This window comes from Synechocystis sp. FACHB-383 (genome assembly GCF_014698605.1).
Taxonomy (GTDB): Bacteria; Cyanobacteriota; Cyanobacteriia; order Cyanobacteriales; family Microcystaceae; genus Synechocystis; species Synechocystis salina.
The window spans coordinates 1-43,790 of record NZ_JACJTJ010000035.1; the positions used below are offsets into that span (position 1 = coordinate 1).

Annotated in this window: 42 protein-coding genes and 1 tRNA gene; 17 read left to right on the forward strand and 26 right to left on the reverse strand. The window is 48.7% G+C overall.

The genetic code is table 11. The features are described from left to right. Positions 1-261 precede the first annotated feature (261 nt). From H6G45_RS10025 to H6G45_RS10040, 4 genes are read left to right on the forward strand one after another with little or no spacing between them, the layout of a single operon-like run. Positions 262-2,541: a glycosyltransferase gene (locus H6G45_RS10025; protein WP_242018128.1), complete on the forward strand. Its 2,280-nt coding sequence runs from the start codon at positions 262-264 to the stop codon at positions 2,539-2,541. After that, a complete protein-coding gene (locus H6G45_RS10030; RefSeq protein WP_190598308.1) occupies positions 2,538-5,528 on the forward strand; it encodes a glycosyltransferase in 2,991 nt (996 codons plus the stop codon). Before H6G45_RS10025 ends, H6G45_RS10030 begins: the two co-directional genes overlap by 4 nt. Before the next feature lie 2 nt (positions 5,529-5,530). Then, positions 5,531-6,691 (forward strand): FkbM family methyltransferase, encoded by a 1,161-nt coding sequence (locus H6G45_RS10035; protein ID WP_190598309.1) that lies wholly within the window; start codon positions 5,531-5,533, stop codon positions 6,689-6,691. A 13-nt stretch (positions 6,692-6,704) separates the two neighbouring features. After that, positions 6,705-8,531, forward strand: a complete 1,827-nt coding sequence (locus H6G45_RS10040) for a hypothetical protein (RefSeq protein ID WP_190598310.1) — start codon at positions 6,705-6,707, stop codon at positions 8,529-8,531. Between the two features lie 66 nt (positions 8,532-8,597). On the opposite strand, the gene smpB is transcribed toward H6G45_RS10040, so the two are convergent. From smpB to H6G45_RS10060, 4 genes are all read right to left on the reverse strand, one after another. Then, a complete protein-coding gene (gene smpB, locus H6G45_RS10045; protein WP_190598311.1) occupies positions 8,598-9,062 on the reverse strand; it encodes an SsrA-binding protein SmpB in 465 nt (154 codons plus the stop codon). A 128-nt stretch (positions 9,063-9,190) separates the two neighbouring features. Then, positions 9,191-9,514: a DUF760 domain-containing protein gene (locus H6G45_RS10050; RefSeq protein WP_190598312.1), complete on the reverse strand. Its 324-nt coding sequence runs from the start codon at positions 9,512-9,514 to the stop codon at positions 9,191-9,193. Between the two features lie 400 nt (positions 9,515-9,914). Beyond that, a tRNA-His gene (locus H6G45_RS10055) sits at positions 9,915-9,987 on the reverse strand. Between the two features lie 53 nt (positions 9,988-10,040). Beyond that, positions 10,041-10,427 carry a DUF309 domain-containing protein gene (locus H6G45_RS10060; RefSeq protein ID WP_190598313.1) on the reverse strand — a complete coding sequence of 129 codons (387 nt, stop codon included), beginning with the start codon at positions 10,425-10,427 and terminating at the stop codon, positions 10,041-10,043. A 176-nt stretch (positions 10,428-10,603) separates the two neighbouring features. On the opposite strand from H6G45_RS10060, the gene H6G45_RS10065 reads away from it, so the two are divergent. Then, positions 10,604-10,834: a DNA-directed RNA polymerase subunit omega gene (locus H6G45_RS10065; protein WP_010873067.1), complete on the forward strand. Its 231-nt coding sequence runs from the start codon at positions 10,604-10,606 to the stop codon at positions 10,832-10,834. A 12-nt stretch (positions 10,835-10,846) separates the two neighbouring features. Next, positions 10,847-11,473: a hypothetical protein gene (locus tag H6G45_RS10070; RefSeq protein WP_190598314.1), complete on the forward strand. Its 627-nt coding sequence runs from the start codon at positions 10,847-10,849 to the stop codon at positions 11,471-11,473. A gap of 142 nt (positions 11,474-11,615) precedes the next feature. Here the strand turns inward: H6G45_RS10070 and H6G45_RS10075 are convergent, their stop codons facing one another. After that, positions 11,616-11,990 (reverse strand): hypothetical protein, encoded by a 375-nt coding sequence (locus tag H6G45_RS10075; protein WP_190598315.1) that lies wholly within the window; start codon positions 11,988-11,990, stop codon positions 11,616-11,618. 581 nt (positions 11,991-12,571) lie between these two features. Between H6G45_RS10075 and H6G45_RS10080 the strand changes: the two genes are divergently transcribed. From H6G45_RS10080 to H6G45_RS10090, 3 genes are all read left to right on the forward strand, one after another. Next, on the forward strand, positions 12,572-13,858 hold the full coding sequence (locus H6G45_RS10080) for a type IV pilus twitching motility protein PilT (RefSeq protein ID WP_190598316.1): 1,287 nt from the start codon (positions 12,572-12,574) through the stop codon (positions 13,856-13,858). Positions 13,859-13,870: 12 nt separating this feature from the next. Next, positions 13,871-15,007: a glycosyltransferase gene (locus H6G45_RS10085; RefSeq protein ID WP_190598317.1), complete on the forward strand. Its 1,137-nt coding sequence runs from the start codon at positions 13,871-13,873 to the stop codon at positions 15,005-15,007. Between the two features lie 99 nt (positions 15,008-15,106). Beyond that, positions 15,107-15,838: a sugar transferase gene (locus H6G45_RS10090; protein ID WP_190598318.1), complete on the forward strand. Its 732-nt coding sequence runs from the start codon at positions 15,107-15,109 to the stop codon at positions 15,836-15,838. Between the two features lie 94 nt (positions 15,839-15,932). Here H6G45_RS10090 and H6G45_RS10095 read toward each other — a convergent pair whose 3' ends face one another. Together H6G45_RS10095 and H6G45_RS10100 are read right to left on the reverse strand one after the other, a co-directional pair. Then, the gene (locus H6G45_RS10095; protein ID WP_190598319.1) at positions 15,933-16,895 is read right to left on the reverse strand and encodes an RluA family pseudouridine synthase; all 963 of its coding nucleotides are present in this window, start codon (positions 16,893-16,895) and stop codon (positions 15,933-15,935) included. Next, positions 16,896-17,297, reverse strand: coding sequence for a DUF2237 family protein (locus H6G45_RS10100; protein WP_190598320.1), 402 nt, complete (start codon positions 17,295-17,297; stop codon positions 16,896-16,898). It abuts the gene before it with no gap. Positions 17,298-17,435: 138 nt separating this feature from the next. Between H6G45_RS10100 and moeB the strand changes: the two genes are divergently transcribed. Further along, a complete protein-coding gene (gene moeB / locus H6G45_RS10105; RefSeq protein WP_190598321.1) occupies positions 17,436-18,608 on the forward strand; it encodes a molybdopterin-synthase adenylyltransferase MoeB in 1,173 nt (390 codons plus the stop codon). 107 nt (positions 18,609-18,715) lie between these two features. Here moeB and H6G45_RS10110 read toward each other — a convergent pair whose 3' ends face one another. Then, positions 18,716-19,336 (reverse strand): LysE family transporter, encoded by a 621-nt coding sequence (locus tag H6G45_RS10110; RefSeq protein ID WP_190598322.1) that lies wholly within the window; start codon positions 19,334-19,336, stop codon positions 18,716-18,718. Positions 19,337-19,346: 10 nt separating this feature from the next. Beyond that, entirely contained in the window at positions 19,347-19,703 is a 357-nt protein-coding gene (folB, locus tag H6G45_RS10115) for a dihydroneopterin aldolase (protein WP_190598323.1), read from the reverse strand. 110 nt (positions 19,704-19,813) lie between these two features. On the opposite strand from folB, the gene H6G45_RS10120 reads away from it, so the two are divergent. Continuing rightward, positions 19,814-20,233: an NUDIX domain-containing protein gene (locus H6G45_RS10120; RefSeq protein WP_190598324.1), complete on the forward strand. Its 420-nt coding sequence runs from the start codon at positions 19,814-19,816 to the stop codon at positions 20,231-20,233. Between the two features lie 107 nt (positions 20,234-20,340). Then, the gene (locus tag H6G45_RS10125; RefSeq protein WP_190598325.1) at positions 20,341-21,957 is read left to right on the forward strand and encodes a glycoside hydrolase family 3 N-terminal domain-containing protein; all 1,617 of its coding nucleotides are present in this window, start codon (positions 20,341-20,343) and stop codon (positions 21,955-21,957) included. A gap of 57 nt (positions 21,958-22,014) precedes the next feature. On the opposite strand, the gene H6G45_RS10130 is transcribed toward H6G45_RS10125, so the two are convergent. The 3 genes from H6G45_RS10130 to H6G45_RS10140 form a co-directional block, all read right to left on the reverse strand. Then, complete coding sequence (locus H6G45_RS10130; RefSeq protein WP_190598326.1) at positions 22,015-23,382, reverse strand: hypothetical protein; 1,368 nt, start codon at positions 23,380-23,382, stop codon at positions 22,015-22,017. Positions 23,383-23,418: 36 nt separating this feature from the next. Further along, positions 23,419-23,784 carry an NAD(P)H-quinone oxidoreductase subunit M gene (locus H6G45_RS10135; RefSeq protein ID WP_190598327.1) on the reverse strand — a complete coding sequence of 122 codons (366 nt, stop codon included), beginning with the start codon at positions 23,782-23,784 and terminating at the stop codon, positions 23,419-23,421. A 261-nt stretch (positions 23,785-24,045) separates the two neighbouring features. After that, positions 24,046-24,555 (reverse strand): inorganic diphosphatase, encoded by a 510-nt coding sequence (locus tag H6G45_RS10140; protein ID WP_014407118.1) that lies wholly within the window; start codon positions 24,553-24,555, stop codon positions 24,046-24,048. Between the two features lie 170 nt (positions 24,556-24,725). Between H6G45_RS10140 and H6G45_RS10145 the strand changes: the two genes are divergently transcribed. Then, on the forward strand, positions 24,726-25,913 hold the full coding sequence (locus H6G45_RS10145; RefSeq protein WP_190598328.1) for a glycosyltransferase: 1,188 nt from the start codon (positions 24,726-24,728) through the stop codon (positions 25,911-25,913). A gap of 58 nt (positions 25,914-25,971) precedes the next feature. On the opposite strand, the gene clpS is transcribed toward H6G45_RS10145, so the two are convergent. Then, entirely contained in the window at positions 25,972-26,259 is a 288-nt protein-coding gene (gene clpS, locus H6G45_RS10150; RefSeq protein WP_028947369.1) for an ATP-dependent Clp protease adapter ClpS, read from the reverse strand. A gap of 134 nt (positions 26,260-26,393) precedes the next feature. On the opposite strand from clpS, the gene H6G45_RS10155 reads away from it, so the two are divergent. Continuing rightward, the gene (locus tag H6G45_RS10155; RefSeq protein WP_190598329.1) at positions 26,394-27,866 is read left to right on the forward strand and encodes an apocarotenoid-15,15'-oxygenase; all 1,473 of its coding nucleotides are present in this window, start codon (positions 26,394-26,396) and stop codon (positions 27,864-27,866) included. 130 nt (positions 27,867-27,996) lie between these two features. Here H6G45_RS10155 and H6G45_RS10160 read toward each other — a convergent pair whose 3' ends face one another. After that, a complete protein-coding gene (locus H6G45_RS10160; protein ID WP_190598330.1) occupies positions 27,997-28,437 on the reverse strand; it encodes a hypothetical protein in 441 nt (146 codons plus the stop codon). A 112-nt stretch (positions 28,438-28,549) separates the two neighbouring features. Further along, entirely contained in the window at positions 28,550-30,073 is a 1,524-nt protein-coding gene (locus H6G45_RS10165) for a type II CAAX endopeptidase family protein (RefSeq protein WP_190598331.1), read from the reverse strand. A 131-nt stretch (positions 30,074-30,204) separates the two neighbouring features. On the opposite strand from H6G45_RS10165, the gene H6G45_RS10170 reads away from it, so the two are divergent. Both H6G45_RS10170 and H6G45_RS10175 read left to right on the forward strand, forming a co-directional pair. After that, entirely contained in the window at positions 30,205-30,354 is a 150-nt protein-coding gene (locus H6G45_RS10170; protein WP_190598332.1) for a hypothetical protein, read from the forward strand. Positions 30,355-30,448: 94 nt separating this feature from the next. Further along, positions 30,449-31,042 carry a Maf family nucleotide pyrophosphatase gene (locus tag H6G45_RS10175; RefSeq protein ID WP_190598333.1) on the forward strand — a complete coding sequence of 198 codons (594 nt, stop codon included), beginning with the start codon at positions 30,449-30,451 and terminating at the stop codon, positions 31,040-31,042. Between the two features lie 15 nt (positions 31,043-31,057). Here H6G45_RS10175 and cysS read toward each other — a convergent pair whose 3' ends face one another. From cysS to H6G45_RS10225, 10 genes are all read right to left on the reverse strand, one after another. Continuing rightward, the gene (gene cysS / locus H6G45_RS10180; RefSeq protein ID WP_190598334.1) at positions 31,058-32,509 is read right to left on the reverse strand and encodes a cysteine--tRNA ligase; all 1,452 of its coding nucleotides are present in this window, start codon (positions 32,507-32,509) and stop codon (positions 31,058-31,060) included. A 136-nt stretch (positions 32,510-32,645) separates the two neighbouring features. After that, positions 32,646-32,957: a DUF1816 domain-containing protein gene (locus H6G45_RS10185; protein ID WP_190598335.1), complete on the reverse strand. Its 312-nt coding sequence runs from the start codon at positions 32,955-32,957 to the stop codon at positions 32,646-32,648. Between the two features lie 80 nt (positions 32,958-33,037). Next, positions 33,038-34,192 (reverse strand): 23S rRNA (guanosine(2251)-2'-O)-methyltransferase RlmB, encoded by a 1,155-nt coding sequence (gene rlmB, locus H6G45_RS10190; RefSeq protein ID WP_190598336.1) that lies wholly within the window; start codon positions 34,190-34,192, stop codon positions 33,038-33,040. Between the two features lie 12 nt (positions 34,193-34,204). Continuing rightward, on the reverse strand, positions 34,205-34,636 hold the full coding sequence (locus tag H6G45_RS10195) for a Mini-ribonuclease 3 (RefSeq protein WP_190598337.1): 432 nt from the start codon (positions 34,634-34,636) through the stop codon (positions 34,205-34,207). Positions 34,637-34,708: 72 nt separating this feature from the next. Beyond that, a complete protein-coding gene (locus H6G45_RS10200) occupies positions 34,709-35,110 on the reverse strand; it encodes an STAS domain-containing protein (protein ID WP_190598338.1) in 402 nt (133 codons plus the stop codon). Positions 35,111-35,172: 62 nt separating this feature from the next. After that, the gene (locus H6G45_RS10205; RefSeq protein WP_190598339.1) at positions 35,173-35,907 is read right to left on the reverse strand and encodes a sucrose-phosphate phosphatase; all 735 of its coding nucleotides are present in this window, start codon (positions 35,905-35,907) and stop codon (positions 35,173-35,175) included. A gap of 175 nt (positions 35,908-36,082) precedes the next feature. After that, on the reverse strand, positions 36,083-37,126 hold the full coding sequence (fbp, locus tag H6G45_RS10210; protein WP_190598340.1) for a class 1 fructose-bisphosphatase: 1,044 nt from the start codon (positions 37,124-37,126) through the stop codon (positions 36,083-36,085). Between the two features lie 83 nt (positions 37,127-37,209). Next, positions 37,210-37,902 carry a 2-C-methyl-D-erythritol 4-phosphate cytidylyltransferase gene (gene ispD / locus H6G45_RS10215; protein WP_190598341.1) on the reverse strand — a complete coding sequence of 231 codons (693 nt, stop codon included), beginning with the start codon at positions 37,900-37,902 and terminating at the stop codon, positions 37,210-37,212. An 80-nt stretch (positions 37,903-37,982) separates the two neighbouring features. Next, positions 37,983-38,807: a TlyA family RNA methyltransferase gene (locus H6G45_RS10220; protein ID WP_190598342.1), complete on the reverse strand. Its 825-nt coding sequence runs from the start codon at positions 38,805-38,807 to the stop codon at positions 37,983-37,985. Beyond that, positions 38,807-39,667, reverse strand: a complete 861-nt coding sequence (locus H6G45_RS10225) for a branched-chain amino acid ABC transporter permease (protein WP_190598343.1) — start codon at positions 39,665-39,667, stop codon at positions 38,807-38,809. The genes H6G45_RS10220 and H6G45_RS10225 overlap by 1 nt, the downstream gene beginning before the upstream one ends. Before the next feature lie 268 nt (positions 39,668-39,935). Here H6G45_RS10225 and H6G45_RS10230 point away from each other — a divergent pair, with 268 nt between their 5' ends. Continuing rightward, positions 39,936-41,846: an ABC-F family ATP-binding cassette domain-containing protein gene (locus tag H6G45_RS10230; protein WP_190598344.1), complete on the forward strand. Its 1,911-nt coding sequence runs from the start codon at positions 39,936-39,938 to the stop codon at positions 41,844-41,846. A gap of 13 nt (positions 41,847-41,859) precedes the next feature. On the opposite strand, the gene H6G45_RS10235 is transcribed toward H6G45_RS10230, so the two are convergent. Beyond that, a complete protein-coding gene (locus H6G45_RS10235; RefSeq protein WP_190598345.1) occupies positions 41,860-43,533 on the reverse strand; it encodes a glycosyltransferase family 4 protein in 1,674 nt (557 codons plus the stop codon). Positions 43,534-43,790: the final 257 nt, after the last annotated feature.

Consider the following 43,790-nt stretch of genomic DNA (forward strand, 5'->3'; position numbering starts at 1 on the left):
TGTCCCGTTTCTCGTTTCAATTTAAGCAAATCCTGAACGGTCGTTTTGCTTACTTGAAACTGCTCTGCTACTTTTCTAATTGAGGTTCCACCACCTTCATAGGTCTTGACTATCCTTTCTCTTAGATCAACTGATAGAGCTGGCATTTTACTTTTCGATGAACTCCCCTGAATATTTGTCCCTCATTGTACCACCTCGTCATAGAATCCGCCGTATCGTTTATTAGCTTCAGCAGATATGGTGGTATTGCCCTATAACCCAATGAATTATCAGCGCACCTCGGGGGTATTAACAGAAGCTTTAGCGGCGGGTAAGCCGGTGGTAGTACCCCAGGGTAGTTGGTTAGCGGAGCAGGTTGACAACACGAGGGCTGGCATTTATCCCAATCCTCAAGACTTGCCTAAGTCCGTTCGCTATGTGTTGGAAAATCTAGCTAGTCTGACGGAAAAAGCCAAAGACTTTAGCCGCCATTGGCAGTCTATGCAATCCCCGAATTACTTTTTAGAATGCCTGCTTCGGCCACTGGAAATATCCCCTGTAGAAACGGTTGAAATTCAGCCTCAAAATTCAGCTATTGCTTCGATACTAGTGATGATGGCTCTGGATAAATTAAGTGAGAGAGATAATCTTAACAAAGTCAGATATTTTTGTCGCTGTGGCTATGAAGTTTATGGCATTTTTTACCGCCGTTTAGGACAGGCTGACCCGTCGGAATGGGATTATCTTAGCGATGATTTACAGCATCTTGGCTTAAAACAATATTGGATTTTGCAAGACTATTATCCGCATGATGATTTTTACGATAGTTTTGCCAAAAGTTCCACTAATTTATCCCCAGCGCAGCGAGAACAATACTTACAGGATTATTATGCCCGTAAATCAACATTAATTACGGATTGGGTGCAATCGGCAGGCTTGATTATTCCCCTGGAACTACAAAATAAATTGGCGGAGAATATCGATTTAGTTTATGCAGATTCGTTCTTTTGTCAACATTACCTACCAAAATTAGGCTTGGATCCAACTAGGACCATACTAGAAGTGGATAGATTTCACTCCTATGATGATGCGCTCCGCCGAAAAAGGGAAATTGTACAGCAGGATTTTCAATGGGAAATTGAGCAACTGAAATTATTTGCGGTTTTACTCACTCCTGTTGAACCTTTAGCTTTTAAGCTCCAGGAGCTACAACCCCAAGCAACGGTTTATTCACTTACAACTATTGATCAGGACATTGATTATAGACAACTAAACCAAGCTACGACCTATATTCTTGGGGAGAAAGTTCAGGTTCTCAATACAGGTAAAAGTGCTATCAAAAACGTTGTCATGCTTTACCCCTGGGGAGACATGGAAGAACGGCGTAGTGGGGCTAGTCAGCGGTCTGGTAAGGTGGCAGATTTTCTCGCTAGTCAAGGTTTAGATGTAACTGTTTTCACCATCGGCGATCGCCAGAGTAATTGGCAAGGACAAATTCATTACCTTTATTTCAGGTCAACCTTTGCCCAGGGAGATTTGGTGCAAAAAATTTACCAAGAAGCCTTTGTCAGTTGGCAGAAAATGCTGGATATTGCCATGGCTGGTAACATTAATTTTTCCCCATTGTCTTATCAGGAACTAACAGAAAATTGGCTACCTTGGATTTACTATGGCAGCCGCTTTGACCACAAATTTCAACAAACGTTGGAGCGAATCATTGATGGAGCCGATGCGGTGCTGCTGGAATATCCTTTTTGGGCGGCGATCGCCGGGCCGATATGTCGTCGTCGGGGGGTTAAATTAATTCTTACAGCCCATGACGTGTTAGCCAAACAGTTACCCACTGATACTTGGTTAGCCCAGGTTGCCCTGGCGGAGGAATTACAAGCATTGCGGGAAGCCGATGCAGTGGTGACCCTTGCCCCCGATGATCAAGCATTTTTCCAAAGTCATAACATTGCCAGCCATTGCATCCCCATTGGTCTAGATACCCAAGCCGCTGTAAATTTACCCGCCCCGGAAAAGGCCCTGGCGGAGTTACAAGCCTTCGACCCCTCCATGGATTGGCGCAAACCCTTCTGTTTATTTGTGGGCAGTCAACATCTCCCCAATCTCAAAGCAGTGGCGCAAATTCAAGCCCTGGCCCAAGCTGGTGACAGCCATTGGCAGGCGATCGCCGTGGGTAGTTGTTGTCCGCCGACCCAGCAACGAAACTTTTTTGCCCTGGGTAAAGTCTCCGATTCCGTCCTCCAAGCCCTTTATCAACGTTCAGCGCTGGTGCTGATTCCCCTCGAAGCGGGCACTGGTATGTCTGTCAAAACCCTGGAGGCAATGGCCTGTGGTAAGGTAATCCTCGGCACGGCGATCGCCTTTCGGGGTTATCCGGTGGAGTCGGGGGTGAATTGTTTAATTAACAATAATTTAGCCACTTATGTTGGGGTAATTGAAGATATTATCCAGCACCCCCACCAATATGAGCAGTTGGGTAATTCTGCCCGTAATTTTGCCCAAAACTATGACTATCGTCAGCTTTATCAAACCTACCTAGATTTGCTTTCATGAAGGTATTAATCACAGATTTTGACCTATTTGCCAAAGTAGGTGGCGGGCAAACTTTTTACCGCAGTTTAATTCGTAAAAACCCCGATATTGATTTTTATTACCTGATTGACAAAGAAGAGCGTGCCACTAAACGTCCCGATAACGCCCACGGAGTCCCCTTTCAGGAAAAATATTTCCTCGCCGATTTAAATAACTTCTTTGACGTCAATCCCCCCAAATGGGTTTACCGTTCCTTCGTCAGAGCCAGTAACATTGCCGCATCGGTAGCTGGCATGGAATTCGACTTGGTTGATTCCCCTGATTATGAACAGTGGGCTATTTTTCTGCGTCCAGCCCTAGATTACCACCGGGTAAAATTTGCGAAGATTGCCCTTTCTCTCCATGGCAAAATTTCCACCACTTTAAAGTTAGATTGGTTCAATAAAGGTAAGGAAAATATCCCCCTAGAACTAGAAGAATGGAAGCAATATGCCACCGTCGATCTCCGCTACGGCATTAGTAAAAGCTACATTGATGAATGGCAATGCCTAAGCCCATTTTCTGCCCACTATTACCATCCCCTTCATTTCTTTGCATTACCCCAGCCCCTAGAAGCAATTGCCAGTGGCGATCGCCCCGATTTGAACTTTATTGGTCGCACCGAAAGACGGAAAGGCCCAGATATTTTTATTGATATCGCTTGGTGGTTGGACAAAGATCTCTATAACGAAGCTAATATCATTGGCCCCCATAGTTTTAATGATACCGGCACCATTTCCTCGGAAAGTTATCTCCGGAGTATGCTTGGCGATCGCCAGAGTCCCGTTAAATTTTTACCTCCCAAACCTCAACAGGAATTAATGGGCTTATTCGCCCGTAAAACGGTCACCTTTGTGCCTTCGCGCTACGATACCCTCAATTTAGTAGCCCTGGAATCCTTATTTTCTGGTTGTCCCACCGTCATTGGTGGCGGGGCTGGGGTATGTCGTCTACTGAAAGAAGACTTTCCCGATGTTCCTTTTGTAGAAATTGATTTAGAAAATATTTACAGTTGTTTGCCAGCCATTGAGCATATTTTACGCGACTATGCTGGTTACCGTCGTCAACTAGTGGATTGCGTTAAAAATTCAGCAGCCATAGCTGATAGCCCTGTTTTAGCTGATATTTATCAACAAAATAGTCAGTATGAACAAGAAATCAGAGATGAACTGCAAAATTGGTATGCCCAGTTAATGGGTTATTGGGTAAGTACCCAGGAGAATGTCTCCTTTTTACAACCCCTGAAAGTCCAATTAAAACCAACTCTCAAGCAAATTAAAAATAATTTAAAAAGTACGGCGGGACAATTAAAAGGCAGAGTTTTGCAACCCCTGGGGGATGACCGCAATGCCCAGCTAGTTAAAGCCCCTAATTTACTCAAAAAATACAAAGAAACCTTCAATGCCACAGAGCAAACAGCGAAGGATTTGGCGGAAAAAATCCAAATGGGATGGCGTTTGGGGTCCGGCTATGAATCAGAATTCCAAGGAGTGCGGGGTAAATTAGCCACCAATTATCGCATCGACCGGGTACGACTCTGGCGGGAACTAGCTCGCATTGAAGAACTACGGAGCAACACCTTAGTTTCTGCCACCTACAAACTCCGGGCCATGCGGGCCTTGGGGGCGGATCAGTTTGGCGATTTACCCTTTGTGTTGCGGACCCTGACAGAATATGGCTTTCCCAAGGAAATGGCGGCGATATCTGCTCTCTACGGCCAACCTTCGGAACGGGAGGAACGTTGCCATAGCTTGATTGAACAGGCCCGTTTGGACAATCTGACTAATCCGGCGGGGGATGAGTACGAAATTTGGGACGATCGCCGGGGGGATGGGCCATACCGGGCCACCATTATTGTTTCCCTTTACAATGCGGCAGCCAAATTACCCCTATTTTTAAAGACCCTACAGCATCAAACCCTAATTAAGCGTGGAGAAGCGGAAGTGGTGCTAGTGGACAGCGGTTCACCGGGAAATGAGTATGAAGTCTTCAAAGATTTAGCCCCCACCTTGGGTTATCCCCTGCTGTATGCCCGATCGCCGCAACGGGAAACCATCCAAAGTGCCTGGAACCGGGGCATTAAATTGGCCAAATCTCCCTACCTGGCCTTTCTGGGGGTGGATGAAACCATTTTGCCCGATTGTTTAGAAATTCTGGCGGGGGAATTGGACCAAGATCCAGAGCTGGATTGGGCCATTGGCCACAGTTTAGTCACCAATGTGGATATGCAGGGGGGCTGGGTCAGTGACATTATGCCCTACGACCGCACTGGCTATGAACAGGATTTGGTTTATCTGGAAACCTGTTACCTATCCTGGGTGGGAGCACTGTATCGCAAATCAATTCACGAACGTTTTGGTTACTATGACCAAAGCTTCCGGGGGGCGGGGGATACGGAATTTAAAAACCGGGTCATGCCCTTCATCAAGAGTAAGGTAGTGGATAAAATGTTGGGCCTGTTTTGGAATTACCCCGACGAACGCACCACCCAAAGCCCCGCTACGGAAATTGAAGATATGCGGGCTTGGTATTTACATCGCACCCTGGCCGGTGTTAAATATGCTTTCCAACGGCGATCGCCTGAGGAAGTGGAAAATTTACTCTACCATTGCCTGGGCTATCGCAAATCTTACTGTAAGCATACTAGTACCGATTTTGACCATGCCTATAATTTGGCCCTTTATCTAGAAAAAGTTAATCCCCATGCTGAAGCTTTGCAGTACGCTCCGGGCATTAAAGCTTTGCTAGGAACCTATCGCTCCCTGGATTGGTTGCCCAAATTATCTAAATTTTCTCCCCTTAACTCCATGCTGACGGCCCGCAAACTCACTAAGCAATGGCAGCAGGAACACCAACAGCATTGGCCAAAAGATAGACTTTTTGCTCCCCATTACTCAATTTTTAACGATAATCGCCACGAACAACATTCTTTCCTTTGGTTTACGGATATCACCGCTTCTAAAAAATAATTATGTTTAACAAAATCAAAGATAAGCTCAAATTCAAACTGGCAAAAGTTCTTGCCCCAGAAATTGATAAAAAGCTAGCAGTGGACGAAAAACTAGCTTCTGTGCAATTATTTGGCATTGCCCCTTGGTATCAGGAGAACCTTTGGGAACCACCAGTGCAAATAGTTTTGCGGGACCTCTGTAAACCGGGGGATACTGTTTTTGATGTGGGGGCAAATTTCGCTGGTTTAACCACAGTAATGTCGAGGATGGTGGGCCCTAGGGGCGTGGTTTGTGCCTTTGAAGCTAGCCCCCGCATTATTGATAAAACCCAACGAAACTTAGTGTTGAGCGGCTGTAATAATGTCCAGCTTTTTCACCATGCAGTTTACTCCACCTCCCATGAAACCGTAAAAATTTACCTGGGTAGCCATCTCAATGACAGCATTTACAGTGAAAACGGGGTGGGTTCCGCCTATGAAGTCAAAACCATTGCCCTAGATGACTTTGTTGAGCACACTAAACTAGTGCCTAATTTGCTCAAAATGGACATTGAAGGGGCAGAATTTGATGCCATTAAAGGCATGGAAAAAACCCTAGTTGCCGCCAAGCCCCATTTGGTCTTAGAAACCCAACGGGATGATACCCGCTGTTTAGATTTTCTGCGCAATTTAGGCTACATTGCCATCGACGTTAATACCTATCGGGAAGTTAAAACCGCTGACGATTATCCGGTGGGGGCGGACATTCGTAATAATCTCTATATCCATGGCGATCGCCTGGGGGAAACTCCCTATCAAGCCCCATTCCAGTTTGAGAGCCATAGCCTGTTAGATGCCGATCATTTTAAGCGGACTAAGGATGGTTCTGCTTGCCTAAAAAATAATCTAATTTTACCGAAAGGCCGCTATTTAATCGATTGGGACTTCACTGCTGAAGGCACCCAAAATGATTTAATGTGTGGAGTAAAAGTTAACGATAAAGTAATATTTCGTTACCATGCCTTCAGTCAGCTATTAGCCTCTAGCTATCGGGATTGGGTGATTAATTTGCCCGAAACTAGTGAAATCCAACTTTATTTTGAATTCCAGCATGGCACCCAGGATCCAACCCTAACCATCAACAGTGCCAAAATCACCAAAATCGCCAACTTTGACCATCTTCCTGCCGCCCTTTATTTCTAGTGTTTAACCCCCAATGTTAGTTCCCCTCCTTGGTTTGGCGATCGGGCTCCTCCTGTTGACTTTCAGTCTTTTTGTTTATAAAGGAGTTCCCGTTGTCCACCGCTATGCTTTCCTAAGCAAATTTGAAAATAACGTACTTTTTATTTGGGGCAACATTTCCATTTCCCTAGCGGCCATGTTAGGTATTGCTGGCTATTGGAACGTATTTCAAGGGGACGATCTACGGCTAGGGAGAATTGTTTTGTTGATTGTTGGCATAACAGCCACCATTTGGTCGATGCTGGAAACCTTGGGCGTTGACCATCCTCTAAAAAAATTTGCTGTTGGTGAAAAAATAAACCAAATTGGCGTTTTAAATATTATTGGTTACATCCTCAGTGGAGCGGCAGTTTTAACTTTAATTTCCATTTTTGGTATTGCTTTTTTTGACTATAACTATGGCGGTGATGCTTTTATGTATCATATTCCCTTCGCCGCCAGAATTTGGGGCATTATCCCCCCGGAACAGTATACTTTTGAATATTTTACAGAAAATCGCTTTCTTGGTTTTCCCCTGCTGGCAAATTGGCTCCAGGGATTATTTTGGGTAGCTTTTAGTCGCATTGAAGCCACAAACCTAGTCGCCTATTTTAGCTTAATAATTCTGATCTTTTACCTGGTTAAGGTTCCAAAAATCCCTTTCTACTTAGCTAGCCTTTCTCTCCTCGCGGTACCCATGGTCCACATGCATGCCGCCAGGAGCTACATTGATCTGCCCGGCAATGTGGGAGTCAGCATCTGCATTTTAACCCTATATTTGCTTTACATAGATAAGATAAAACTGGATTTTAAAACTCTCCTAATCCTGTTTTTGTCGGCATTTGTGGCGGCTAATATCAAACTGCAACTAATTCCGGTTGTTTTCCTCTTAATACTTGCTTCACTGCCTCTTTTTGTCACTAACTATTGGCGATCGGATAAAACCCGTCAAGATAATCTACTCAAATTAGCTCAGGTATTTGCCCTGGGAACCTTAGCCAGTTTGATTATTTTCTACAACCCGCTCAAAAATATTATTGTCTACCAAAATCCTGCCTACCCCGTCAAAATTACCATCGCAGGCCAGGTGCTTAATCACACAGAAGAATCTCCCAACTTCATGCACGAAAATATTCGTCGCTTGCCGCCACCAGTGCGTTGGGGAAGGTCTTTGCTGGAAATTAATGCCTTTGACGATCGCCGACCCTGGCGTTGGACCTTGGCCATGGATTTCATTTCCTGGAATGAAGAGCGCTTTGGCATGGGGGGATATTTTGGTGGCTATGTAATTTTCAATGTCGTACTTTTGGCATTTCTTTGTTGGAAAAACTGGCAAAAATCAACCAAAGTGGCCCTGGCATTCATGCTAGTTATGTCGGCGGTAACCATGTGGCTACCCCAGTCCTATGAGCTGCGTTATTACATGTATTGGATGATTGTTTTTGTCAGCCTCAATGCTTACCTAGTCACTCGTTTGGCTGAGCAGGACCCCCGCCCGAAGAATATTATTAAGCCCCAATATTTTGGCTTAGTTGCTTTTATGTTTATGATCATCTTCATCCATAAAACCAACAAATTCTTCACTTATCCAGCATTTCAGCCCCTGACACAACAGCTAGAGACCGCGGATTGGATGGTTAAGAAAGAAATCTTTAGTCAAATTGAAGACGGCGATCAGGTTTGCATTGTGGAAAAAGCACCCTTTAGTTTCTTTTACAATTCCTATTTTCATCCCGGGCGGGATTATTCAGTGCGAGCAGAATTTAACCTCGAGGATGAAAGGATGAAGGATAAATGTGAAGGGTTAAAAATTCTTCGTTAATAGGCCATCGGCGATCGCCTAACATCCTACTAATCTCCGGCACAGCTTCTTTGAAAGTGTCTAAAATCAGCGCTTCAGGGCCCGGGCCATATCCCGGTCATCTTGACGACGCTTTAAAGTCTCCCGCTTATCGTGGAGTTTTTTGCCTTTACCTAAGCCCAGGGCAATTTTCACCCAACTACCCTTGAAATACATTTTCAGCGGCACTAGAGTTAGACCTTTTTGTTCAACTTGACCAATTAATTTGCGGATTTCCCAGTTATGCATTAGCAAGCGCCTGGTACGACGGGGGTCATGGTTGAAAAACTGACTACTTTTATCGTAGGGAGAAATATGTACGTTCATCAGCCAAACTTCCCCATCCCGCAACAGGGCAAAGCCATCCCGTAAATTAACCTTCCCCGCCCGTATTGACTTGACCTCGGTACCCTGTAGTTCGATGCCCGCTTCATAGGTCTCTAAGATTTCGTACAGAAAACGAGCCTGGCGATTATCGCTGACAACTTTTATCCTTTCTTTTTCCTTAGCCATGAACCGTCAGTAATGTATCCGTAATATATCTGTTGAATGTTGCTCTTGTGGATTGAAAAGCTTGCCCTGCCGACATTGCCAGGAACTCACTGTCACCCATGGCCCCTGGCAATCCGTGCTGTAATTTTCTAAAGGCAATCCGAGCCGGAAAAGGAAGACTCAAGATTTTTCCTTTGTTCCATACGGCTGAGAAAATAACCCGTCATCATGGCCGAAGCCAACAGATTAGCGAAATCTTCCCGGTCGGTAGTGATTTGCACATCAAAATCATCCATGGGCAACATACCCACTAAGCCCTGCACATTCTGATAAATAATCTCTTTGATTTCAGGGCTGGCGGACTGGGCGATCCAGGCCAAGGTTTCAGGGTGTTGTTTTTGCAAATACTGGAGCAGAGTGTTGACCCGTTGTTCTTCCTGTTCAGACGTATGAAAGTCAAAGTTAAATTCCATTATTACTCCCTAACTCCGGACTGACCGTTTAATCACTGGCATTACCCTCCACTATAGCGGCTCAGGCAAAGTTTTGTAAAAAGCTATCAAACTGGCTGGGGTAAACAATTACCCAAAAATCTGGGGCAATAACTCCTACCTAAGTGGACACTTAAGGAACTGAAAATTTTGCACTGCCCAACTCCCCTGATGTGACTAGTTTCAAGCATGGTTACCAAAGAAAGTACTGGCTGTGGCCGAGCATAATTCATTCAATCTATTATTAAATATACTAAAGATTCATGCCACAAATGTTTAAATTTTCCTATGGGTATGGAGTGCGGAGCATTGGCTCGGGCATCCAGGCCAAGGTCTATAAATGCACAACAACCTTATTCTGATCTCTGACAAGATTTAGAAGGGCGAACGATGGGATTCGAACCCACGCATGGAGGTACCACAAACCTCTGCCTTAACCCCTTGGCTACGCTCGCCGTTTTGCTTTAGGCATTAATGATGATAACACAGGGATTGGATCTTTTCGGCACTATTTTTGCTGTATGTGAATTCGGGGAGCTAATTTTTCTGGTTCCACATCCCGCAACCATTGGGGTAAATGATCTGGGCTAATGGTTTGTAGCTCTGCTAACAGAGCCGCACTAGTTTGCAACAGGTTTTCTGTCTCTATTCCTTGGTGGGCCGGACGAAAAGCCTTTAAGCGACGGATACCTTCTCCCAAAAGAATCACAGCCCCCTGCCAATTGTGATTGGAAAGATGATAGTGGGCTACGGCGATTTGCAAAATGCCTTGATAAAAGTTTTTTTCCGTTGGGTTAGCTTCTAACCACACTGCTTCGAGGGTGTCATGGCAGGCATAAAAATCTTGCTGGTTAAATTGTTCGATGCCTAGGCCTAGGCCGATGTTTGCGTCCATGGTTAATGTATGTGCCGTCATTAGGGCAAAGGGTCAATCTAGGTCGGTCGGGCTGGAGGTGGGGTAATTTTCCGCTAGACTGGGAAGCGTGTTCCGCGAATTTTTCCTTCACCCGGTTTCTGCTTTTTTCGTTTTTGAATGGCGATCGCCATATTGTCCCCCTTACCCTGTTTACCATGACCAAGCGTAGCAATTTGGATTCCAACCACATTATTTATCGTTCCGAAGAACTGCTGGGGGCCGCATCAAACCGTTACAACATTACTGTCAGGGTAGCTAAGCGGGCCAAGGAAAATCGCTCCGAGGATTTTGACAGCATTGATGATCCCAACATGAAGCCTGCTATCCGGGCGATCATTGAAATGTCCGACGAACTTACCCGTCCAGAAATTATTAGCGATAACTAAACCCCCAGTTCCATGTTTAAGCCCCTTTTCCCCCTGTCATTGCTATTGGGTTGTCTGAGCTTTTTGCTCACCATGCTACTCCATAGTCCCGGACAGTGGGGAGCGGTGTCCCAGGCCCAGCCAGCCCAGGGGGTGCCCGCCGGAGGATATACAGTGGTAGTGGAAATAATTGCCCAGCAAGTTTACGCCCGTTTTCCCGATCTGCCCAAGGGCAACGACTACCGCCGTCAGAGTGATGGCAGCCCAGATCCGGAAAATACCTTAATCAGTCGCATGATTCGTTACCATCGGGACATCAAAAAAAGGCCAACCCGCTATCGTTTCGATTGGCGTTTGACCCTAGCGGATTATCTTGATGCCAATGAGCAGATGGAACCAGAGCGTTACCCTGGTTTTTCCACTCTCCAGGAAACCCCCCTCGATGGCGATCGCCAGTTGATTGCACAGTTAAACCGAGAACAAAGACAAGCATTGGTGGATTTCCTGGCGGAAATTTATCGGCCTCAAACCTCAGTCAATGGGGGAGAGTCTGGTGCGGGAAACCAGGAAGAAGACAGTCAAAGCCCAACACCGGCGGTGACAACGCCTAATCAACCGGGACTATCCCAACCAGGGGATGCCCAGTTGTTAATGCCTTGATTAAGCCCCAAAATAATAAACCCCCGACTTAGGCGTAGGAGCCTCAGACGGGGGCATTGAGAACAGGCAGATATGGAATGAAACCATTGCGGCTTCAGAAAAGCTAAAAAATGAAATCAAACAAAAACTAAACAAAAATTAATTACTGAATAAGACTGCAGGTCAATGGGCAAGAAGCAAACATCGGTTTATGAATTAGATTAGTCTCCCCATGGAGCCAACTCAGCCAACGTACTTCCTGGGGATGAATCCCTTTCGCAGTTAGGGTTGCCGCTCCGGAGAGCACCAATAAAACTGTTCCTCCCAGTAAGCTGCTAGCCACCAAGAGCACTGCACTCATGGGCAAAACTGACTGCAATACCACCGTCGCTAAAACCCCCACTGTGGCGACAAGAAAGACCAGAGGGAAACCAACCACCAACAAGCACACCAATAGGGTGAAAGTCCAGACGGAAAAACTCTTCATGAGGACGAGCATATAGCTCATTCCTGCTCCTTCCCTTGACGAAAGCTCCATAACTATTAACTCCAACAACAACAATCTGGTGAGGCAGACCCAAACTAGCGGTGCCCAAATCTCAGGCTCCCACCGGGGGGCTGTTGAATCTAGTATAGGCAATGACTCCAGGAAACTGAGATTTCTTTATAATTATTTACATTCAATCGTTGACATTTACTGATTATTTTTATAAATGACAATCTTAGATTCAAGGGCTGGTATTTGTCCTAGTTCCATTTATCTAGGCTTTAGCTGTAATTCCATGGGCAATTTGTCGTTTAACTCTGATCCCTACATTTGGTTTGCCAGTGGTGTCCAAGGAACAAAAAAGTTAGTTATTAGGAGACTCAGCTTATTTTACATTTGTTAACAATTGTCCTTGGAAATCTCATCAATGGGAAAGGAACGAAATGGGCCGACGGTGGCGACAATTAAGTCGATTTGTTAAAGGACTAACGAAAAATAGAAAAAATTCTTTAATCTATTAGGAGTATCCCCACTGAGTCCGACCGGTCATATTCGTTGTTGCTACCCCCATCTGCACCAACGTTTTACCAGGGGCCGCTGTGCAAAAGTGCAAAATCCGGTGAAAAAACGTCATGAACCAACCTCCCCGCCCCTCTGTGCCTCCATTGCCCCCTCTGCCCAACAATCCCCCTGGGCGGACTGCACCTTCCATTCGCCAGGAAAGTATGGCTCCAGAAACGCAGTTTGTGCCAGCCCCCCCCAGCATTAGCCAGCCCCAACCACAACAACTTTCTGCCAACACCAATCTGCCCACTAGTCCTCGGGCGCCTGGCCATGCTGCTCCAGGGCGATCGCCAGGGCAGCCCAGTCTAGAGGAGTTAATCCGCAGTGCCTTTGACCAAGGTTTCTCCGATGTTCACGTCGGGGTAGGAGAAGTGCCCCGCATGCGGGACCGGGGGGAAATGCTGCCCCTGCGTTATGAGCCAACGGATCACCAGACCTTTATGAGTTGGCTCAGGGAAATTCTCACCGAGGATGAAATTCAACGGTTCAAACGGGAATTGGAATTTGACGGGGCTAAACAATACGATTTTGCCAGGGTGCGGATTAACGTCCTGGAAAGTTTGTTGGGCTCCGCCATGGTGCTGCGGATTATTCCCCTCAAGATCTTGACCCTGGAACAGTTACGGTTGCCGGAAGTTTTGCGCACCGTGTCTAACTCCCACAAAGGCCTAATTCTCGTGACGGGGCCCACCGGTTCCGGTAAATCCACCACCATGGCGGCGATGGTGGACTACATCAACAGAGAACATGCTAAACACATCATTTCCATCGAGGATCCGATTGAGTTTGTGCACCAAAGTCGTCGCTCCTTGATCCGCCAAAGGGAAGTGGGTATGCACACTTTGGAATTTGACCATGCTCTCAAGGCTTCTCTGCGGGAAGATCCGGATATTATCCTGATTGGGGAGATGCGGGACCGGAGCACGGTCAATACCGCCCTCAAAGCCGCCCAAACCGGTCACTTGGTAATGGGAACTCTCCACACCAACAGCGCCATTAAAACCTTGGAAAGGATTTTGACCCTCTACACTGCGGAAGAACAGCCCGCCATGCGAACGGCGATCGCCGAATCACTGGTAGCAATCATTGCCCAGGGTTTATGTCGCACCACCGACGGTAAACGGGCCGGCTTCCATGACATTCTCATTAACACAGAGACAGTGAAGGACTATATCCGCCAAGGTAAGTACGATGAAATTGCCGAGTTAATGCAGGATGGTGAGTACGACGGTATGGTCACCGCTAGCCAATCCCTATTTGCTCTCTACCAAGAAGGCAGAATTACGGAGGAAACCGCCTTGGAGTTAGCACCCGCCCGCAACGAAATGGCCATGAAACTCAGAGGGAGAACCTAAGGAATCTCAGGAATGAAATATGCCCTAGTCCACGAGTGGCTCACCCCAAAGGCAACGGGGGGGTCAGAGTTGGTGGTGCAGGAGATTTTAAGCCACGTAACGGCGGATCTGTATGCCCTGATTGATTTTGAGTCCACCAATCCCCAGAGCTACCTCTATGGCCGCTCCATTGGCACCACTTTTTTGCAGGGGTTTCCCCGGGCGGAACAGGGGGTGCAGAAATATTTACCCCTTTTGCCCCTGGCGATCGAACAGTTGGATTTAGGGGAATATGATGTCATTCTTTCCTCTTCCCATGCGGTGGCCAAGGGGGTGCTGACTGCTCCCCACCAAATCCACATCTGCTATTGCCATACTCCCATGCGCTATGCCTGGGATTTAACCTTTGACTACTTGAATAACAGTTCCATGGGCCGGGGACTACCGGGAATTTTAACCCGTTACCTGCTCCATCAATTGCGGCAATGGGACGTGCTTTCCGCCAATCGAGTGGATTATTTCTTGGCCAATTCTCACCACACAGCCCGGCGCATTTGGCGTTGTTATCGGCGGGAAGCAGATGTGGTCTATCCCCCAGTGAATTTGGAGCGCTTTACCTACCAAGAAAAGAAGGATGACTTTTTCTTAACGGTCTGTCGCCTCGTCAGTTACAAACAAGTCAAGTTGATTGTGCAGGCCTTTAACCAGTTGCAGTTACCCCTAGTGGTGATCGGCGATGGCCCCGATTTACTTCTTTTACAGGAACTAGCCCAGCCCAATGTGCAAATTCTTGGGGCCCAACCTAATGCCGTAGTGGAAGATTACATGGCCCGGGCCAAAGCCTTTGTTTACGGGGCCTGTGAGGATTTTGGCATTGCCCTAGTGGAAGCCCAGGCCTGCGGCACGCCGGTCATTGCCTTTGGCCGGGGGGGAGCTTTGGAAACGGTGGTGGATTATCAAAAAAATCCCCAAACTGCGACGGGGCTTTGGTTTGACCAACAAACGGTGCCGTCTTTAGTGCAAGCAGTGGAAACTTTTTCCAATCTTAGTCATCAGATCAGTGCAGAGAACTGTTTCCTGCAAGCAAACCGTTTTTCTTCTAGAATGTTTCAAACGTCATATTTGGCGTTGCTGGAAAAGTACTGTCATCAGGTTCCTCATCGGACTTAGTGGCGGTGGGAGTCCTCAGTTATTTAGCAAAGAATCGTAACAATTGTCGATTCAGGCTTTATGATTAGGACGATATGGTGTGATGTGTGATGGAGTACGATGACTGCTAATAGCTCGCCGATCTCTGTAAAAGCCCTCCGTGCTTTGATGAGACGCGGATTTTATCCAACGGTCTCTCCGAGAAGGTATCAAGGTTCCCGCTCCAGTTCCCTCACCGGAACCGTGGCCAAAAGGGTATTCGATATCTGTTTCTCCCTGTCGGTATTGATTCTCTGTTCCCCCCTTTACCTGGCGATCGCCTTGATGATTGCGGTCAGTTCACCGGGGCCCATTTTCTATGTGCAAGAAAGGGTAGGGCGCAAGTTTAAACGTTTCAAATGCATTAAGTTCCGCACCATGGTCACCAATGCCGATGAGGTGTTGGAGAAACTGATGGCCGGTTGTCCCCAAACCAGGGAGGAATTTGAAAAGAATTTTAAACTCCGTAATGACCCCCGCATTACCTGGATTGGCAAATTTTTACGGCTGACTAGCCTTGATGAATTTCCCCAGTTCTGGAATGTGCTCAAGGGGGATATGAGCTTGGTGGGCCCCCGTCCCTTGGTGCCGGAGGAGTTGCACAAGTATGGGCGACAAATCAACCAAGTGTTGAGTATTAAGCCTGGGCTAACGGGACTGTGGCAGGTGTCCGGTCGCAATGACATTCCCTATCCTGAACGGGTGCAAATTGATGTCTATTACGTTTACTACCGCACCATGACTCTAGATTTGCTCATTATTGCCAAAACCCTAGGGGTAATGCTTTTCCCCAACAATAACGGCGCTTACTAACACCATGCCCCGGTGTCTAGCTTGGCTGTCCATGGCTAGAATTATGCCCCCGTAATAAATTTCCCCATGTTCCCAAGAGAGTGCGGGCTAATTTTTAGGGGATTCTCTGCCTAAGGTAGACCAATAATTTTTCAAAATGGGCCGGCATCGGGGCGATCGCCGTAATGGTTTCCCCGCTCACTGGATGAATGAGGGATAGTTGGTGGGCGTGGAGGGCCTGGCCGGGCAGATTAACATTGAGATTACCGGGGGAAGTGTAGAGGTTATCCCCCACCAAAGGGTGGCCCATTTGTTTACTATGGACCCGGATTTGATGGGTACGTCCCGTTTCCAGTTGAAATTCTAGCCAGCTATGGTTGCCCAACCGTTCCAATAGCCGCCAATGGGTGACAGCACTCCTACCGCCTTTTTCTGGCGGCACAATGCCCATTTTTAGGCGATCGCCAGGGTGACGACCGATGGGCAGAGCTACCGTACCCTGAATTTCCCTCGGAGCCCCATACACAATGCCCCAATATAGGCGGCGGGCAGTTTTTTCTTTTAGTTGAGCCTGTAGATGATGCAGAGCTAATTCCGTTTTGGCGATCACCATGGCCCCAGTAGTGTCCTTATCCAAGCGATGGACAATGCCCGGTCTTTGCACACCGCCAATGCCGGCCAAATCAGGACAATGGGCCAGTAGAGCGTTAACCACAGTGCCGTCAGGATGGCCAGGGCCAGGATGCACCACCAAACCCGCCGGTTTATTGATAATGATCAGTTGGTCATCCTCATACAAAATATCCAGGGGAATGGCCTGGGGCACCAGATCCAAAGGGACCAAATCGGGAATATTGACCAAAAGGCGATCGCCAACTTTGAGAATTTGTTTTTTGTTTTGGCAAATCACCCCGTTACACCAAACCTGCCCCGACTCGATTAATTTTTGACATCGGGCCCGGGACAACTGGGGTAAATTTTCCGCCAGCCACTTGTCTAGTCGCTCCCCATGGGCGGTGACCATCAACTCAGGAGAAGCATCCCAAGCCGTAACTTCTGCGATAATTTGCTCAACCATCTATTCTTCCGGGGTAAATTGTCCAGGCAAAGCATGGGGAATCAGGGCATCTAAGCTGATCACCTCCAACGCCGAAGCATGGGTGGCACTCAAATCCACCAAGGGGGCCATGCCCGCATCCTTGGCTTCTTGCCAGCGGGCCGCACATAGACACCATTTATCCCCTGGTTTTAGCCCTGGAAATTGGTAAGCCGGTTGGGGCGTGGAAAGATCGTTGCCCCGGGCTTTGGAAAATTCCAAAAATTCCGCTGTCACTTGGGCACAGACCACATGGCGACCAAAATCCGTCGGTCCTGTTTGGCAGTAGCCATTGCGGTAAAACCCGGTTAAAGGTGACTTACAACAACATTTGAGGTCACCGCCCAACACATTTTTATCCTGGGAATCCTGCATAGTAGCCATATCGTTAACCAAACAAAAATGAGAATGCTATTTAACAATCTTCACACCAAAACCATGGTAGTGCCGCCGCCAAAAAGATTAAAATGTTAACTTCGTTGTGGTAGTGATCCCGACGATGATTTTCCGTGAACAACAGCAATGCTTAACCCAAACCTAGCAGAGATTGAACTCTCTCAAGACGACTACCAACGGTATTCCCGCCACATCATTCTGCCGGAGGTGGGCCTCGATGGCCAAAAACGCATCAAAGCCGCCAGTGTACTCTGTATTGGTTCCGGGGGTCTAGGTTCTCCGTTACTGCTCTACTTGGCCGCGGCGGGGGTAGGACGGATCGGTTTAGTTGATTTTGACATTGTCGATACTTCCAACCTGCAACGGCAAATTATCCATGGTACTTCGTGGATTGGTAAGCCCAAAATTGAGTCCGCCAAGCACCGTATCCTAGAAATTAATCCCTTCTGTCAGGTGGACCTCTACGAAACTCAGATTTCTTCGGCCAATGCCTTGGACATCATTGCCCCCTACGACATTGTCATTGACGGAACGGATAATTTTCCCACCCGGTACCTCACCAACGATGCCTGTGTGTTGTTGAATAAGCCCAACGTTTACGGCTCCATTTTCCGCTTTGAAGGGCAAGCTACGGTGTTTAACTACCAGGGAGGGCCAAACTACCGTGACCTCTATCCAGAACCGCCGCCGCCGGGCATGGTCCCTTCCTGTTCTGAGGGAGGGGTTTTAGGCGTGTTACCGGGCATTGTGGGTACGATTCAAGCCACGGAAGCGCTCAAGATTATGCTTGGTGCCCCCGACACCCTCAGTGGTCGCCTACTGCTGTTCAACGCCTGGGAAATGAAATTCCGGGAACTGAAATTGCGTCCCAACCCTGTGCGGCCGGTAATTGAAAAGTTAATTGATTACGACCAGTTTTGTGGCATTCCCCAAGCCAAAGCCGCTGAAGCCGCCGATGCCCAGGCCTTAGCGGAAATGACTGTGACAGAATTAAAAGCCTTGCTGGATAGTGATGCCGATGACTATGTGCTCATAGATGTGCGTAATCCCAATGAGTATGACATTGCCCGCATTCCGGGGGCGGTATTGGTGCCTTTACCCGATATTGAAGAGGGCCCCGGCATAGAAAAAGTACGGGATTTGGTCAATGGTCACCGTTTAATTGCCCACTGTAAATTGGGAGGACGTTCCGCTAAGGCTCTGACTCTGCTTAAACAAGCGGGTATTGAAGGCATAAATGTTAAAGGGGGCATCACCGCTTGGAGTCAGGAAGTTGACCCCAGTGTCACCCAGTATTAACTTTTTCCCTGGACTATAGCCCTGAATAATTTTGGCGATCGCCGTTTTCCTGATAGTGGAGATGGCGATCACTTTTTTATTACATTTGCCCGATTGATTGGCTTTGATTAGCTCGAAGTAAGCAAAAATACACCAACCGAAATCATCAAAGTGCCGGCCAGATAGTTTATTAATCGCTTATTCTTTCTGCTGATTAATAGCCCTGATCGGTGGGCAAGAAAAGCATAAAACAACTTCATCCCTCCCACCGTAAGAATGGCGGTTAAAATTATGACTACGGTATCAAGATAGACAATATTATTAACGTCAACAAAAGTTGGTAAAAAGCCCAGATAAAAAATGACAGCTTTTTGATCTGCTAGGGTTATTAGCAATCCGGCGGAAAAACTAGAAGAGAGGGATTTGGCATCAACCTTAGTCAGGTTTTGATTGTTAACTTTGGCTCGGAGGGTATTGATTCCCAGCCAGATTAAATAAATGCCACCGATATATTTAAAAACGACAAAAATATCTCCCATCGCCCCCTGTAAAAAAGCTAAGCCCCAGAGAGCAATAAGAATAAAAATAATATCGCCTAAAACAACGCCAAGGGTAGCAAAAAAACCATGGATAAAACCACCGCTGGCACTTTTACTTGAAACAGTCAACACACTCAAACTGGGAACAGCAGCCAGGATCAACATTGCCCCAAATAAACTGAGTATGTTAGACCAATCCATGGTTAACACTTTGAATAACCTAGCGACTCCGGAGAATTTCCAAAGTCACATCCCCGTCAAAATCTGGAATGGGAGCCTGGCATTTAGTCAGGGCCACTTTGACTTGCTGGGTTTTACCCGTTCCCAAAATGGCATCGGCGATCGCCTCGGCTAGTTTTTCAATCATTTTAAACTTGGACTCACGGATGAGCTTTTGTACGATCGCCACTGCATCAGCATAGTTGAGGGTATCGTTCAGGTCATCGCTCTGCCCAGCCTTAGCCAAATCGATCCAGATGGTTAAATCAACCTCAAACCATTGCCCCAAGAACTGTTCCGCATCAAAGTAGCCAGTGTAACCATAGGCGCGAATGCCCTTAACATTTAACGTATCCATAAATTGACTAAGTACCAACTAACTACCAGATATTGAACTAAGAACGACAGGTTCCCCAGCTAACCATGGTATGATCACCCAGTCAAAAATTGCCATAATTTTTCCCTGCCATGCCTCCCCAATTTCCCTTAGCTACGGTTGGTGCGCTGGTTACTGCCCCGGACGGCCGAGTTTTAATTGTCAAAACCACGAAATGGCGGGGTACCTGGGGGGTGCCAGGGGGAAAGGTGGAGTGGGGAGAAACGCTAGAAACCGCCCTAAAACGGGAATTTCAAGAAGAAGTGGGGTTGGATTTGCTGGAAATCAAGTTTGCCTTGGTACAGGAAGCGGTGAATGACCAACAATTCCATTGCCCAGCCCATTTTGTTTTATTAAACTACTACGCCCGTTGTGAATCTACTCAGGTGACTCCCAATGAAGAAATTGTGGAATGGCAATGGGTCACCCCCCTAGAGGCATTTGATTTTCCCCTCAACAGTTTTACTAAGTTACTTTTGGAAGATTATCAGCAACGTTTTATTAGGGTTTAATGGTTGCCAAAATCTATTTTTACATTGGCAATATACGCAACTGATTAATACTAAATCTAATTAACAGTTAATTTTCAAGCATTTAAATAATAAACAAATCAAAAATTATGGCGGCTATCACCCCCAGCAATTGGACTTTACAAGAAAAAATTGGCCAATTAATTGTGGTGCGGGCCTCAGGATTTTTGTTTGATCATCAAATTCGTTACCCTGCTTGGGAAGCGCCTAATCAAACCCTGCAAAATTGGTTAACTAACCTTAATTTGGGCGGAGTAATTCTCTTGGGAGGCAGTGGGGCGGAATTGGCTTTACGCACTGCTCAGTTACAAAGTTGGGCTTCTACGCCGTTACTTTTGGCCGCTGACATTGAAGAAGGGGTGGGGCAAAGATTCTCTGGTGCCACTTGGTTTCCCCCGCCCATGGCCTTGGGTAGTATTGCCGAGAAAAACCTAGACTTAGCTAAACGATATGCCCATCAAATGGGGGAAGTGATTGCCCAGGAGGCCCTAGCGGTGGGGCTGAATTGGATTTTGGCCCCGATCGCCGATGTGAATAATAATCCTGACAATCCGGTGATTAATGTGCGGGCCTTTGGGGAAACTCCGGAAATTGTGGGGACTTTGGTGGGGGAATTTATTGCGGGAACCCAGCCATTTGCCGTTCTCACTTCTGCCAAACATTTCCCTGGCCACGGGGACACTAACACCGATTCCCATCTACATTTGCCCGTCATGCCCCACACCATTGATCGGCTAGAAACTGTGGAGATCCCACCTTTTCAGCAGGCGATCGCCCAGGGGGTGGATAGTGTGATGACTGCCCATATTCTTGTGCCGGCCTGGGACCACAGCAATCCGGCAACTCTATCCCCAGCTATTTTGACTGGACAGTTAAGGCAAAAACTAGGTTTTGAGGGCATCATTGTCACCGATGCGCTGATTATGGGAGGCATTACGGACATTGCTAGCCCTGGGGAAGTGGCCGTCCGGGCTTTGGAAGCGGGGGTTGATATTCTGCTAATGCCGCCGGATCCCATACCAGTAATCACGGCGATCGCCCAGGCGGTGGAGTCGGGTCGTTTGACAGAGGAGAGAATTGAACAATCTTTGCAACGGGTGTTAACGGCCAAGGAAAAATTGGCCCCCGGCCCTGACCCCAGCCATTTCACCATTAACTTACAACCCCAGTCCGGCCGTAAATTAGTGGATCAAATTATCACTGCGGCACTGCAAAGCGGCGGAGATTTACCTGTCCCCAACCTAGGCGATCGGCAAGGAAAAAATTTAGTTGTCGTAGATGATTTACTCACCGCTGATTACCTCGACCGAGCTTGTCCTGCCTTAACTTTTCCTCTCCGGGGAGGATACAGCGCCAAAATTTTAACTGCCGATTGGTTGGAGCACTATCCCATTGGTCAACATCCTTATGTACTCCAGGTATTTATCCGGGGCAATCCTTTCCGGGGCACTGCGGGATTAACTCCCCTAAACCAAGCTTTGTATCGCCAATGTTTAGCCCATCCATCCTTGCAAGGATTAATCGTCTACGGCAGTCCCTACGTTTTAGCTTGGTTCCAAAGCCAAATGGTAGAACTCTGTCCCCATTTACCGTGGACCTTTTCCCATGGCCAAATGTCCCAAGCCCAGGCGATCGCCATTGATCAATTATTCGGTTGGCAGGATTTATCTGACCACAGCATTCAAGATGGAATTTTTACCACTTAATTTCCCAGGGAAGGCTCAGGAAATACTACGAGAGCCCATAACGCCCGTAATCCTCACTCAACTTTCTGAGGAATTTGAGGTTAGATCGTTCAACTCATTCAAAGGTTCTGGCTGGATCTCGGTCATTTCCTCCTCAACAACCCTTTCCTCCTCAATTGTCTCAACTTCAACTACTACCTCCAATTCCTCCACCTCTTGCCCCTCAGGTTGTTGGGTCTCTGGTGATAATGGCGGGGTTAACTCGGAAGTTTTATCCTCTGCAGCGCTCTCTGGGGCCGTGGTCAAATCCGTCATGGGCTCCCCTGGATCAGCAAGGGGCATTTCTTCCACTACTACTTCTGTTTCTTCCACTTCAATTTGGTCATCGGGTTGAACCGATTCCATTACTTCTGGCTGAATGGAAGGTTCCGGTGCAGTTTCCACCAATTCCTCTGTTTCGACCAATTCCTCTAAGGGTTCCACGCCAAAGGGTAGCTCTAAACCAACCAGGGTATAGGCCTCCGCCAAGGGGACATCTCCCCGCATTAAACGGGAAAAGGCATCCTGCCCATCGGGTTGATAATTAATCACCCGCACTGTGTTGTTAAAACGGTTAGCCACCAGGTTCCCCGCTTCGTCAATGAACTCCAACTTGAGCCAATTTTCCCCATTCTCAAATCCTTCCAGATAAATGGGTTGCCATTGATCCACCAAAAAACTTTCATCATTGACGGTGACCCGGATGCGCCAATCACTTAGACCCGCATCATTTTCCGCCGCAATGTGGAGGGGGGCATTGGTCAAATAGTAGTCCAAAAGAATTGGTTCAGCCCCATAATCTCCCTTGGGACGGCTGTAGGTCAACAGGGGCAAGCCGGGGTCGGGGTTATTGCTGTCGGTTTTGGTGAGAACATGGAAAGTAACCTGGGCATAGGCCCCATCGTTTTTGTAACTTTCATGCCAGGGGCGGACGGGGAAGGCCCGCAGGGTGTGGGTGCCCGGCTCCAAATCTTCTAGGATGATGAGTTGGTCTAGGTTATAAATCGCTCGATAGGGCTCGTTATCCAAAATTAAATGGACATGGGCTCGCAGGGGCACACTATCATCCTCGTTCAGGGGAAGGTCTTCCGCCTGGAGTTGCACCGCCACTGTGGTCTTTTTGAGCACCGTATCGGGGGCAGGGGAGAGGATTTTTAGCTGGGGTTGGTATTGATTAAAGCTGGGGGCTAGGGTCTGCACTGCTTTAGGGGGAGATACTTCCCGCAGGTTGCCCAATTGCACCGGTTCGCTAGCTTTGACCAATGGGGGTGGGGGTGATGCCGATAAAGATTGACAGCCCCCCAAACCAATGGCGATCGCCAGTAGAAATACCGTCAGAACTTTGGTCAGATAAGACCTATATCTGGGCCGGTAATTACCTTGATTCTGCCAATGGCGATCGAACACAGTGTTAAGCCTCCCTCCCACAATTGTTGATTGGGGTTATTTTTCTAGCCAATATTTGCCAGCGGTCTCCGCATTTTCCACTTTGGGTAACCCCATGCTGTAATTCAAGACACGACAGTCCAGGTTGTAACTAACTTTACCCTCCTGCAACAGGTCACGGATAAAATGCTCCAAATCCGAGCCAATGCGCCGTAAATTGTAGTCGGTCAAATCTTCGCCGCCGTAGGACTCTACCAACTCGTCAAAGCGACGATAAACCTGTTGGAGAGCGTCTTCATTCCAAACAAACTCGTTATCAGGGTCCACATCCATGGTCAAGACACTATTGCTAGGAATCAGTTCATTGCCTTGCACTTCAGCGGTAAAAATACGGACGTGACGGGTAGTGGATTTGACAAGCATGGCAGTTAGCTAAGCCGTTGGGGATCACAGAGCATTGTAAACAAATTTCGCCAGGGGTGGGGACTAGGCTATCCAAGAACTTATTGGTACAGTCCATGGCCCCCACGTTATAGATTGAGCCACAATTTCCCAGGTCGGCCACAGTTCAGGAGGTGGATTGCAATTGATGGGAGCTAACATAAAATCCCATCGCCAACCTCAAAAATCACTAATTTGGGCAAAGACCGATGGTTTACAGTTGCTCTCGGATTTGATGGCGTATTACTTATAGTTCTTAACGCACTCTTCCACCAGGGGGAGCACTGCATCCACATCTTTCCAACCAAGAATTTCCGTCACCTTTTTCTCCAGATTTTTGTAGGAGCGGAAGAACTCGGCAATTTCATCCAAGCGGTGCCCTGCCAAGTCATTGATGGATTTAACGTAGGTGTAACGGGGATCTTTGGCGGGAACACAAAGAATTTTTTCGTCCCGATCGCCGCCGTCAATCATTTCCAACATACCAATGGGCCGGGCGGTAATGACACAGCCGGGAAAAGTGGGTTGATCCATGATCACCATGCCGTCGAGGGGATCACCGTCGTCAGCGAGGGTATTGGGAATAAAACCGTAGTCGTAGGGATATTGCACAGAGGAATACAGTACCCGGTCGAGGGCAAAGCAATTCATGTCTTTGTCAAACTCGTATTTATTTTTGCTCCCTGCGGGAATTTCGATCAACACATTGATCAAACCGGCTTTGGGCTGGGCAGGAATACGGCTTAGGTCCACAATTTTTCTCCAACGAAGTACAAAAGAGTCACAACAAAACGGGCTCGAAACCCGATCGCATTTTACTCGGTGGGCTCCCCTTGTACCTAGCCTTACTGAAGGGAATTTCCCTTGGGCTCTCCACAGGCCATAATTAGGGCGGTCATTATCCATTTTTTCTGCCCCTGCCCATGGTCCATTCGCCCCTGCCATCCCAAGCCACGGCCCTAACAGTGCCCAAGCTGGGGGAAACCGACGGTATTTTCCTTTCCTTGGTGTTGCCCACCTATAACGAAGGAGAAAATATCCAAGCCATGGTGACTGCTCTGGTGGAATTGCTGGAACACTGTTGGGCTGGCCGGTATGAATTGATTGTGGTGGACGATGACAGTCCCGATTTAACTTGGCAAAAGGCTTTTAATTTAAGCAAAACCTATCCCCAATTGCGGGTGATTCGGAGAACGGAGGGGCGGGGCTTATCCACGGCGGTGATTAGGGGTTGGCAGCAGGCCCGGGGGGAGATTTTGGCGGTTATTGATGCGGATTTACAGCATCCTCCCCAGGTACTTTTGGCCTTGTTGGCGGAAATGGAACGGGGGGCAGATTTAGCGGTGGCCAGTCGCCATCAATCAGGAGGGGGGGTCAGTCAATGGAGTTTGGTGCGGCGGTTCCTTTCTCGGGGGGCCCAGATGCTGGGTTTATTAATTTTGCCGGAGGTCATTGGTCGTTTGTCGGATCCCATGAGTGGTTTTTTCATGGTGAGGCGTTTGGCGATCGCCGATTGTCCGCTCAGCCCGGTGGGGTACAAAATCCTCATTGAAGTGGCGGCCCGGGGGCAGATCCGTTGGTTAGCGGAAGTCGGTTACGTCTTTCAAGAACGGCGATCGGGGCACAGTAAGGTCACCTGGCGGCAATACGTGGAGTATCTCCAGCATTTATGCAAACTAAGATTGTCCCTTTCTTCCCGGTTTTTGCAATTTTGCGCTGTGGGGTTAACCGGAGTGGCGGTGGACATGGCCTTTTTATTTATCCTCACGGAACCATCCCTGGGGGATTTGCCCCTGAGTCGCAGCAAGATCATCGCCGCCCAATTGGCCATCCTTAATAACTTTTTCTGGAATGACCGTTGGACTTTCCAAGATCTAACCCAGGGACAAAACAGTCCCTCCCAAGTAAGCAAACGTCTGCTCAAATTTAATCTGATCTGCTGGGCCGGCCTGGGCATTAACCTGGCACTGTTGAATTTCTTCTTTAACTTTTCCCACTTCAACCGCTACCTAGCCAACGCCCTGGCGATCGCCCTAGTGACCATCTGGAACTTTTGGTTCAACCTCAAACTTAGTTGGCGAGTCACAGATGTTAATGCCTTCAGCCGCTGAAGTTTCATCGGAGCAACCATTGCCATGGAGAAAAAGTTTGGCCCTAACACCCTAGAGCCTATTCGTCCGGTTCGATGGTGCTGGACAGCCCATGACTGCGCAGGGTTTCACAGTAAAACTCAGCGTGCTCCAACTCACAGGTGATGACCAAAGACATACCGTTAACGTGGGCTTCCATCATAATGTCCACTGCTTGGGGCTGGGTCATGCCCGCCACCGTTTGGATCAAGGTCTGCACCACATGCTCCATGGAATTGAAGTCATCGTTGTGCAGTAAAACCCGGTAACGGGGAGCGTGCTTGCGGATTGTGCTATTGCTGGGCTTGTTTAAAACTTCGGTCGCCATCATTTACCTCCCTGGGCGAAAGTGGAGAAACTTCAGATTCTATTACGTATAGATTGTAACCTCCAGTCCCCAAGAGCTGAGAAGGCTACAATAGAAAAAGTAAAGAAATGTAACAAATATTTTTCCCATTGCCCATGGTTACTTCCCCCACCACCAGTTCCCCCCGCCAGCGGTCCTACAGTCCCCAGGATTGGTTGAAGGGCTACCAATCCCAGCCCCAGGAGTGGGATTACTGGATTGATGATGTGGAAGGCACCGTGCCCCCAGATCTCCAGGGCACCCTCTATCGCAATGGCCCCGGATTGTTGGAAATTGGCGATCGCCCTTTGAAGCATCCCTTTGACGGGGACGGCATGGTAACGGCTTTTAAGTTTCCTGGGGATGGGCGGGTACATTTCCAAAACCGATTTGTGCGCACCCAGGGCTATGTGGAAGAGCAAGCGGCGGGAAAAATGATCTACCGGGGCGTTTTTGGCTCCCAACCAGCCGGGGGCTGGCTCAAAAATATCTTTGATTTACGGCTCAAAAACATTGCCAACACCAACATTACCTTCTGGGGCGATCGCCTCTTGGCCCTGTGGGAAGGGGGACAACCCCATCGGTTAGAACCCTCAAGCTTAGCAACCATCGGCTTGGATGATTTGGGGGGCATTCTTGCCGAAGGGCAACCCCTGTCGGCCCATCCCCGCATTGATCCAGCCTGTATTTTTGACGCAGGCCAATCCTGTTACGTCACTTTTTCAATCAAATCGGGCTTAAGCAGTACCCTAACTCTGTTGGAACTAGACCCCCAGGGCCAACTGTTACGACAAAAAACCGACACATTTCCCGGTTTTGCTTTTATCCATGACTTTGCCATCACGCCCCATTACGCCATTTTTTTACAAAATAATGTGACCTTCAACGCTTTGCCCTACGTTTTGGGTTGGCGGGGAGCGGGGGAATGTGTGGAATTTCATCCTGAAAAAACGGCCCAAATTATTCTGGTGCCCAGGGGCAACGGCGAAATTCAAAGAATTCCAGTGCAGGCTGGTTTTGTTTTTCACCACGCCAATGCCTTTGAGCAAGGTGGCAAAATAATCCTCGATTCCATTTGTTACAACTCTCTGCCCCAGGTGGGCCCCGATGTGGATTTTCGTAGTACGGATTTTGACAATTTAGACCCAGGACAGCTATGGCGTTTCACCATTGATCCCGCGACGGCGACGGTGGAAAAACACTTAATGATTAGCCGTTGTTGCGAGTTTCCCGTCGTCCATCCCCAGCAGGTTGGCCGGGCATATCGCTATGTTTACATGGGGGCCGCCCACCACAGCACCGGCAATGCTCCCCTCCAGGCCATTCTCAAAGTTGACCTAGAGTCGGGCACTGAAACTCTCCTTTCCTTTGCCCCCCATGGTTTTGCGGGGGAACCGATTTTCGTACCCAGACCCGGTGGCGTGACTGAAGATGATGGTTGGCTGCTTTGTCTGGTTTATAACGCTCAGCTACACCGTTCCCAGCTAGTAATTCTTAATGCTCAGGATATTAGTCAACCGGCGATCGCCACGTTGAAGTTAAAGCACCACATTCCCTATCCCCTCCATGGTTCCTGGGCTAAGGTCTAATTCTAGGGTTTGATTTAACTAAAAATGGGGCAGGGTTTAGAACAAAAAGCTTTATAGGCAAAGCTGGTCAGGCTTTTTTCCCCGGTCCTATCCTAATCGTGGAGGCGGCTAGAGCATGGCCACCATGCCCCTACCAACGATCAAATTCGTAGTAAATATTGCCCAAGGTTTCGTAGGTGATGCCAGGAAGTTGGCGGAGTTTGCCGTCCAGATAATCCATGGCTTCGTCCTTTGTCATATTAGTACGTTGCATAAAAGTCAGTACGCTCACTTTGCCCTGGCTTTGTTTGACTAATTTTTCGAAAATTACCTCCACTTCCTTTTTTAAATTCCGCAGGTAAATATAGATGGTGAAAGCGTAAACAAAGGAAAAAATTAGCCCCAAGATATGGAACAGGGGCAGTCTAAACAGGGAGTCGGCAAAAACAAATTCAAAAATGGCGAAAAAACCGAGGGTAGAGAAAAATACCGGTGTTGAACCGATGCGTTCCTGTTCTGTTCTCGATTTCAGGCTGACTAAACGGTAAACGTAAAAAATGGCTGTTAAGAATAAATAAAAAAGCCAGTCCATAAAAACTCACCAGTTCACTGGCGACTCACCACAGGTTAACGGGCTAGAGGAAAATGCAGTCTACCAGCACCATTCTAGAATCTTACTTTCAAAATCAGGCCACTATGAGTATTCAACCGCCACCCAAAATGAATAGGCTTAACAAAGTTCCACTATTCCATAAACTATGGAGAATCATGGAGGATAAAAGATTGCGGGAACGGCTGTAAACTAGCCCGAGAACCGAGCCCAAGACAAATAGGGGCAAAATTTCCGACACGTTCAAATGGGCAATGGCAAACAGTAAACTGCTGAGAATAATCGCCACACTAACCGGAAAGTAACGGGTTAGGGCCGGCAGAAGAAAGCCTCGGAAGATGATTTCTTCAAACACTGGCGCTAAAATGGCCGCGGTAAAAAAGAAAATCCCGAGCACCAACCAATTTTGGGAATCTAAGGCGAGGGAAAGCAGGGGATTACTACCCCCCTGACCCTGCCAAATTTCCTGATTGACCAGGGATACCAATACCACCAAAGGCAATGCCACCAGGTACCCCCCCAAGCCCCACAACACCGCTTTTAGATTAGGACGCAGGGTAAACCACCCCTCGGGTAGGGGACGGAAATCTTTGAGGGAGAGGAACAACACCCCCAAGCCCACCGTGGCGATCGCCCCATAGGTGGCCAATACATAAAAAGCCTTACCCATCAACGACAAATCCGCCATGGGCAGAGGTAACACACCTACCACCAGAGGCAAAACGATCTGACTGGGGAAAAAGAAGCCCACCACCAACACTTGCCAAGTGGTTTCCCAATTCCAGGGAGTGTCCCATTTGGTTTTGGCGTTAGTAGCTAGAATCGCCTTCTCCCGACCCAGGGCCCACTGTAATAGCAGCCCCACGATCAGTAAGACACCGATGCCGCCTCCCAGCAAAGGCAAACTATTGAGTAGGGCTAGTTTCACCAAGGCCCGCTGACTGGCCTTTTCCACTTCCGTTTGTAACGCTCCACAGGCAGGGGTATCACAGATTTGATCTGGTTTTTCGATATTGCCCTGGCGACGATAAAGCTGGGTCAACCCTTGCCAACGAAACCATCCCTTTAATTGATCATTAATCAGCGCTTCCGCATGGGGGGGAATGGGCTGGGATTGTTCTAGGGCAATTAACACTGTGGCGATTTTTTGCTGATTTTGCCCACCGTTGCTCACCACGGATTCCCAGGTGCTCAGGGCTTGTTCCGGCTGATTTTCGGCGTATTGCAGCAGCCCCAAATTAATTTGGAGTTGGTTGAGGGTCTTTTGATTTTTGGCAATGACCGCTTGGATCGGCGCTGGATCGCTATTGGAACTGGCTTCCAAGACTGCTTGTTGCGTTTTGAGACGGTCCAGATGGTCAATCAATTCCTGGACTGCTATTTCGTACTGTTTTAACCCCCCCTGTTGGGGCTGGCTTTCCAAGAGGGCTTTTTGCAGGGTTTCCCCCCATGTGCCCGATTCACCCTTCCCCTGCCAAGCTGAAGCTTGCAATAACAGATTGGTTTGGGAAAGCTGTAGTTGAGACTGTACTTGGGGCTCCTCTAAACTTCCCACTAGGGAAAGCAAAAAGGGCACGAGGGAAATAACCGTCAACAGGGCGAGGATAATTCGCTTCATCAAAAAAACTGGGTCTAAAACCCCGTCCTTGGCTTCGGGACGGCTGTGTTAATCAAAGTAGCATAACCCATCGTCATCTTTGGGCCAGGGCGGTGATCCCGCTCAGAGGGAATAATTTTTGTAGTACAGTAATGGTTGATAATGCCGCTGAAATATTGGCAGTGGGTTTGACTCCCCCTGGCGATCGCCTACTTTGGTGGAAAACTAACTCAAAGACTCCCAGTATGGAGAAATTTTGGGGGGAAATTAAAATTTGGCACCAGTTCTTTGCCATCTCCTAGTCATTACTTGCCCCTAAAATTGCCTGGTCTAGGGCGGATCTACCCCACGGCCAACCACCATAGTCTTGAAAAAAGCTTTAAAAATTCAACAATTATGCGCCCAACTTTTGTCCTTGCTTCTGCCTCCCCCGCCCGCAAGCGTTTACTAGAAATGGCCGGCATTGCCCCTCTGGTGGCCGTGAGTCATTTCGATGAATCTTCCTTAACCGCTGACAACACAGTGGCCTTGGTGGAAGCTCTGGCCAAAGCTAAGGCGGAGACAGTGGCCAGCAAATTTGCCGATGCCCTCATCCTCGGCTGTGATTCTCTCCTATTGGTTAATGGTCAAACCTACGGCAAACCGGAGTCCCCGGCCGTGGCGATCGCCCGTTGGCAAACCATGCGGGGCCAGGTGGGGGAATTGTATACGGGCCATGCTCTGATTGACCGCACCCAAAACCGTTGCCTCTGCCAAACTGGGTTAACCAAAGTTCATTTTGCAGATGTGGACGACGACACCATCCAAGCCTACGTGGACAGTGGGGAGCCCCTCCAATGCGCCGGGGCGTTTGCCCTGGAAGGCAAAGGGGGAATGTTGATTAATAAACTGGATGGTTGCTCCAGCAACGTGATTGGCCTAAGTTTGCCTATTTTGCGGTCATTGTTGCAACGGTTGGGCTACTCTTTGGCCGACTTTTGGCAAAGTTAAACTAAAGCAAGTGAACTAGCGGAACCATTCCGTTACCCCACCGGGTTTATCCACCAATGTGATCCCCGCCTCCTGCAATAGATCCCTGAGGCGATCGCCCTCGGCCCAATTTTTATCTTTCCTAGCCTGGGTGCGTTGGGCCACCAATTGTTCAATGGCCGCATCGGTTAGACCATTATCGTCAGTGGATTGGGACTCTGGATTAATGCCTAAACCCAAAATTTCCGCCAAACTGACTAAAGTAATCCACTGGGTTTGCAACAAATCCGGGTCGGCTGGGGTTGAGCCCTCGAATTTTAATTTGTTCCCTTCGGATCGTAGATGTTTGGCCAATTCAAACAGTACGGCCAAACCGCCTGCAAAGTTAAAGTCATCGTCCACCGCCGCTTGAAATGCCCCTGTCCATTGATTAGCGTCGGGGCCTAGGGAGACAAATTCCAAATCCCAGCTAAAATCACCACCGTAGTCATAGCCGAATTGCAAACCTTCCCTGAGGGTGTGCCAGCCATTGGTGGCGGCGGCGATCGCCGTGTCAGTAAAATCCAAAGGCTTACGGTAATGGCCCTGAAGCACTAAAAGTCTAATTGCCATAGGGTCAACGGTTTCTAGCAAAGCCCGAATGGTGGTGAAATTCCCCAGGGACTTGGACATCTTTTCCCCGTCCACTTTCACCATGCCGTTATGGAGCCAATACTGGGCTAGGGGTTGCCCTGTCACCGCCTCGGATTGGGCAATTTCGTTTTCATGATGGGGAAAAATTAAATCATTGCCCCCCACATGCAGATCAATGGTTTCCCCTAAAAATTCCCGCACCATGGCGGAACATTCAATGTGCCAGCCGGGCCGCCCCTTACCCCAAGGAGATTCCCAAGCTGGTTCCCCCGGTTTAGCACTTTTCCATAAAGCAAAATCAAACGGGTCCTGTTTTTGTGCCCCATCTGGATCGGCCACCGTCACCCGACCGCTGGCCCCTGCCTGTAAATCTTCCAGCTTACGGCCAGAGAGCTTGCCGTAGCCCTCAAAATTATGCACCGAGTAATAGACATCGCCGCCACTGGGATAGGCGTAGCCCTTAGCTTCCAACTCAGCAATTAATCTTTTAATGCCATCTAAGGTGTGGGTAGCCCTGGGGTAGAGGTCCGCTGGTTGCACCCCCAACGCTTCCATGTCTTCAAAATAGGCGGCGATAAATTTTTCTGACACCGCCTCCATGGTGGAGCCTTCGTCCACTGCCCGTTTGAGGATTTTGTCATCAATGTCGGTGAAATTTTGCACATAGCGCACTTCATAACCAGACCATTGCAGATAACGACGCACTAAATCCCAGGTGATACAGGTGCGGGCATGGCCGAGGTGGCAGTAATCATAAACAGTGATGCCGCAACAGTACATAGTCACCAGGCCAGAGTGGAGCGGTTGCAGGGCTTGTTTGGCTCGGGTGAGGGAATCGTACAGGCGCAGGGTCATGGGCAGGGAAGGCAAAAATCAATATACAGTCTTCCCATTATTCTCTATCAAAGCCGCATCGAGGCCCAACGGCGATCGCCAGGAATTGGGCCAGGCTGGGAAAACTGAGCCGAGGTGGAAGGTAACGTCCTCGGTACTAGGGGGAAAGGATGGGCATTAATTCCTCTCCATCATCAAAAATGGTCAAGCGGGCGGGCTTACATTGCTTAATGGTTACCTGGATGTCTTGGGCTCCCTCCCCTCGCAAATCCTCCAGGTAGCCTACCTGGGCCTTTTCCGCACTGCTACGGCGGGCAAAGGGACCAAAATAATAGGTACAGCGAGGAGCGCCGGTGCTAATTTCAACCCAGTGGGCCATGCCCAACAGGGATAAAACTCGGATCCACAGTTCTTTCATAGGACTTCGGGTAAGGATAGAGACAAGGTAATGGGTGTTGCTTGCTGTCATTCTAGCTTTCAAGCCCGCAATATTTTGTTACATTGCCGGCAGAATGGCAATTAAATCTGCTACTCTGCCACTTTTTCTTGCTAATCCTCTGAAACTTCTGGGAAGTCGGGGGAAGGGGGGGATAGGGTAGGCCGATCAAAACCCCTTTGGCGAAAAATTTCATAAAGGCTGATGGCCGCCGCTACTGAAGCATTGAGGCTGGGGGTTTTACCGGCCAAGGGAATGGTAATGAGATGATCACAGTGTTTTTGGGTCAACAAACTCAGCCCTTCCCCTTCCGAGCCAATCACTAGGCCCATGGGTTCCCGTAAATCCGATTGGTGTAGAGGGGGTTGCTTACCAGCCACGGTGCCGTAGATCCAAAAGCCCGACTCCTTCAAAGTTTCCAAGGCCCGACTCAGATTTACTACCCGGGCCACGGGGAAATGTTCCAAGGCGCCAGCGGCCACTTTCATCACTGTGGAGGTGATCCCCGCCACCCGCCGTTGGGGTAAGACCATGCCCTGGGCCCCAAACGCTTCGGCGGTGCGGATGATGGCCCCCAGGTTATGGGGATCGGTAATGCTGTCGATAATTACTAAAACCGGGGCAGTGCTTTGGCGTTTGGCTTGGTCAATCAAATCCCCCAGTTCCCAGTAGTGGTAGGGGGCCACCTGGGCCGCAATGCCTTGGTGATTGGCGTTGTGGGTGATCTGGTTGAGGCGAAAATTATCCACTTCATCCACCACTGTGCCGTTGGCCTTGGCGGTTTGAATTTTAGTGCGATAGCGAATGTCGTGGCGGAGATGGGAAGTAATCCAAATGCGATTCAACTGGCGATCGCCGTCTAGGGCGGCTAGGACAGCGTGGTGACCATAGAGCAAATCCAGGGCTTCCTGGGCCTGATCGGAGTCCGCCAGGGGGGGAGCAGAAGGGGCAGCTTTAGCAAACTGGGGCTTCTGGCCCGATCGCCGGGGCCTGTCGTCACCGTAGCGAGGCTTATCCCTGTCCTTATCTTTAAATCGGCTCTTAAAACTGGAGGGTTTATCCCCAGAACGTCGCGGTTTATCCTCATTGGAACGGGGGCGGGGCTTATCCTGGAAGCGATCAGATTTTTCTTTAAAACCTTGGGGCTGGTCATCGTTAAAGCGGGGTTTATCTCCACTGCGCTTCGGTTTGGGTTTCTGCTCTCCATAGCGGGGTTTATCTCCACGGGCAGAACGGGGAGAAAATTTCTTCTTGGGCATTTCAGTCATGACTTTCGGGGGCTAACGGGGGGCAGCGTCGGGCAGTTCAATTAAGGCTAATAGTTCATCTAATCGACGGGCATCCCTGAGGTATAAATAACCTAAAAGAGTTTCTAAACCGCTGGCGGCCTGGTACAGTTCGGGGTTGGCCCGCCGGGAAGTGGATGTGGCGGCATTACGACCCCGACGCACCCATTCCTTTTCCGGGTCGGTTAATTGGGGTAAAAGGGTGGCTAATATCTGGGCCTGTTGTTCAGCCCGCACCTGGGCCACCACCCGACGGTGAAAATCCCCTATACGACGGGGGGGAAACAGATAAGAGCAACGGACATAAAGTTCAAAAACAGCGTCTCCCAGGTAGGCCAGGGCCACGGGGGATAGGGACTGTACCGGAGGGGCATCGACGGGGCACAGGGGGGATTGCCAAAGGGGATGGTCACTAAACTGGGTCATGGCACGTCCCCATTGCAGTCAAGACCGGACAGCACCACCATGGTTGGGCTACCCGTGAACAACCAGCCATCATTACCCCTCAGTGGTAGCGGCGATCGCCTCGGCCAGGGAATTATGAAGATGGAGGAATTTTTCCAAACGCACCAGTTTTACCGTTTGGGTAACCCTAGGGTTGGTGACAATCTGCACACTTCCTTCTTTGTTTTGGGAAAGTTTGGTTACCTGCACCAATGCTCCTAGACCAGAGCTGTCAATAAAATCAATGGTGGACAAGTCCAGCACCACATGGGCGGGCCCCGCTTCGATGTGATCACTGACTACCTTACGGAAGGTAGGCTCGGAAAATGCGTCCAACAGACCCGTCAAACGGAATATTTGCAGTTTTTCCTTGACTTCCAATGTTCCGCGTAAACTGACTGTCAGGTTTAGTGGCTCAGCAATAACGCCCTCCTCGGTTTTGCACCCTGTACTCAAAATTGAACAATGTCAAATTGTAGCTTACTTTGCTTGCCCATTCGGCGATGTTAACTAAAATATTAGCCAAAAAAATCAAAATGGGCGATCGCCTCTAGAATAGCGCCAGCATGGCTCAATTGGGCCCAATAATGGCGAGAATTTCCCCATTGGTCATACCAGTGCAGTAATTCCGGTTGGGCATTGCGGACAATGACGCCCCGAGCAGAAGTTTCAAATAAGCCAATGTCATTGCCGGAGTCACCACAGACTAAAGTTTGGGCTGGCTCCATGGCCAAATGTTTTTGCAAATATTGGGTGGCATTACCTTTGTTACTGCGTTGGGGCAATAAATCCACATCCTTGCCACTGCTGAAAATTACCTGCACTGGAATGCCAGTCTCCTCCAAGATTTCGGTTAGTTGATCAATAACTGTGGGAGAAGCCTGGGGAGCGAGATGATAACTAATTTTCCAGGGATTTTGTTCCAGAGGAGATTGGGGTTGCAGAGCTTCAAAACCATCGGCGATCGCCTGGAGAGTATCCCGTTGCCAATGTTCAGAGAGATGATCAGCCCAGCTTTGATCCAGGCCCTGGGGATGGTAAATTTCACTCCCCACCGCCGTAAGCCAATAGTCCGGTTCCATCAGCCCCACCTGTTTTTGTAACTGTCGAGCCGAATTATAGGAACGGCCCGTGGCATAGGCCAAATAAAAATCCCCCCGGCGATCGCCTAGGTATTGTTGCAATTCTTCTAGGGCTTCTTGGTCTCCCACCCAGGTGTTATCCAGGTCAGAAATTAACAGTAATTTTCGCATAGGACAATGGCATTATTCAGTTCAATAAAGAGTCCCCAATGTTGATGTGTGAGTCGTTTAAGACAAATTCTGGTTTGCCCCCTCAACCCACCGCAATGCCGGAGGAATCTTCTCTAGTTTTCTGCCAAACTTGGGGGAACAGGGGGGTCTTTCAAAACATTCAAAAAGGGGAAAACTAACTACTTTGCCGTTGTTTGTGGTCACTGATGAAGGATTCCACCAACTTCACATCTTCTGCACTGCCAATGATGGCGGGGGTACGCTGGTGTAATTTGGCGGGAATTAAATCTAGTAAACGCTTCTGCCCATCGCTGGCCCTCCCCCCAGCCTGTTCCACCAAAAAGCCCAACGGCGCTGTTTCGTAGAGCAAACGCAATTTACCATCGGGATTTTTTTCCGTACCAGGATAAAGGAACACTCCCCCCTGCATCAAAATCCGGTGAATGTCCCCCACCAAAGCGCCACTGTAGCGGGCGGTGTAACCTTCGTGACGATGGACGTAACGGGTGTAATCCCTTAGGGCTTCATCCCATTGCCAAAAATTACCTTCATTGGTGCTGTAGATAGGGCCGTGGTCGGGAATGCGAATATTTTCCTGGGCCAGAATAAATTCCCCCAAACTGGGGTCCAAAATGAAGCTATGCACCCCGGAGCCGAGGGAATAAACCAAGATGGTAGAGGGGCCGTAGAGGATATAACCGGCAGCAATCTGTTGGTCACCGTTGGTTAACAAATCTGACGCACTGCCGTCTAGGTCTTCCCCTTGCTGCTGGCGGATGGCAAAAATAGATCCGACGTTGAGGTTAATGTCCACGTTGGAGGAGCCGTCAATGGGGTCGTAGAGCAGGGTATAGCGGCCGATGGGGCAATTTTCGGGGATATAGTAGGGATTTTCCATCTCCTCTGAAGCTAAACGGCAGACCAAACCGCTTTGCTTAAAGACGGAAATGAAAACATCATTGGCAAAGACGTCCATTTTTTTCACCGATTCCCCCTGGACGTTGGTTTCCCCGGTGAAGCCCAATACATCGGCCATTAAACCGGCCCGGCTGAGACGACGGGCAATTAATTTTCCCGCTAGGGCAATGCGGTTCATGATGGCGCTCAAATCCTGGGCATCGGCGCCAAAGCTATTCAGTTGTTGGAGTACGTGGCGTGAAAGGGTGGTGCAATCCCGGTCCAGTAAAGAGTCAGGAATATTAATCTCGCTCACAGTCATGGATGAAAGTCTCCTTGGATTGCTAGGCTCAAAGTCCTTCCCATCCTAACTTGATCTTTCCGAACCCCGAAATTTCGCTATTTCTAGGCAGATTTTGCCAACCTCTGCCCCAAAATAAATTCGGCGATCGCCAGGTCTACGGGGGTGGTAATTTTCAAGTTGGTATCTTCCCCCGGCACTATTTTCACTGACTGGCCACATTTTTCTAGCAGGGCCGCATCGTCCGTTACTTCCCAACCTTCCTGTTTCCCTTTTTCATGGCAGGCTTTGAGCAGGGCCACGTCAAATCCCTGGGGCGTTTGGGCTCCCCACAAATTTTGGCGATCGGGGGTGTCAGTGATCCAACCATCTGCGTTAACTATTTTGATGGTGTCCTTCACTGGCATGGCGGCAATCAATCCTTGGCAATGCTGGAGCGCTTCGGTACAACGGTCAAATAAATCCGGCGTCGCTAAACAACGGGCTCCGTCGTGGATGAGGACGAATTTTGCCTGTTGGGGTAGAGCCTGCATACCGTTAAACACCGATTGCTGTCGGGTTTCTCCCCCCGTGATTAACTGCACTGGTTTAGGGCTATGGAGGGGAGCCAACAAAGCTTCAAAAGCCGGAAAATCGTAGGGCTGCCCAAGGATGCCAATCCATTCAATGGACTGGGATGCCAACGCCGCTTTCACCGTCCAACTTAGTAGGGGTTGCCCCAGAACGTTTAAAAGCAACTTATTTTGACTGCTCCCCATGCGCTTGCCGGAACCCGCCGCTGGAATCAATAAATGCATCTACCCAACTGTTAATTCTGCTGAAATTCTCGGCCTCAAACCTTACCATGTTTGAGACTGGGGACAATTCAAACCCATTTTCAAGTTTTAAACGAGTCTAATGTTTTCTGGGTCATTTCCCCCAACTGGGCCAATGTTGGAGCAGAAGTGTTAACAGCGGTTTGACTAAGCCAGAGTAAATATTCCACATTGCCTGCGGGGCCAGTAATGGGGGAAAAGGTTAAACCATTAAACTGCCAACCGAGGCTCTGGCCCGATCGCCAAACCTGATCAATGGCCTCTGCCTGGGCTTGGGCATCCCGCACCACCCCCTTTTTGCCAATTTTTTCCCTACCCACCTCAAATTGGGGTTTGACCAATAACACCACTTCCCTGGGGGGAGCAAGGAGGGACCAGAGGGGAGCCATCACTTTAGTGAGGGAAATAAAAGATAAATCCATCACCCCCAAGTTAGGCCAGGGTTTATTCCCATAAAGATCCTGAGGCGTGAGGTAACGAAAATTGGCCCGCTCCCGCAAAATCACCCGTTCATCCTGCCGCAATTTCCAAGCGACTTGACCATAACCAACGTCCACGCCGTAAACTTTGGTTGCCCCATTTTGTAATAGGCAGTCCGTAAAGCCACCGGTGGAAATACCCCCATCGAGACAAATGCGACCGTCCACATCAATGGCAAATTCCGTTAGGGCCTTAGCTAACTTTTCTCCCCCCCGAGAAACATAGGGAGGCCTTTGGGCCAACTCCACCACTGCATCCATGGTTACAGGGGTACCTGGTTTATCCACCAACTGTTGATTAACTTTCACTTCCCCCGCCCGGATTAACCGCTGGGCCAGGGCCCTGGATTCACATAGACCTTTGGCCACCAACAGGGCATCCAGTCGTTGTTTATCTGCTTTGGCCATCATTGAGTGCCTTTGAATAGTCCCTGGGGCCGGATGAATAAAATGATGATCATCAACAGCAGCGCTACGCCCATTTTGTAACTGGTGCCAAACCAAGGCACGCTCACTTCCTGGGCCACCCCAATGATTAGTCCCCCGGCGATCGCCCCGTAGGGATTACCAATGCCCCCTAGAATCACCGAGGCAAACATGGGCAAAATTAAAAACCACCCCATATTTGGTTTCAGGGTGGTCATTAGGCCATACATGGAGCCCCCCAGGGCGGTTAACACTGCGGTCATGACCCAGGTCCACATCACGACCCATTCCACATTGATGCCGGATACCTTGGCCAGGTCCACATTGTCCGCCACGGCCCGCATGGCCTTACCCACTTTGGTCTTTTGCAAAATCAGATGCAACACCACCATAGCGGCGATCGCCAGACCAATGACCAGCAAACGGTAATACTCAAATTTAATGCCCATAAAATCCTGGGCGGGGACAATGGGCACTCGGTAATTTTGATTATTGCCGCCCCAGATTAAGAGGATGCCATTGCGCAGAAATAGGGCTAGACCAATGGAGATAATGATCAAGGTCGTTGCCGTGGCCCGCCGAGCCCGCATGGGCTTCCAGAGTAACCATTCACCGATGAACATGGCCATGATGGTACCGACGCAACCCAGGGCCATGGATAGCCACAAATTAATGCCGCTGGTGTTGGCCCACCAAGTTAAATAGGCCGCCAAAGTCATAAAATCGCCATGGGCAAAGTTAGACAGACGCAAAATGCCATAGGTGAGGGTCAAACCCACTGCCCCCAGGGCAATGATGCTTCCCACCGCAATACCATTAAAAATTAACTGTGATAGATCCATGCCTTCCTAACGTGAGACCAAGGGCGATGTCGCCGTAAGCTAACCTACTTTAGGAGATTTTTGCCCATTTTTGTGATCCCGATACGACCCTTTTCGGGCGATAAAACCATGACCCATGGGATAGTCCCAATGGCGATCGCCGTTTTTGATTCTAGCCAGGGCAAACCATGGTGGACAATCGGGGGGTAAACCCAGTTTTTCGATAAAATGATGGCCAGACAAAGGTTTCTGACATTCTCCCACCGCTCATTCTGGTAAATTTCCCCGTATGGCTCTCATCACTGTCCAATCCCTCCGTAAAGATTTCGGCATTAAGGAAATTCTGCGGGATGCTACTTTCAACATCGAACCAGGCGATCGGGTGGGGTTAATTGGGGTCAACGGCTCTGGTAAATCCACTCTGCTAAAAATGATTGCGGGGTTGGAACCCTTTGATGGCGGGGAATATTGGTGCAACAGCAGTGCCAAAGTGGTTTATTTGCCCCAACAACCGGAAATGGACGGCGATCGCACCGTACTGGAACAGGTATTTGTGGACAGTGGGGAACAGTGGCAATTAGTTAAGCAATATGAACTACTTTCGGATAAGTTGGCCCACCAGGGCAGTGACGAGCAATTGCTCAATCAACTGTCAGCCCTATCAGCTCAAATGGAAACCTCTGGGGCCTGGGAGTTGGAAACCCAAGCAAAAATTGTTCTGACCCAATTGGGGGTAGACCACCTCGATGCCAAAATTGCCGATCTTTCCGGCGGTTACCGCAAACGGGTGGCGATCGCCGCAGCGTTACTGTCCCAACCCGATGTGTTGCTGATGGACGAACCCACCAACCATTTAGATGCTTTTTCGGTGGAATGGCTGCAAAGTTATTTACAACGTTTTCGGGGTGCCCTGTTACTTATCACCCACGACCGCTATTTCTTGGATCGGGTAACTAACCGTATTTTAGAAATTGACCAGGGGGAACTGTATAGCTACAACGGTAACTATGGTTATTATCTGACCAAAAAGGCAGAAGCAGAAGAATCGGAACAAAGTAGTCAAAGGAAACACCGGGGAGTGTTACGACGGGAATTGGAATGGTTAAAGCGGGGGCCCAAAGCCCGGAGCACCAAGCAAAAAGCCCGCATTGACCGCATCCATAGTATGCAGGAAACCAGCTTTAAAACCGGCACGGGCAAGGTAGATATTAGTACGGCAGGGCGTCGCATTGGCAAAAAAGTGGTGGAACTGGAAAATATCAGCAAAGGCTTTGGCGATCGCCAATTAATTAAGGATTTTTCCTATATCTTTACCCCGGTTGATCGGGTGGGCATTGTGGGCAAAAATGGCGTGGGTAAATCCACCTTGATGAACATGATCACCGGCCGATTAGAACCAGATCAGGGCACAGTGGACATTGGCAGTACCATCCATTTTGGTTATTTTGATCAACATTCCGATGATTTGAGTTTGAATCCTAATCAACGGGTGATTGATTACCTCAAAAGTGTGGCGGAATTGGTCAAAACCACCGACGGCGAAGTAATTACCGCTGGTCAAATGTTAGAACGGTTTCTGTTTCCCCCCAACCAGCAATTTGCGCCCATTGCCAAGCTATCCGGGGGAGAAAAGCGCCGTTTATTTTTGCTCCGGGTGTTGATGCGGGCCCCCAATGTTTTAATTTTGGACGAACCCACCAATGACCTGGATGTGCAAACCCTGGCAGTGCTGGAAGATTATTTAGAGGACTTTAACGGTTGCGTCATTGTGGTTTCCCACGACCGCTATTTCCTCGACCGCACAGTGGAAACAATTTTTGCCTTTGAAGAGGAGGGACAACTACGGCAATATCCCGGCAATTATAGTTTGTATTTAGAATATAAAAAAGCAGAACAGGTGAGGGCCAACCAAGAAGAAACTGAGTCTAAAAAAGTGCAATCCGCTGCCTCTAGTTCCACCACTGTTAAGCAAGATAATGGCTCGAAAAAGCTTTCCTATAAAGAAAAACGGGAATACGAACAACTAGAACAACAAATTCCCCAGTTAGAGGCGGAAAAGACCCAACTAGAAGCCCAACTTTACCAGAGTCCCAATGGTGACTTTAGTGAGTTACAAAACTTGACGGAACGCTTAGCTGATCTAAGTGAAAGTATTGATCAAAAAACGGAGCGCTGGTTAAGTTTAGCGGAGAGAATTTAACTGGCTATTTTACTTAATTCTTTAGTATTAATTCAGATTTAATCAAGCCATACTTCAGTAGCCAACTGATGGCTTTTTCTAGGGTAGCCATTGGCACAGACACAAATGACTGTAATTCTTCCAGAGACAAAGGCTGGGATTTATTGAGATTTTGCACAATTTGGTCAACCAATGCCATAGGTGGCAACATATAGCTAGCGAATTTAACACTTTCTAATTGGCTAATTGTTTCTATTTCTGCCAACGTGACATTTTCCCTGAGGGCAAACTGTAGATTACCCATCGCATTGGTTGGGTAGTTGGCGAATAACTTATAAGGGTCGATCATTGCTCCCCCTCGGGGTAACTGGCGATCGCCGCTGACCTGCCGACGCTTTTCGGTCAGATGGTGCCACAATTCCTGGTAACGACCATAAATACGAGACCAATCAAAAACCGTCTGGGCTTGTTCCTTCGCTGCTGCCCCCATGCGTTGCCGTAGTTCCGGTTGATGTAAAAGCTGATGGAAAGCTAGAGTCGCCGCCTCAATATCGACCGCAACAGTCTGACTGACATGACCAATGTAAAAATCGTAGGAATCAATATCTAACAAATGACGTAGTGCAAAATCATCACCCCCATCAGAGGGCATGGTTGTGGGAATTCTAAAGCCATCGATCCCATCCCGCACCGTATCTTTGTAACCATCCCAGTCACTAACTACAGAGGGCAGACCTGCGGCCATCGCCTCAATGGGCGTTAAACCGAAGCTTTCTTGAATATTGTCCGATAGCGATGTAAAAATATCTGCCGCCGCCCAGGCATCTCGACGCTGTGACGGTTGGCGACCATCCAGCACAACTGAGCCTATATTAGGCGCAGCCAACTGACGGGCTTGATCATAACTACGAGCCACCGGCTCATTGGGGAACCAACCACATTCGATCAAGGTAACGGATTTTTTTGCTGCCGCCCGTTCTAAGGCCAGATACAAAGGCAAGGGATGGGCTTTGGCATGGAAGACTAATCGACCCACAAATAATACCACCACATCCTCTGGCGCAATTCCCAGACGGTTACGGGCAGCCTGTTTTTCCGCCGTTGTAAACTGAAAATCTTGACAATGCACCCCCAGGGGAATGACTGGAAATTGAGGCATTTCACAAAAACGTGCCCCCAAACGAAATCGTAGATACTCAGCTTGTTCTGCGATGATGGTTTCTAAACTAGTCTTTACAGCTTTAGACGTACAAATAATCGCATCCCAGCCATGAACCGGAGCAATTAACAAATCGCGGATTGACTGCATTGCCCCAGCAGATGAAATTGTATGGGTGATGCCACACAAACTATAGGATTGCTCTTGGCCACTACCCAAACGTCGCTGGGCTTCATTGAGCAGACCTGGCCCCGGCAAGTAAAGTATTGATGCATGCTCCAACTTTTCCGGCTGATGACGAGGTAGCCACTGCACAAGGCGATCGCCCTTGGTCGGATCATGTCTTAAAACATCAGCCTTAAACGCGCCAAAACTTCCTGCATCTCGACAATAGCCAAATATAGGATTGCTCGGGGGAGTTCCCCGGATTACGGCCCGCAAAAACGCTTCACCTGCGGAGTGCCGTCCCATAAGCCTGGAACCGCTAGTACGATAACCCTCTGATTCATAGAAGATAGCCGGAGACAGGGGAATATTGCTTGTTGGCATCAATCTAAAAACTCAATTTGCAACCATCTTAGTCTGAGTTGTTCCCAATCGTTTTTCGATTTAATCCCCAATGGCATCTAGCTAGAGCTAATGGGTAATTCTTTCATTGGCAAAGGAGATCGAGATGATTAATTGCAGAAACGCTGAATGGTATTTATGTGCCACCGAAAAATAAGCAGAATAACCCTATAGCAAAGCAAATTCATCACCTTAGTGCTAACTCCCTTAGCCAGTGTACATAGCTTATTTTTTCACAC

Excerpts from the sequence above, each read along its gene's own strand:
- H6G45_RS10025 (WP_242018128.1), top strand. The coding sequence starts at position 262 with ATGAATTATCAGCGCACCTCGGGGGTATTAACAGAAGCTTTAGCGGCG.
- H6G45_RS10030 (WP_190598308.1), top strand. The coding sequence starts at position 2,538 with ATGAAGGTATTAATCACAGATTTTGACCTATTTGCCAAAGTAGGTGGC.
- H6G45_RS10035 (WP_190598309.1), top strand. The coding sequence starts at position 5,531 with ATGTTTAACAAAATCAAAGATAAGCTCAAATTCAAACTGGCAAAAGTT.
- H6G45_RS10040 (WP_190598310.1), top strand. The coding sequence starts at position 6,705 with ATGTTAGTTCCCCTCCTTGGTTTGGCGATCGGGCTCCTCCTGTTGACT.
- smpB (WP_190598311.1), bottom strand. The coding sequence starts at position 9,062 with ATGGCTAAGGAAAAAGAAAGGATAAAAGTTGTCAGCGATAATCGCCAG.
- H6G45_RS10050 (WP_190598312.1), bottom strand. The coding sequence starts at position 9,514 with ATGGAATTTAACTTTGACTTTCATACGTCTGAACAGGAAGAACAACGG.
- H6G45_RS10060 (WP_190598313.1), bottom strand. The coding sequence starts at position 10,427 with ATGGACGCAAACATCGGCCTAGGCCTAGGCATCGAACAATTTAACCAG.
- H6G45_RS10065 (WP_010873067.1), top strand. The coding sequence starts at position 10,604 with ATGACCAAGCGTAGCAATTTGGATTCCAACCACATTATTTATCGTTCC.
- H6G45_RS10070 (WP_190598314.1), top strand. The coding sequence starts at position 10,847 with ATGTTTAAGCCCCTTTTCCCCCTGTCATTGCTATTGGGTTGTCTGAGC.
- H6G45_RS10075 (WP_190598315.1), bottom strand. The coding sequence starts at position 11,990 with ATGGAGCTTTCGTCAAGGGAAGGAGCAGGAATGAGCTATATGCTCGTC.
- H6G45_RS10080 (WP_190598316.1), top strand. The coding sequence starts at position 12,572 with ATGAACCAACCTCCCCGCCCCTCTGTGCCTCCATTGCCCCCTCTGCCC.
- H6G45_RS10085 (WP_190598317.1), top strand. The coding sequence starts at position 13,871 with ATGAAATATGCCCTAGTCCACGAGTGGCTCACCCCAAAGGCAACGGGG.
- H6G45_RS10090 (WP_190598318.1), top strand. The coding sequence starts at position 15,107 with ATGACTGCTAATAGCTCGCCGATCTCTGTAAAAGCCCTCCGTGCTTTG.
- H6G45_RS10095 (WP_190598319.1), bottom strand. The coding sequence starts at position 16,895 with ATGGTTGAGCAAATTATCGCAGAAGTTACGGCTTGGGATGCTTCTCCT.
- H6G45_RS10100 (WP_190598320.1), bottom strand. The coding sequence starts at position 17,297 with ATGGCTACTATGCAGGATTCCCAGGATAAAAATGTGTTGGGCGGTGAC.
- moeB (WP_190598321.1), top strand. The coding sequence starts at position 17,436 with ATGCTTAACCCAAACCTAGCAGAGATTGAACTCTCTCAAGACGACTAC.
- folB (WP_190598323.1), bottom strand. The coding sequence starts at position 19,703 with ATGGATACGTTAAATGTTAAGGGCATTCGCGCCTATGGTTACACTGGC.
- H6G45_RS10120 (WP_190598324.1), top strand. The coding sequence starts at position 19,814 with ATGCCTCCCCAATTTCCCTTAGCTACGGTTGGTGCGCTGGTTACTGCC.
- H6G45_RS10125 (WP_190598325.1), top strand. The coding sequence starts at position 20,341 with ATGGCGGCTATCACCCCCAGCAATTGGACTTTACAAGAAAAAATTGGC.
- H6G45_RS10135 (WP_190598327.1), bottom strand. The coding sequence starts at position 23,784 with ATGCTTGTCAAATCCACTACCCGTCACGTCCGTATTTTTACCGCTGAA.
- H6G45_RS10145 (WP_190598328.1), top strand. The coding sequence starts at position 24,726 with ATGGTCCATTCGCCCCTGCCATCCCAAGCCACGGCCCTAACAGTGCCC.
- clpS (WP_028947369.1), bottom strand. The coding sequence starts at position 26,259 with ATGGCGACCGAAGTTTTAAACAAGCCCAGCAATAGCACAATCCGCAAG.
- H6G45_RS10155 (WP_190598329.1), top strand. The coding sequence starts at position 26,394 with ATGGTTACTTCCCCCACCACCAGTTCCCCCCGCCAGCGGTCCTACAGT.
- H6G45_RS10160 (WP_190598330.1), bottom strand. The coding sequence starts at position 28,437 with ATGGACTGGCTTTTTTATTTATTCTTAACAGCCATTTTTTACGTTTAC.
- H6G45_RS10165 (WP_190598331.1), bottom strand. The coding sequence starts at position 30,073 with ATGAAGCGAATTATCCTCGCCCTGTTGACGGTTATTTCCCTCGTGCCC.
- H6G45_RS10170 (WP_190598332.1), top strand. The coding sequence starts at position 30,205 with ATGGTTGATAATGCCGCTGAAATATTGGCAGTGGGTTTGACTCCCCCT.
- H6G45_RS10175 (WP_190598333.1), top strand. The coding sequence starts at position 30,449 with ATGCGCCCAACTTTTGTCCTTGCTTCTGCCTCCCCCGCCCGCAAGCGT.
- cysS (WP_190598334.1), bottom strand. The coding sequence starts at position 32,509 with ATGACCCTGCGCCTGTACGATTCCCTCACCCGAGCCAAACAAGCCCTG.
- H6G45_RS10185 (WP_190598335.1), bottom strand. The coding sequence starts at position 32,957 with ATGACAGCAAGCAACACCCATTACCTTGTCTCTATCCTTACCCGAAGT.
- rlmB (WP_190598336.1), bottom strand. The coding sequence starts at position 34,192 with ATGACTGAAATGCCCAAGAAGAAATTTTCTCCCCGTTCTGCCCGTGGA.
- H6G45_RS10195 (WP_190598337.1), bottom strand. The coding sequence starts at position 34,636 with ATGACCCAGTTTAGTGACCATCCCCTTTGGCAATCCCCCCTGTGCCCC.
- H6G45_RS10205 (WP_190598339.1), bottom strand. The coding sequence starts at position 35,907 with ATGCGAAAATTACTGTTAATTTCTGACCTGGATAACACCTGGGTGGGA.
- fbp (WP_190598340.1), bottom strand. The coding sequence starts at position 37,126 with ATGACTGTGAGCGAGATTAATATTCCTGACTCTTTACTGGACCGGGAT.
- ispD (WP_190598341.1), bottom strand. The coding sequence starts at position 37,902 with ATGCATTTATTGATTCCAGCGGCGGGTTCCGGCAAGCGCATGGGGAGC.
- H6G45_RS10220 (WP_190598342.1), bottom strand. The coding sequence starts at position 38,807 with ATGGCCAAAGCAGATAAACAACGACTGGATGCCCTGTTGGTGGCCAAA.
- H6G45_RS10225 (WP_190598343.1), bottom strand. The coding sequence starts at position 39,667 with ATGGATCTATCACAGTTAATTTTTAATGGTATTGCGGTGGGAAGCATC.
- H6G45_RS10230 (WP_190598344.1), top strand. The coding sequence starts at position 39,936 with ATGGCTCTCATCACTGTCCAATCCCTCCGTAAAGATTTCGGCATTAAG.
- H6G45_RS10235 (WP_190598345.1), bottom strand. The coding sequence starts at position 43,533 with ATGCCAACAAGCAATATTCCCCTGTCTCCGGCTATCTTCTATGAATCA.